The organism is Streptomyces sp. CA-243310, assembly GCF_050936775.1.
GTDB lineage: Bacteria > Actinomycetota > Actinomycetes > Streptomycetales > Streptomycetaceae > Streptomyces.
Window position 1 is genome coordinate 1 of record NZ_JBNJMF010000005.1, and the last position, 53793, is coordinate 53793.

General features: G+C 70.6%; 64 protein-coding genes. 15 read left to right on the forward strand and 49 right to left on the reverse strand.

Going from position 1 to position 53793, the window contains the following annotated elements:
• Positions 1–2557 precede the first annotated feature (2557 nt).
• On the forward strand, positions 2558–5224 hold the full coding sequence (locus ACQEVM_RS37830) for a Helicase associated domain protein (RefSeq protein WP_433087177.1): 2667 nt from the start codon (positions 2558–2560) through the stop codon (positions 5222–5224).
• Positions 5225–5328: 104 nt separating this feature from the next.
• Here the strand turns inward: ACQEVM_RS37830 and ACQEVM_RS37835 are convergent, their stop codons facing one another.
• The 10 genes from ACQEVM_RS37835 to ACQEVM_RS37880 all read right to left on the reverse strand — a co-directional run bounded on the left by ACQEVM_RS37835 (position 5329) and on the right by ACQEVM_RS37880 (position 12355).
• The gene (locus tag ACQEVM_RS37835; protein WP_433087179.1) at positions 5329–5826 is read right to left on the reverse strand and encodes a Pycsar system effector family protein; all 498 of its coding nucleotides are present in this window, start codon (positions 5824–5826) and stop codon (positions 5329–5331) included.
• 23 nt (positions 5827–5849) lie between these two features.
• Complete coding sequence (locus ACQEVM_RS37840) at positions 5850–6563, reverse strand: adenylate/guanylate cyclase domain-containing protein (RefSeq protein ID WP_433087181.1); 714 nt, start codon at positions 6561–6563, stop codon at positions 5850–5852.
• A gap of 310 nt (positions 6564–6873) precedes the next feature.
• Positions 6874–7449, reverse strand: coding sequence for a hypothetical protein (locus ACQEVM_RS37845; RefSeq protein WP_433087183.1), 576 nt, complete (start codon positions 7447–7449; stop codon positions 6874–6876).
• Between the two features lie 318 nt (positions 7450–7767).
• Positions 7768–8730, reverse strand: a complete 963-nt coding sequence (locus tag ACQEVM_RS37850) for a hypothetical protein (RefSeq protein WP_433087185.1) — start codon at positions 8728–8730, stop codon at positions 7768–7770.
• A complete protein-coding gene (locus ACQEVM_RS37855) occupies positions 8727–9272 on the reverse strand; it encodes a hypothetical protein (RefSeq protein WP_433087187.1) in 546 nt (181 codons plus the stop codon). The genes ACQEVM_RS37850 and ACQEVM_RS37855 overlap by 4 nt, the downstream gene beginning before the upstream one ends.
• Positions 9273–9452: 180 nt before the next feature.
• Positions 9453–9950 carry a GNAT family N-acetyltransferase gene (locus tag ACQEVM_RS37860; protein ID WP_433087189.1) on the reverse strand — a complete coding sequence of 166 codons (498 nt, stop codon included), beginning with the start codon at positions 9948–9950 and terminating at the stop codon, positions 9453–9455.
• Entirely contained in the window at positions 9944–10834 is an 891-nt protein-coding gene (locus ACQEVM_RS37865; protein ID WP_433087191.1) for a protein kinase domain-containing protein, read from the reverse strand. The genes ACQEVM_RS37860 and ACQEVM_RS37865 overlap by 7 nt, the downstream gene beginning before the upstream one ends.
• A complete protein-coding gene (locus ACQEVM_RS37870; protein ID WP_433087193.1) occupies positions 10750–11448 on the reverse strand; it encodes a DUF6875 domain-containing protein in 699 nt (232 codons plus the stop codon). Before ACQEVM_RS37870 ends, ACQEVM_RS37865 begins: the two co-directional genes overlap by 85 nt.
• Positions 11445–11846 (reverse strand): hypothetical protein, encoded by a 402-nt coding sequence (locus ACQEVM_RS37875; protein WP_433087195.1) that lies wholly within the window; start codon positions 11844–11846, stop codon positions 11445–11447. Before ACQEVM_RS37875 ends, ACQEVM_RS37870 begins: the two co-directional genes overlap by 4 nt.
• A gap of 113 nt (positions 11847–11959) precedes the next feature.
• Positions 11960–12355 carry a DUF6415 family natural product biosynthesis protein gene (locus ACQEVM_RS37880; RefSeq protein WP_433087197.1) on the reverse strand — a complete coding sequence of 132 codons (396 nt, stop codon included), beginning with the start codon at positions 12353–12355 and terminating at the stop codon, positions 11960–11962.
• A gap of 178 nt (positions 12356–12533) precedes the next feature.
• Here ACQEVM_RS37880 and ACQEVM_RS37885 point away from each other — a divergent pair, with 178 nt between their 5' ends.
• The 3 genes from ACQEVM_RS37885 (at position 12534) to ACQEVM_RS37895 (ending at position 15635) form a co-directional block, all read left to right on the forward strand.
• Positions 12534–13595, forward strand: a complete 1062-nt coding sequence (locus ACQEVM_RS37885) for a helix-turn-helix domain-containing protein (protein ID WP_433087199.1) — start codon at positions 12534–12536, stop codon at positions 13593–13595.
• Between the two features lie 15 nt (positions 13596–13610).
• Positions 13611–14183: an HD domain-containing protein gene (locus ACQEVM_RS37890; protein ID WP_433087201.1), complete on the forward strand. Its 573-nt coding sequence runs from the start codon at positions 13611–13613 to the stop codon at positions 14181–14183.
• A gap of 615 nt (positions 14184–14798) precedes the next feature.
• Complete coding sequence (locus ACQEVM_RS37895) at positions 14799–15635, forward strand: hypothetical protein (protein ID WP_433087203.1); 837 nt, start codon at positions 14799–14801, stop codon at positions 15633–15635.
• Positions 15636–15795: 160 nt separating this feature from the next.
• Here ACQEVM_RS37895 and ACQEVM_RS37900 read toward each other — a convergent pair whose 3' ends face one another.
• Positions 15796–17127 (reverse strand): hypothetical protein, encoded by a 1332-nt coding sequence (locus ACQEVM_RS37900; protein WP_433087205.1) that lies wholly within the window; start codon positions 17125–17127, stop codon positions 15796–15798.
• A 421-nt stretch (positions 17128–17548) separates the two neighbouring features.
• Between ACQEVM_RS37900 and ACQEVM_RS37905 the strand changes: the two genes are divergently transcribed.
• Positions 17549–17671 carry a hypothetical protein gene (locus ACQEVM_RS37905; protein ID WP_433087389.1) on the forward strand — a complete coding sequence of 41 codons (123 nt, stop codon included), beginning with the start codon at positions 17549–17551 and terminating at the stop codon, positions 17669–17671.
• Here the strand turns inward: ACQEVM_RS37905 and ACQEVM_RS37910 are convergent.
• Both ACQEVM_RS37910 and ACQEVM_RS37915 read right to left on the reverse strand, forming a co-directional pair.
• On the reverse strand, positions 17668–17853 hold the full coding sequence (locus tag ACQEVM_RS37910; protein WP_433087206.1) for a hypothetical protein: 186 nt from the start codon (positions 17851–17853) through the stop codon (positions 17668–17670). The genes ACQEVM_RS37905 and ACQEVM_RS37910 overlap by 4 nt on opposite strands.
• 199 nt (positions 17854–18052) lie before the next feature.
• Positions 18053–18256: a hypothetical protein gene (locus ACQEVM_RS37915; RefSeq protein WP_433087208.1), complete on the reverse strand. Its 204-nt coding sequence runs from the start codon at positions 18254–18256 to the stop codon at positions 18053–18055.
• A gap of 264 nt (positions 18257–18520) precedes the next feature.
• On the opposite strand from ACQEVM_RS37915, the gene ACQEVM_RS37920 reads away from it, so the two are divergent.
• Positions 18521–18919: an STAS domain-containing protein gene (locus tag ACQEVM_RS37920; protein ID WP_433087210.1), complete on the forward strand. Its 399-nt coding sequence runs from the start codon at positions 18521–18523 to the stop codon at positions 18917–18919.
• 134 nt (positions 18920–19053) lie between these two features.
• On the opposite strand, the gene ACQEVM_RS37925 is transcribed toward ACQEVM_RS37920, so the two are convergent.
• The gene (locus ACQEVM_RS37925; protein ID WP_433087212.1) at positions 19054–19533 is read right to left on the reverse strand and encodes a hypothetical protein; all 480 of its coding nucleotides are present in this window, start codon (positions 19531–19533) and stop codon (positions 19054–19056) included.
• Positions 19534–20008: 475 nt separating this feature from the next.
• On the opposite strand from ACQEVM_RS37925, the gene ACQEVM_RS37930 reads away from it, so the two are divergent.
• Positions 20009–20224, forward strand: a complete 216-nt coding sequence (locus ACQEVM_RS37930) for a hypothetical protein (protein ID WP_433087214.1) — start codon at positions 20009–20011, stop codon at positions 20222–20224.
• A gap of 61 nt (positions 20225–20285) precedes the next feature.
• Here ACQEVM_RS37930 and ACQEVM_RS37935 read toward each other — a convergent pair whose 3' ends face one another.
• Positions 20286–21251 (reverse strand): replication-relaxation family protein, encoded by a 966-nt coding sequence (locus ACQEVM_RS37935; protein ID WP_433087381.1) that lies wholly within the window; start codon positions 21249–21251, stop codon positions 20286–20288.
• Positions 21252–21714: 463 nt separating this feature from the next.
• On the opposite strand from ACQEVM_RS37935, the gene ACQEVM_RS37940 reads away from it, so the two are divergent.
• A complete protein-coding gene (locus ACQEVM_RS37940; RefSeq protein WP_433087216.1) occupies positions 21715–22188 on the forward strand; it encodes a hypothetical protein in 474 nt (157 codons plus the stop codon).
• Between the two features lie 754 nt (positions 22189–22942).
• Here the strand turns inward: ACQEVM_RS37940 and ACQEVM_RS37945 are convergent.
• Positions 22943–23971, reverse strand: a complete 1029-nt coding sequence (locus tag ACQEVM_RS37945) for a hypothetical protein (RefSeq protein WP_433087218.1) — start codon at positions 23969–23971, stop codon at positions 22943–22945.
• A 763-nt stretch (positions 23972–24734) separates the two neighbouring features.
• Here ACQEVM_RS37945 and ACQEVM_RS37950 point away from each other — a divergent pair.
• Both ACQEVM_RS37950 and ACQEVM_RS37955 read left to right on the forward strand, forming a co-directional pair.
• Entirely contained in the window at positions 24735–25883 is a 1149-nt protein-coding gene (locus ACQEVM_RS37950) for a ParA family protein (protein ID WP_433087220.1), read from the forward strand.
• Entirely contained in the window at positions 25880–26854 is a 975-nt protein-coding gene (locus ACQEVM_RS37955) for a ParB/RepB/Spo0J family partition protein (protein ID WP_433087222.1), read from the forward strand. The genes ACQEVM_RS37950 and ACQEVM_RS37955 overlap by 4 nt, the downstream gene beginning before the upstream one ends.
• Positions 26855–27240: 386 nt before the next feature.
• On the opposite strand, the gene ACQEVM_RS37960 is transcribed toward ACQEVM_RS37955, so the two are convergent.
• The 33 genes from ACQEVM_RS37960 to ACQEVM_RS38120 form a co-directional block, all read right to left on the reverse strand.
• Positions 27241–27837, reverse strand: coding sequence for a hypothetical protein (locus ACQEVM_RS37960; protein WP_433087224.1), 597 nt, complete (start codon positions 27835–27837; stop codon positions 27241–27243).
• Positions 27838–27900: 63 nt separating this feature from the next.
• On the reverse strand, positions 27901–28617 hold the full coding sequence (locus tag ACQEVM_RS37965) for a hypothetical protein (RefSeq protein WP_433087226.1): 717 nt from the start codon (positions 28615–28617) through the stop codon (positions 27901–27903).
• A 7-nt stretch (positions 28618–28624) separates the two neighbouring features.
• Positions 28625–29116, reverse strand: a complete 492-nt coding sequence (locus tag ACQEVM_RS37970; protein WP_433087228.1) for a hypothetical protein — start codon at positions 29114–29116, stop codon at positions 28625–28627.
• A gap of 2 nt (positions 29117–29118) precedes the next feature.
• Positions 29119–29955 (reverse strand): Lsr2 family DNA-binding protein, encoded by an 837-nt coding sequence (locus tag ACQEVM_RS37975; RefSeq protein WP_433087230.1) that lies wholly within the window; start codon positions 29953–29955, stop codon positions 29119–29121.
• A complete protein-coding gene (locus ACQEVM_RS37980) occupies positions 29955–30515 on the reverse strand; it encodes a WhiB family transcriptional regulator (RefSeq protein ID WP_433087232.1) in 561 nt (186 codons plus the stop codon). The genes ACQEVM_RS37975 and ACQEVM_RS37980 overlap by 1 nt, the downstream gene beginning before the upstream one ends.
• Complete coding sequence (locus ACQEVM_RS37985; RefSeq protein ID WP_433087234.1) at positions 30512–30973, reverse strand: hypothetical protein; 462 nt, start codon at positions 30971–30973, stop codon at positions 30512–30514. Before ACQEVM_RS37985 ends, ACQEVM_RS37980 begins: the two co-directional genes overlap by 4 nt.
• The gene (locus ACQEVM_RS37990) at positions 30970–31650 is read right to left on the reverse strand and encodes a GGDEF domain-containing protein (RefSeq protein WP_433087236.1); all 681 of its coding nucleotides are present in this window, start codon (positions 31648–31650) and stop codon (positions 30970–30972) included. The genes ACQEVM_RS37985 and ACQEVM_RS37990 overlap by 4 nt, the downstream gene beginning before the upstream one ends.
• Positions 31651–31739: 89 nt before the next feature.
• Positions 31740–32042, reverse strand: a complete 303-nt coding sequence (locus tag ACQEVM_RS37995) for a hypothetical protein (RefSeq protein ID WP_433087238.1) — start codon at positions 32040–32042, stop codon at positions 31740–31742.
• Positions 32043–32145: 103 nt separating this feature from the next.
• Positions 32146–32562, reverse strand: a complete 417-nt coding sequence (locus tag ACQEVM_RS38000; RefSeq protein WP_433087240.1) for an NUDIX domain-containing protein — start codon at positions 32560–32562, stop codon at positions 32146–32148.
• An 84-nt stretch (positions 32563–32646) separates the two neighbouring features.
• Positions 32647–33444, reverse strand: coding sequence for a hypothetical protein (locus tag ACQEVM_RS38005; RefSeq protein WP_433087242.1), 798 nt, complete (start codon positions 33442–33444; stop codon positions 32647–32649).
• A gap of 44 nt (positions 33445–33488) precedes the next feature.
• Positions 33489–33998 (reverse strand): AAA family ATPase, encoded by a 510-nt coding sequence (locus ACQEVM_RS38010; RefSeq protein ID WP_433087244.1) that lies wholly within the window; start codon positions 33996–33998, stop codon positions 33489–33491.
• Positions 33998–34570: a hypothetical protein gene (locus tag ACQEVM_RS38015; protein ID WP_433087246.1), complete on the reverse strand. Its 573-nt coding sequence runs from the start codon at positions 34568–34570 to the stop codon at positions 33998–34000. Before ACQEVM_RS38015 ends, ACQEVM_RS38010 begins: the two co-directional genes overlap by 1 nt.
• A 78-nt stretch (positions 34571–34648) precedes the next feature.
• Positions 34649–35329, reverse strand: coding sequence for a hypothetical protein (locus ACQEVM_RS38020; protein WP_433087248.1), 681 nt, complete (start codon positions 35327–35329; stop codon positions 34649–34651).
• Positions 35330–35559: 230 nt separating this feature from the next.
• Positions 35560–35805 carry a hypothetical protein gene (locus ACQEVM_RS38025; RefSeq protein WP_433087250.1) on the reverse strand — a complete coding sequence of 82 codons (246 nt, stop codon included), beginning with the start codon at positions 35803–35805 and terminating at the stop codon, positions 35560–35562.
• Between the two features lie 109 nt (positions 35806–35914).
• Positions 35915–36466 carry a hypothetical protein gene (locus tag ACQEVM_RS38030; protein ID WP_433087252.1) on the reverse strand — a complete coding sequence of 184 codons (552 nt, stop codon included), beginning with the start codon at positions 36464–36466 and terminating at the stop codon, positions 35915–35917.
• Positions 36467–36468: 2 nt separating this feature from the next.
• Positions 36469–36597: a hypothetical protein gene (locus ACQEVM_RS38035; protein WP_433087254.1), complete on the reverse strand. Its 129-nt coding sequence runs from the start codon at positions 36595–36597 to the stop codon at positions 36469–36471.
• Positions 36594–37058, reverse strand: a complete 465-nt coding sequence (locus ACQEVM_RS38040) for a Pycsar system effector family protein (RefSeq protein WP_433087256.1) — start codon at positions 37056–37058, stop codon at positions 36594–36596. The genes ACQEVM_RS38035 and ACQEVM_RS38040 overlap by 4 nt, the downstream gene beginning before the upstream one ends.
• 103 nt (positions 37059–37161) lie before the next feature.
• The gene (locus ACQEVM_RS38045) at positions 37162–37590 is read right to left on the reverse strand and encodes an RRQRL motif-containing zinc-binding protein (RefSeq protein ID WP_433087258.1); all 429 of its coding nucleotides are present in this window, start codon (positions 37588–37590) and stop codon (positions 37162–37164) included.
• 284 nt (positions 37591–37874) lie between these two features.
• The gene (locus ACQEVM_RS38050) at positions 37875–38210 is read right to left on the reverse strand and encodes a hypothetical protein (RefSeq protein ID WP_433087260.1); all 336 of its coding nucleotides are present in this window, start codon (positions 38208–38210) and stop codon (positions 37875–37877) included.
• A 183-nt stretch (positions 38211–38393) separates the two neighbouring features.
• Complete coding sequence (locus ACQEVM_RS38055; protein ID WP_433087262.1) at positions 38394–38555, reverse strand: hypothetical protein; 162 nt, start codon at positions 38553–38555, stop codon at positions 38394–38396.
• Positions 38556–38572: 17 nt separating this feature from the next.
• Positions 38573–39031, reverse strand: coding sequence for a DUF6197 family protein (locus ACQEVM_RS38060; RefSeq protein WP_433087264.1), 459 nt, complete (start codon positions 39029–39031; stop codon positions 38573–38575).
• Entirely contained in the window at positions 39028–41241 is a 2214-nt protein-coding gene (locus ACQEVM_RS38065; protein WP_433087266.1) for a hypothetical protein, read from the reverse strand. The genes ACQEVM_RS38060 and ACQEVM_RS38065 overlap by 4 nt, the downstream gene beginning before the upstream one ends.
• 13 nt (positions 41242–41254) lie before the next feature.
• The gene (locus ACQEVM_RS38070) at positions 41255–41647 is read right to left on the reverse strand and encodes a hypothetical protein (RefSeq protein WP_433087268.1); all 393 of its coding nucleotides are present in this window, start codon (positions 41645–41647) and stop codon (positions 41255–41257) included.
• A 17-nt stretch (positions 41648–41664) separates the two neighbouring features.
• Positions 41665–42135, reverse strand: coding sequence for a hypothetical protein (locus tag ACQEVM_RS38075; RefSeq protein WP_433087270.1), 471 nt, complete (start codon positions 42133–42135; stop codon positions 41665–41667).
• A gap of 739 nt (positions 42136–42874) precedes the next feature.
• The gene (locus tag ACQEVM_RS38080) at positions 42875–43093 is read right to left on the reverse strand and encodes a hypothetical protein (RefSeq protein ID WP_433087272.1); all 219 of its coding nucleotides are present in this window, start codon (positions 43091–43093) and stop codon (positions 42875–42877) included.
• 1 nt (position 43094) lies between these two features.
• Positions 43095–43742, reverse strand: coding sequence for a hypothetical protein (locus tag ACQEVM_RS38085; protein ID WP_433087274.1), 648 nt, complete (start codon positions 43740–43742; stop codon positions 43095–43097).
• 171 nt (positions 43743–43913) lie between these two features.
• The gene (locus ACQEVM_RS38090; protein WP_433087276.1) at positions 43914–46187 is read right to left on the reverse strand and encodes a hypothetical protein; all 2274 of its coding nucleotides are present in this window, start codon (positions 46185–46187) and stop codon (positions 43914–43916) included.
• A 67-nt stretch (positions 46188–46254) separates the two neighbouring features.
• Positions 46255–46485, reverse strand: coding sequence for a hypothetical protein (locus tag ACQEVM_RS38095; RefSeq protein ID WP_433087278.1), 231 nt, complete (start codon positions 46483–46485; stop codon positions 46255–46257).
• 245 nt (positions 46486–46730) lie between these two features.
• Positions 46731–47060, reverse strand: coding sequence for a hypothetical protein (locus tag ACQEVM_RS38100; RefSeq protein WP_433087280.1), 330 nt, complete (start codon positions 47058–47060; stop codon positions 46731–46733).
• 300 nt (positions 47061–47360) lie between these two features.
• A complete protein-coding gene (locus ACQEVM_RS38105; RefSeq protein WP_433087282.1) occupies positions 47361–47630 on the reverse strand; it encodes a WhiB family transcriptional regulator in 270 nt (89 codons plus the stop codon).
• A gap of 5 nt (positions 47631–47635) precedes the next feature.
• Positions 47636–47845 carry a hypothetical protein gene (locus ACQEVM_RS38110; protein ID WP_433087284.1) on the reverse strand — a complete coding sequence of 70 codons (210 nt, stop codon included), beginning with the start codon at positions 47843–47845 and terminating at the stop codon, positions 47636–47638.
• A 169-nt stretch (positions 47846–48014) separates the two neighbouring features.
• Positions 48015–48440, reverse strand: coding sequence for a hypothetical protein (locus ACQEVM_RS38115; RefSeq protein WP_433087286.1), 426 nt, complete (start codon positions 48438–48440; stop codon positions 48015–48017).
• A 107-nt stretch (positions 48441–48547) separates the two neighbouring features.
• Entirely contained in the window at positions 48548–49435 is an 888-nt protein-coding gene (locus ACQEVM_RS38120) for a hypothetical protein (RefSeq protein WP_433087288.1), read from the reverse strand.
• Between the two features lie 362 nt (positions 49436–49797).
• Here ACQEVM_RS38120 and ACQEVM_RS38125 point away from each other — a divergent pair, with 362 nt between their 5' ends.
• The 5 genes from ACQEVM_RS38125 to ACQEVM_RS38145 all read left to right on the forward strand — a co-directional run bounded on the left by ACQEVM_RS38125 (position 49798) and on the right by ACQEVM_RS38145 (position 53512).
• The gene (locus tag ACQEVM_RS38125; RefSeq protein ID WP_433087290.1) at positions 49798–50145 is read left to right on the forward strand and encodes a GntR family transcriptional regulator; all 348 of its coding nucleotides are present in this window, start codon (positions 49798–49800) and stop codon (positions 50143–50145) included.
• Positions 50146–50483: 338 nt separating this feature from the next.
• Positions 50484–51521, forward strand: coding sequence for a helix-turn-helix domain-containing protein (locus tag ACQEVM_RS38130; protein WP_433087292.1), 1038 nt, complete (start codon positions 50484–50486; stop codon positions 51519–51521).
• A gap of 5 nt (positions 51522–51526) precedes the next feature.
• A complete protein-coding gene (locus ACQEVM_RS38135; protein WP_433087383.1) occupies positions 51527–52105 on the forward strand; it encodes an isochorismatase family cysteine hydrolase in 579 nt (192 codons plus the stop codon).
• Entirely contained in the window at positions 52102–53013 is a 912-nt protein-coding gene (locus ACQEVM_RS38140; protein ID WP_433087294.1) for an FAD-dependent oxidoreductase, read from the forward strand. The genes ACQEVM_RS38135 and ACQEVM_RS38140 overlap by 4 nt, the downstream gene beginning before the upstream one ends.
• Positions 53014–53203: 190 nt before the next feature.
• Positions 53204–53512 (forward strand): helix-turn-helix transcriptional regulator, encoded by a 309-nt coding sequence (locus tag ACQEVM_RS38145; protein ID WP_433087296.1) that lies wholly within the window; start codon positions 53204–53206, stop codon positions 53510–53512.
• Positions 53513–53793: the final 281 nt, after the last annotated feature.

The following is a 53793-nucleotide window of genomic DNA, read 5'->3' on the forward strand; positions in this document are numbered from 1 at the left end:
GAGATGCTTTAGGAATGACCGGCAGCGGAGAGGTAGCGAGCGCGGACGATTAAGGAATAAGACGCTAGAGGGGAACCGATAAATGACGACCGCACTCATTCAACTGGATGCTCGTAGGCTTGACGAGATAGTTGCGCGAGGGCCTCTCCGCAAGAGAAGTGAGAGGTTTAAGGACAGGCTCACTCACTTCCTGGCTTGGGGCATCATCTATACGCCGTGATTACGCACAATACGCGATGCTGGAGAACTAGCCGGAGCCACCGGAGTCCTACAGCCAGTAGTGTCGGCGTCGCTTGCGTGTGTCGGCGAGGTAGTAGCGCGCGGAGGAGAAACTGGCCTACGTGGAGCGTCGGGCTAGGGCTACTCCGGGAGCCCCAAGGCGGGCAGGGCCGGGAACGGGCTGGGCACCTAAGACGCTTGGCGGGACCGGGGTCAGGGGAGCCTGAAGCGGGTGCGGTGGTGGAGCCTGGGCTTCCGATGTTGATCCGCTACCCGGATCGTGGCGCAGCGAGACCGATCCGGCGCACCCCGGCGCATCGACGTGACCGAGAAGCTACAACCTACGAGCGCGGCTCCGGTTGTTTTTTGTTATGGACCCATATGAGTGCCGTTAGTGAGATACACACATGTCTCCGTTACGGGACGAAAGCGCCGGTAGTCGTGCACGAGAGTATCGCCTTTGGGGCAGCGCAGGCACCAGCACAACCTGCACAGGTTGTGTGTAGAGTACGCGGACCGATTCACTGCGACCGCAGGGTATAATGCGAACGCGGCAGGTGATGGGAGATCGAGAAGGCGGAGAGGGTCGGGAAGAAGACATCGGCACAGGATCGTGGGGGAGGATATCTAGAGGTTCCCCGTCGGGGACCGGTAGACGTCCAGCGTAGCCTACCTCGGAAGCATGGCGGGCACCGCTGGGGTATAAGGCAGCAGCGGAGGCAGGTGTGCCCGTCAGTGCGAGAGTCGCTTCTCTCGAATCATGTGTGTGGGACGGGTACTTGCGAGAAGGTGGGTGTAGGAATATCCGGCTGGGGTACCGGACGGCCGCACATCGCTCGGTGTGTAAGCAAAGTGGCGTGCACGTGCTGAACTGTTACTGATTCTAAGTAAGAGAGGCATACCATAAGAGCGCGAGTTGCGCGCTCGACGGACGTTTTGGACTTCGAGGCTTGCCGTTATGTTGCAGGGTATAGTATCTCGCGTTGGTCTGTACACATTTTAGGATAACGGGTCTGAATCCTGACCGATCGCAAGCGAAGCGAGGCCGGGCGCATATCGTCCTCCGAACGCTTGGCAGCCACGTCCTGACGCGCCAGGATCGGGACGGTACGAGCGATGGTTTATTAGCAGTGAAGCATAGGGCCGAGACAAGGTCCCATCGTTTGGCGAGCCCGTTTAGCAGCTATTCGCACCACGCTGTAGGGCGGGACTCACTCGCAGGATGGATGTCGCCGCATCGGATTTAGTGGAGCGGTCCTTACGCGGGCGTTCGGACACTTGGGAGAGCTCCACCGTCGGCCCTGGAGGCCTTGGGACCTGGTTGGGAAGGCGGCGGTTCCCCATTTATGCAGGGTGACGCTTGGACGACAGGCATGTTATTGTACGATCAGGAGCGATGAGACTTAGGAGTCGTGATGACACGCCGGGTGGTCGTTCAGGGCGTGGCCTTACGAAGACGGCCAAGTTGAGGAGCGGTTTTCCTGGAGGAGGGTAAGCGGACACGTAGGTAGGGTCCGGGCCCGGAGGCGGACTAGGAGGGGCCGCAGGTACACAGGGAGAGGAGAGCTCGCAACCGGCACGGAAGCGGATTCTGAGAGTTGGGTTGGCGTCAAGGCGGAGCCGAGCAGAAGTTCGCCTTGCGGTGCTTGGGACCGGTGAGAGAGCAGTGGGTTATCCGGCCTCAGAGGGGTTTGTAAGCTGATGCCGGGTATGGGACTGGGGGCGGTTAGCGTCTCCCCCGCCGCGTCATACTAGGCTCGGAGATTCAGCAGTGACCAGCACATGCACGGCTGCCAAGAGAGGCAATAAGCTATCTCCCGGGACACGCGGCAAATGGTGAGTAGTAGAGCTTGGCACGAGAGAAGCTAGCTAGGTCCCGGAGAGCCTTGGACAGTGCACTAGCGACGAGGGCTGCCGGGCTCACACTGTGTGCTGGTGTAGTAGCCTGCGCCGGCCATGGATGATATTTGAGCGCTTTGTGGTCAAGAGGCTAGACCTTGAAGCGCGAGCCGAGAGTCTATGGAGCACGGGCATGGCGCTCGGAAGGATAAGCTCATTGGACCTAGATCACTGTCCGGGGAGGCATAAGCGTCCAGAGGCGGGCGGATCAACTTGCGGGCGGGCTGGAGAAGCTGTGGCGCGTCTACGGGCCCGCCGGGGTCTTCCCGCGAGGCGTGTACCACCTGGTTGGGCTCCCCGAGTCATTCCTGCTGTGCGAGCGCATTGACCACGCCCCGATGTGGCTCCAGGCGGTCTGGGGCAGGGAATGCGAATCGGACACCCCCCTTGAAAGGCTCAAGGAAGCCTGGCTTCACGGCACTAGCGAGAGTGACGGACGATGAGCAGGATTCCGCTCAAAGAACACCAGGTAGACCAGAAGTCGAGTTTCCGTAAGTGGGTCGGATTTCCTGCAAGGTCATCCGTGCCCCCACAGGGTGCCCGTGGAACGATCGTGTCAGCGACTGGATCCGGCAAGACGATCATGGCCGCCGCGAGCGCGCTGGAGTGTTTTCCGGGCGGCCGGATCCTCGTGACCGTGCCGACCCTGGACCTGCTCGCGCAGACCGCTCAGGCGTGGCGGGCAGTGGGTCACACCGCGCCGATGGTCGCGGTGTGCTCGCTGGAGAACGACGCGGTGCTCAACTCGCTGGGGGTGCGCACCACCACGAACCCGATCCAGCTCGCCCTGTGGGTCGGGCACGGGCCAGCCGTCGTGTTCGCCACGTACGCCTCTCTCGTGGACCGGGAGGACATCGACGCCCCCGTGGGGCAGCGGAAGGTTCGCGGACCGCTGGAAGCCGCTCTGGCGGGCGGGGAGCGGCTCTACGGGCAGCAGATGAGCGGATTCGACCTCGCGATCGTCGATGAGGCCCACGGAACCGCTGGTGATCTTGGTCGTCCGTGGGCTGCGATCCACGACAACCAGCGGATCCCCGCAGACTTCCGGCTCTACCTCACCGCCACGCCCCGCATCCTCGCCGCGGCCCGGCCGCAGAAGGGCGCCGGCGGCCAGGAGGCGGAGATCGCGACCATGGCCGATGACCCGGACGGCACCTACGGCGCATGGCTCGCAGAGCTGGGTCTGAGCGAGGCCATCGAGCGGGAGATCCTCGCGGGATTCGAGATCGACGTGCTCGAAATCCGCGATCCCTCGCCGGTCCTCGGGGAGTCGGAGGAAGCCCGGCGCGGCCGGCGCCTGGCCCTGTTGCAGACGGCGCTCCTGGAGCACGCGGCGGCGTACAACCTGCGTACGGTCATGACGTTCCACCAGAAGGTGGAGGAGGCCGCCGCGTTCGCGGACAAGGTGCCCGAGACCGCCGCCGCCCTGTACGTCAACGATGCCTCCGATGAGGACCTGGCCGCCGCCGACAAGCTGCCGAAGTCCTCCATCGACGCGGAGTTCTACGAACTCGAGGCCGGCCGCCACGTACCCCCGGACCGCGTCTGGTCGGCGTGGCTCTGCGGGGATCACCTCGTCTCCGAGCGGCGCGAGGCGCTGCGCCAGTTCGCCAACGGCATCGACGCGGCCGGACGCCGGGTCCACCGAGCCTTCCTCGCCAGCGTTCGCGTCCTCGGGGAAGGCGTGGACATCACCGGCGAGCGGGGAGTCGAGGCGGTGTGCTTCGCGGACACCCGCGGCTCGCAGGTGGAGATCGTGCAGAACATCGGCCGGGCGCTCCGGCTCAACAAGGACGGCAGCACGAAGGTCGCGCGGATCATCGTGCCGGTGTTCCTGGAGCCGAACGAGGACCCCACGGACATGGTCGCCAGCGCCAGCTTCCGCCCTCTTGTAGCCATCCTCCAGGGCCTGCGCTCGCATGATGAGCGTCTGGTCGAGCAGCTTGCCTCCCGGGCGCTCACGAGCGGGAAGCGCAAGGTGCACGTCCGGCGCGATGAGGACGGGCGGATCGTCGGGGCCGGCGGCGAGGGCGACGGCGAGGACCAGGAGCGGGACGACACGCAGGCCGCCGCCGAAGCGGCCCTGCTCCACTTCTCCAGCCCGCGCGACGCGGCGACCATCGCGGCGTTCCTCCGGACCCGGGTGTACCGGCCCGAGTCGCTGGTGTGGCTGGAGGGCTACCAGGCCCTGCTGCGCTGGCGGGCTGAGAACGAGATCACTGGCGTCTACGCCGTGCCCTATGACGTGGAGACCGAGGTCGGCGTTACGAAGGACTTCCCGCTCGGGCGGTGGGTGCACCAGCAGCGGAAGGCGCTGCGGGCGGGTGAGCTGGAGGAGCGGCGCAAGACGCTGCTGGACGCCCCCGAGGCCGGGATGCTCTGGGAACCGGGCGAGGAGGCGTGGGAGGCCAAGCTGGCCGCACTGCGCTCGTTCCGCCGGGCGAGCGGGCATCTCGCGCCGCGTCAGGACGCGGTGTGGGGCGAGGGCGAGGCGATGGTGCCCATCGGGCAGCACCTCGCCAACCTCCGCCGCAAGGGCGGCCTCGGGAAAGACCCGAAGCGGGCGGAGGAACGCGCGAAGCAGCTGACGGCCGTCGACGCGGACTGGGACTGCCCGTGGCCGCTGGACTGGCAGCGGCACTACCGGGTGCTCGCCGACCTGGTCGACGCCGACGGGGTCCTGCCCTACATCGCCCCGGGCGTCGTGTTCGAGGGTGATGACGTGGGCAAGTGGCGTTGGCGGCAGCAGGAGCCGGGCACCTGGGCGCAGCTGCTCCCCGAGCAGCGGGGGCGGCTGGCCGCGCTGGGCATCAAGGGCGCTGAGGCCCTTTCTTCCGCCCCGGCGGCGGTCGGTTCGGCGAAGGGATCGGGGAAGGCGCAGCATGCGTTCCAGCGGGGTTTGGCGGCCCTCGCGCAGTGGGTGGAGCGGGAAGGCGCGGACCGGCCGGTGCCGCGCGGACACGGTGAGCCGGTCGCGGTCGACGGCGAGGCGGAGCCGGTGATCGTGAAGCTGGGCGTATGGATTTCGAACACGAAATCGAGGAGGGGCCGGCTTACGGCGGAACAGTTGGAGGCGTTGCGCGAGCTGGGGGTGCAGTGGGCGTGACTCTGGCGCTGCCCGGTTGTTGAGCTGGGCGGTATGAGACCCCGGGCGTGATTGTCCCGGGGTCTGATGTTGTGCTGCTTGTCGGGCTCGTTCGTGTTTGGACGTCAGGCGACAACGCCGGCGAGGAACACCAAGGCGGCTCCTGTCGCGAAGAGCCCGAAAGACCATTGGACGTGACGGTGCTTCGCCCAGATGATCTTGCTGGTGTTGACCAGCTGTCTGCTGAGGACGGGAAGCGGATCGGTTTCCTTGAGGGCAGTCGCCAGTTCATCGGGGTCTCGGTGCATGAGGTGACCGAAGTAGACGAAGTTCGTGGAAGCCTCGGTGCGGGCCTTGCGCGCCCGCAACCGCGGCGTGACGACCAGCATCGCGTTCAGACCACCGAGAAGGATCACGATGGTGCCCGTCCAGAGGAAGAACCGTGCCCAGCCGTCAAGGTGGGCAAGGACGTGATCTTTGGCGGACAGGGCGATGATGCCCGCGACCGCCGCCGATGCCAGTGTGAGCGCGAAGGACGCCTTCGCATCCACGCGTGATGTCCAACTGCCGAGCTCCGCATGAATCTTCCAGGCCGTTTCTCTCGCCTGACTGTCATCGTTCACTGCTGTAGACCCCCCTCTCGTGGCTAGAAGGACCACCAGTACGTGGACCGGTAGATGACCATGCTTTCGCCGCCCACCTCACGAGTGACCTGCTGCCACATGTCGGTGCCCTTCGAGTACTGCGACTTCTCGCTGAGCATCTTGTAGACGTCGGCGGTGATGTAGGAGCGGTAGTTGCCGGCCTCCCGGATGTCGCTGAGCTTGGCCGCAACGTTGGGCGCGCGGCCGATGGAAACAAGGTCGCTTCTATCCCGGACGCCAGCCCGGGCGATGAACGCCGGGCCGGAGGCGATCCCGACGCACATGCGCGGCTCGTATCCGTCTCGCTTCAGGTTCGGCAGCTGGGCGTACAAAGCGGGCTGGACAAGGTTGCTCATCGCCCAGTTGATCTGAAGGGCCGCCTTGGCTGCGGAGGAGTTCTTCGAGTCACCGATGAAGATGCCCATGGCGCGGTCGCCGTCGTAGCTTCGGATTTCCCCACCCCGACCCTTGATAATCTTCGAAGCTGCGCGGAGCGATGCCCGGATCACCTTGCCGGTCGTCTCGGGGCGGAAGTTCCGGGCGAGCTTCGTCGACCCGAGCAGATCGGCGTAGAGATAGACGGCGTCGAGCTTCACCGCGTCGTTGGAGAACAGCTTGACGTCGTCCGTCTCAGGAACCACCCGGCCCTCCCGAATGCTCCAGGGCATTCCCACGAGTTTGTCCAGGTCAGATCGAATCTCATCGCCGAGGGACATCGGCTCACCTCACTCCAGTCGCTGAACTGGCGGGACCTTAGCAGCGCCCACTGACAACGCTGGATGAACAGCCCGGCGGATCGGATGCGAGGTGGCTGCTCCGCGCTGGACGGCGAGCTTGGACACGCCAGTTTGCAGAGACCCCGGGCAGTACTTGCTCGGGGTCTCGTGCCCCGCGATGGCGAGGGGCCGCCTTCTCGCGGTGGATCAGCGGCGTTCGGTGGTCTGTCCCCCGGTGGCCATCCTGTGGCGCGGAGGCTTGCCCTCGTTCCTCTTCTCCGTGCCCACGAGAGCTGGATTGGCGAGGGAGTCAGTGAGGCTGGGGGGCGGAGGAGGCGGGGGCGGAGGAGGTGGGGACTGGTTCCCCTGGTTCTGTGCGTTTGTCATGGCCGCCAGTGTGCAGCACGAGACTGACAGTGGAGAGGCAGATGCCGGCGGCGACGGCGGCCAGGGCGACCGTCCACCGCTTCGTCTTCCGCTGGTGCAGGTGGTTGTTCTGCTCGAAGAAGCCCACCCGCGTTCCGGCGAGAGCCCCCAGGGTCGCGCCCTTCGACGCGCGCGCGTAGGTGTCCAGAGTCTCCCGCGGATTGAGGTCCTCGTACGCGGCAAGGTTGAAGACCGCGATGCCGAAGCCGATGGCGACCGCGTATGCCGCAAAGGCTGCGGTGCCGGTGAACGGTTCAAAGTTCCGGATGGCCAGGAACTGAGTGGCTGTGGCCGCGAACCCCACCAGGAAGATCGCTTTGGTGTCCACCTTCGCGCCCGACTCGGCTTGTCGCGCCAGACGCGCCGCGAGCTCGCTGTTGATCAGCTCTAAGGTCAGTTCCTGTTGCTGGAGCTCTTGCGGCGTCATCGCTGGGGGCGGCGGGGCTGGAGTGGCGGCCATCTGCCGATGATGCCGCACGCCTCTGACAGCCCGGCAACCAGGTTGCTACGCCTGCACAGGGGTCCATGGTCGGCGCGAGGGCCAGCGGCACGCCGTCCTTGCCGCGCCGGAGTGCGCGGCTACGGAAAGGCAGACTCGCCAGGCTGCGCGTGCATGATGTCCCCACCAGCAAGCACGCTCGAGGGACCTGCCCGCCCCGGGAGAACCTCTCCTGTCCGCGCTCGTCACGGTCCCCCCTCGCTTCCCGGTAGACCCCGGGTCCTGTCGGCGGGCTCGGGCGCTCGGGGGCTCGAGGGCTCGGAGATCACACCGCGCGGGCTACCAGCGGCGTAGGTCCTTGGTGAGTTCGCCGTGCCACTCGGTGCGGCGCGGCACGTACGCGGCGGGCGCCGGTCCGAGCGCGACGGCCTGGTCGGTGATCTCGTAGGTGACCCGGTAGGCCAAGACCTGGGTGGCGAGGTCCATCCACTCCTGCGTCTTGTGCGCCGGTGGGACGGGACCGAGCACGGTCACGAACCACATGGGCAGCAGGGCGCGGTCGCGGATCGCGTCGGCCAGGCGGCCGCGCAGCAGCCAGTTCAGCTTCCGCTCCGCCTTGTCGCCCTGCTCGATCAGCGACGCCTTCGCCTGCCGCAGAGAGTCGTCCTGGGCCAGTGCGGCCTGCGCGGTCTGGGCGGGGCCGGCCAGCTTCTGGGCCCGCTGACCGTGGCTCTCGGCAAGGGTGCGGGACATGCCGAAGTCCATGGCGGCCTGTTTGAACGCGCGGGACGTGCGTGGCTGGCTGGCCAGGATGCCGGCGGCCTCCACTACCTTGTCGCGGTGCTCGTCGCGTTCTTCGACCGCTCCTTCGTACTCGCGGAGCTTGAGGCGGTGGGCCTCGCGCTGGTGTCCGGGGAGCAGGCCGGAGCGGACGTGCCAGCCGTGGTTGGCGGTCCTGGTCAGCTTCTTCCACTCCGGGTCGGTGGTGTCGAAGTCGGCGAGCGGGGCGCCGCCCGCGGCGAGCAGGTGGGCTTCGAGGACCTGGACGCGGCCGGTCAGCCGCTTGAGGGCCTGCTCGGTGTCCTGGATGTCGCCGCGGACGTCGTCGTCCAGCTCGGTGAGGTCGCTGCGGACGGCGCTGACGTCGTCCTCGAGGCTGCGGATGCCGCCGCGGATGTCGCGCAGCTCGGAGTCGAGGTCTTCGACCTCCCCCAGCTTCGTACGCAGCGAGTGCAGCTCGTGCTCCATCCCGCCGGTCTGGCTCTCCAGGCGGCGGACCTTGTAGCCGTAGTCGTCGCTCACCGCTGCGCCCCCTTCGGGTCGGCGCCCGTGTTGTCCATGGAGGACCCGGCGACAAGCATCCAGCCCAGGGCGGCGGCGATGATGAACCACCGGCTGATCACGCTCAGGCTGATGAGGGCCATCAGGAGCGCGACCACGTGCAGTGCGACGGCTCCGAAGCGGCGGTCACGGTGCTGTTCGGCATCGACCTTCTGAAAGCAGCCGGCCACCGTGCCCGCGAAGTGCGGGACCAGCAGGACCAGCCACCAGGCCGAACGGTCGAGGACGAAGACGAGCGCGATCAACACGGCACCGACGGCCGCCTCGCCGCGCCAGGACCACGTCGCGATGCGCTCACTGCGTCGGCGCTCGGGCTCCGCCAGACGCTCGGGAATCGTCTTCTCGAACTCCACCAGCTTGCCGGTGACGTTCACCAGCCGGGCGTACTCCACCGCGAACTGGTCGTCGTCGACGTCGTGTTTCAGCACCTGCGCATGGCGCGCGCCGACCTTCTGCTGAAGCTGCGCCAACTGCTCCTCGATCTGCTGCTCGGTGCTGCCCACCGAACCACCCCCACCCGCAATGCGACGACACGCCGACCGGACACTTTCCCGCCGGCGGCCACCGCCAGCCGTCAAACCGATCGACCGTACCCACAGCGGTCCCAGGCCCGCCGGGCATTGAGAGGCAGTGGCCGAAACCATGCCGATCAAGGACTACATCGACCAAACCTTGCCCAGCAATCAAACAGGAAGGCGTTTCTGCAAGGCGTACATCTGGTACGGCACGGTGGTTCCGCCGTCGGTCTGCCGGTCGGACGTCCCGATGTGGGTGAACCCGGCTTTGATCAGAACGCGGCCGGAGGCGGGGTTGTCGGGGTGGTGCATGGCCTCCAGCCGGTGAAGGCCGGCGGTGGTGAAGGCGGCGGCGACCACCTGGTGGGCGGCCTGGGTGGCGTAGCCGTGGCCCCAGGTGCCCTCGCGGAGGATGTAGCTGATGGTGCCCATGACCGGGGTGCGCCGCCGCAGGGAGATCAGGCCGATCAGCCCGGTTTCGTCGAGGATGCCCCAGTTCCACTGCGCGCGGGGGTCTTCGGCGGCTCGGGCGAGGGCCGCCTCGATCTTCTCGTGGGCCTGGTCCAGGGTGAGGGGCTTGCCGGTGGTGTGGCGGATCGAGGCGCCGCTGTAGATGCGGGTGAGGGCGGCCGCGTCATCCACGGCCAGGGGGCGCAGGGTCACCATGCGGCGGTCAGCTCCTTCGCGGTGGGCCGGTCGGCGGGGTCGGGGGCCAGGCACGCGGTGATCGTGTTCTCGAACTCGGGGAACGGCCAGGGCCGGACGTCGCGCAGCGTGGTGGTGGTGCCCTTGGCGATGGCGGCCAGCTTGTCCGGCCGGTCGAGGTCGTCGTCGTAGGGGACGGGGCGGTGGCCGGTCCAGCACCAGAACAGGGTGGCGCCCAGGCTCCAGATGTCGGCGGCCGGCTGGGCGGGGATGTGGGTGTCGGTGGGGGTGTTGAGGATCGCGGTGGCGATCTCGGGGGCGGTGGTGTGCGTGAGGGCTCCCCGGTACGGGAGGTGGCGGTTGTCGCCGGGGCCGCAGGCGAGGGCGTAGTCGATGATCTGCGCGTGGCCGTCGTTGGTGACGAGGGTGTTGGTGGGCTGGACGTCGGCGTGGGTCCAGTCGGCGGCGTGCAGGCGGGCGAGGCGCTCGGTGAAGGTGCGGGCGATGCCGGTGAGCCAGGGGCGGACCGAGGTCCGGTCTCCTTCCGGGCCGCGGGCGAGGGCGAGGGTCCGCCACAGGGGTGCGCCGGCGATCCAGTTGACGGCCAGCCACCGGCCGCCGTCCCAGGTCCCGGCGCTCACCCGGTAGTCGGGGTCGAGGGCGCCGGCGGTGGTGAGGCGCAGGAGGTGGTTGTCCTCCTGGGCCATCTCGGCGGCCTTGTCGCGGGCGTGGTCGCTGTCGCTGTCGGGGTTGTTGGCCTTCAGTGCGACGGCGCCCTTGGGGCCCTGGATCTTCCAGGCGCGGGAGCCGCGCCGGTCGCTCAGGAGCTGGATCGCGGTGGGTTCGCCGGTGTGTGCGGTGAGGAGGGCGACGGCTTCGCCGGGGGGAGCAGGTGTCGGGCCCATGGGCGGATCTCCTTCCACTCGGTGGGGATGTTCTCGAACACGTCGCGGCCGTCGTCGTCGGCTGCGGCGAGCGCGGCGGCCAGGTCGGGGGTCGCGCTCAGGAAGCGTGGGTCGCGGCGGCGGACTGCGGCTCTCACGGGCAGGAACGAGGCGGGGGCGGCCGGGATCCGGCGGCCGTCCGCGGTGACTTCTGCTTCGCCCGCATAGAACTTGCCGACCATCACCCCGACCGGGCCGTAGAGGTTCTTCAGCACCCAGTGCGGCCAGGCCATCAGGTCACGGTGCCGGACCCCGGGTACGTCGCCCAGCAGGACGATGTTCTCGCACCGCAGCCCGCCGTGTGGCCGGTTCAGCAAGGGCCGCAGCCACTCCGCGGCCTGGACGCCCGCGTGGAAGAGCTCGGCCTGGACGGCTTCGGCGTCGCCGTCGGCGCGGTAGACCGTCCAGGTCGTCAGGCCCTGCTGGAGGGAGGGTGCCAGGTAGGGGCAGTGGGCGGTCATCTGGCGTATGTAGTCGCTGATGTCCACGGACCTCGGCCGGGTGGTGCTGGCCTCAACGAGGCGCAGCGCCCCGGCGGTGGGCCGGGGCGCTGCGCTATTGCGGCCGGTGGTCATCGGCGGGCAGTCTCCGGCTGGTCGGGCGCGATGTCGCCGTCGCCGCCGGCGGGGCCGCAGTCCCACTCCGCGACCACGGTGCCGGTCTCCTGGTAGCGGGCGACGGCCTCCTCGTTCACGTTGCCCTGGGCGTTGGTGAACCAGACCTCCGGCAGCGGCCCGTACGCGGCCTCGTAGGCGGCGACCCAGGCGATCGGGCCGTGTCCGTTGTTCGCGACGTGCCGGATCGGCTGGCCCGCGGTCTCCAGGCACAGGGCCTCATAGGCGGGGCTGCCGAGCAGTTCGTGCCAGGCCGCGTCCACGGCCGGGGAGAACATCTCGGGTGCGGACTGGCCGGTCTTGAAGCGCTGGCCGGTGATGGTCAGGAACCGGCGCAGCTCGGTAGTTGCGGTGCTCACGGTGGTGCCCCTCTCGCTGTCGAGTGGTGCTCCCCCGGCCCGGGGCGGGCCGAGGTGTGGTGCCGTGCACCGCGCACCCAGGAGATCCGGTCTTTGCCGGGTGCGCGGGGGTCTCAGGGGGCCGCGACGGCCTGGGGCGCGACGCTCGCGAGGCGGTCCAGGCGCTCGTAGAGGGCACGTACAAGCTGGGCGCGGCCCTGGGCGCAGCGTGCGGTGTCCTCCAGCGGGGCGGCCAGGCGGCGGTCGGCTTCATCGAGGACGACGTCGGCGAGGGCGCGGGCGGCGTGGTCTTCGGGCAGCAGGTCCGCGGCGCGGTGGACGTCGGCGGCGACGGTACGGGCGACGCCGGTGAGCAGCAGCGCGATCTGCTGGAGGTCCGCGGGTGGCAGGGCCGCGTTGGCGGTCCATCCGAGCACGGCTTTGACGAGAGCCTTGTGGAGCTCCCGGTCGAGGGGGAGTTCCGCGTCGAGGCGCCCTTCGGGATCGTGGACCAGGTTCGTGCTGCTCATCGGGGCCTCGCCGGGTCGTGGGTCGCGGGCGGCACGGTCTCGTTCGTCGGACATCGACCGCATCCCGACCGTACGAGCGGACCCGATGCGGTAGGACTGACCGTGAGTACGGGTTTCGGTGCGCAGGGCGACCGGGGAGCAGGCCGGTATGGGCAGGCCCAGGCGAACATCAGCAGGCGTGGTGAGCGGGTTCGTGCTGCGCCTGGTCCGCGAGTCGATCCCGTGCACGCAGGCCGCCCTGGCGGAGGCCCTGGGTGTGGACGTCGAGACGTTGCAGGGCTGGGAGTCGGGGCGGCGCCCGCTGGCGAACATGCGGGCCGGGGCGCTGCTGGAGCTCCGGCGGCGGCTGCCGGCGCTCGGTGCGGACCTGGCGCTGGTGCCGTGGCTGGACGCGGCGATGGACGCGGACCGGATCATCGCCGCCGGGCTGGACGGCGAGGCCGGTGCCGGGCCGCACCCGCTGGCCGGGTGGGTCCATACCCGGGAGACCGCGCACATGCTGGCCTGGGCGCTGAACGGCACCGTCCCACCGGCGCTCGCCGGACGCTTACCCCGACCGAGGCGCGGCCCGGTCGCCGCCGCGCCGCAGCTGGCGGCCGCGGACCGATCGGTGTTCTTCGAACACCTGCGGGGCACGACCGAGGCGGCGGCCCGCCACGGCGAGGGCGGGGTGCTGCTGCACCGCCAGGCGCTCTACCTCGCCTCGTACGACCGGGGGCCGGACGCGGCCGCGTGGACCGCGCACACCCTGCACCAGCGCCGTGACGTACTGGCCCGGCGGGGCTGGTCACCTCACTGGGCGGAAGCCCGCTCCACCGCGACCGCGCTCGCCCGGCTCGGCGACCCCCAGCCGCTGCTGGACTTCATCGACCGCGCCCTGGCCGACGACGACACCGCCGAGGCCGCGAACCTCAACTACTGGGCACTGTGGCTGGGGGCGTTGCCGCTGCCCCAGCCGGACGACACGTTCATGCGGGACCGGGACCTGACCGGCTGGGATCCGGTGACCCTACTGCGGGGCCTGGCCCACGGGCTGCACCTCGCGCCCGGCTACGTCGACCTGTACGCGCACTCGCTGTGGGCGCTGCTGACCGCGTTCCCGTGGCTTTCCCAGGCCGCCGGACCGCTCGCGGGCCCGCTGCGCGAGCAGGCCGGCCAACTCCTGGACGGGGCAGCACTGTCGGCAAGATCCCGGCGCGAGCTCACCCACGTCCACTACGTTTTCGATCACAACCGCTGATATCCGGAGGACCGTATGGCCGACGACACCACCAGGGGCACCGCGAGCTTCATCTCCGAGATGGGCGTGCTCAAGCGCGTCGCACGGACCGGCTGGTGGTTCACCGGCAACAAGGCCCCCGAATCCGTCGCCGAACACTCCTTCCGCGTCGGGGTGATCGGCTCGGTCCTGGCGATGATGGAGGGCGCCGACCCGGCCCGGGTCGCGTTGATGTGCCTGTTCCACGACAGCCAGGAGACCCGAATCGGGGACATCGCGCACATCGGCCGGAAGTACATCAGGGCCGCTCCGAACGGTGAGGTGACCGCCGACCAGGTCGCCAACGCCCACCCGGCCGTGCGCACCGGGGTGCAGGGCGCAGTCGACGAGTACGAGGCCGGCACGACCGCGGAGGCGATCGTCGCCCGCGACGCCGACAAGCTGGAATGCCTGGTCCAGGCGGTCGAGTACCGGGAGCAGGGCTACAGCCTCACCCAGAACTGGATCGACACCAGCCTCGCCTCACTCAAGACCCCGTCCGCAAAAGCCCTCGCCAACGCCGCGCTGAGCATGGACTCGCTCCAGTGGCAGAAGAACTTCCTGCCCTGACCGGCGCATGAAGGTAAGGCCCCGGCACGGAGCGCCGGGGCCTCGTCATGCCGGAACTGGAGAGGGAACGAACCTGACGGGGGCGGCCGGGGTGGCGGGTACGGTCTGGAAGTACGGGGTGCGGTCCTGGCCAGCAGAGGTCGCGACGGGGGCCGTGCCCCGGCCTCGGGCAGTCTCCTCTTCACCCCGGCTATCGCGTGGTCAAAGAGGTGTCGTTTTCCGAAACCGGCTTGCCCACCCGGGTTGACCTGGGACAACGGACGTCAGGCAGTTTCGGGGGGTCCCACCTGCGGTCACACTCCCGGTCCCCCGCTGAAAGCAACCCTCCAGCCCCCTGTGCACGCAACCTCCGGTGCAACCCCCATGCGGCCCGTGTGGCATCCGCGCGGGCCTGGTTGGGCAGCCCCGGCAACCATCCAGCGGGAGGTCGGCCGTACGGCGCTTGGCTGGCCGGTCTCTTGCGCCTGGGCGGCGGACTGCCCGACCGTTTGGGGATCTGTTGTGCAGCTCGGGGGGAGTACGGGTTTGGGGAACAACCGGGTGCGGCTCAGCGGCGGTACGGCGTGGCAGACGGACTTCCGTCGCCGGACCACAGGCCGGGCTCCCAGGACCGCGATGGAGATCGCCACGGTCCGCCGCACGCTGAACCACACGCTGACCGAGCTGAAGCGGGCCATCGACAGGTACGCGGTCGCGGTCGCCGCCGATCTGTACGCCCTGGCGTGGCAGCAGGCAGCCGGAGCTCCACCAAGCGAGACCCGCGAGCAGCGGGCCCAGCTGAAGGACCTCAAGGAGATTTTGGGCTCCCGCCGGTGGCAGGAGGAAGAGCGCCGCCAGGCCGCCGCGGCTCCCCCGAAGTCCGTGCCGTCACAGCCCAAGCGGACAGTCGCCGACGCACCCCGGGTACGGCCGGACGTCACCCGGGCCAGCGAACCCGTCGTCCGCTCTTCGCGCCGGAAGATCGCTCCGGCTACGGCATCCCCGCGTTCCTCCGCACCGCCCCGGCCTCCCGTCCCGGTTCCGGCGCCCACGCCGATTCCGGCCCCGGACCCGTCGCCGGTCGTGAAGGCCCGCCCGCCGCGCAGGGAAGAGCCGGCCCTTCTGGAGACCGGCCAGCTGTGGGAGATCGCGACCGAGTTGCGGCCGCTGCTGGAGCAGACCGCCCGGGCCGGCTCCACCATCACCTGGCCCCAGATCCACAAGCGCCTGCCGAGCCTGCCCCGCCTGCACGCCGACGACCAGTGCGTGCTCCTGTGGCTGGTCGACGAAGACGGCCGCAAGGCAGAACCACTCCTGTCCGCGCTCGTCACGGTCGGAGACCGCCAGATGCACCCCCGGTTCCCGGCCGTGGCCGAACAGCTCCGCTGGACGACGCCAGGCGGCGTCCGACCACACAGCGCATGGAGCTATGAGGTGCTCAAGGTCCACCAGCACTGGCGCCACCGACGCTGACCCGACCGGGTCGCCGGCCCTGGGCAAGCCCCCCAGGACGGGCTTGCCCAGGGTCTCCTCGGGCTTGCCCAGACGCGCTGGCTTGCCCGGCCGCCAAGTTCCCCATCTGGACCTCGCTGGACCGGGGCCCTGGCGGGGCGCAGCCAGCTGGGTCTCCGGGCTAGCTTTCGGCGGCTTTCGCGGACGGCGGCAGGGCCGTGTCGAGGAGCGCGTCGATGGTTTCCTTGCCGAGCGTGCTGTCGTGGTGGAGGGATCGGCGGATGAGTTGCCCGACGGTTTCCGGGTCCACGTCCAGCCGTGTGTGGGCGTCCAGGCAGATCTCGCTCAGGAGTCCTGCGGTGTGGTCCGGCTTTCGCTGGACGTACCAGTCGAAGACCTTGACCACGTCGCGGCGGAGGGTGCCGATCCAGATTCCGCTCCTCCCCTTCTTGATGCCCGTGGCCAGATGGGAGAGCACGGCTTCGATCAGCGTCGTGCGCAGCGCTGACATGGGGACGAGGCTTTCGGTTCCGACCGTGAGGGAGACGGCGGGCCACCAGGCGAGGGTCTTGGCTGCCTCAGCGGTCTGCTTTCCGTCCACGTGGATGACCTTGGTGAGGCGGTTGTGGTCGGCGACGAGCCCCTGGGGCTGCGGGGTGCCGAAAGAGGTGGTGGCGGAGAGGAGGGCGCCGGGGCCGTGGTCGCGGTGATGCTGTTCCGCCCAGTCCCGGGCCACGGACTGCGACCACAGAGGTCCGCCTGCGCCGTGGGCCTGCGGTTCGGGCATCTTGTGGTCTTCGTACTTCGGGTCCGGGAGGTCGTCCTCGGGGATGTTCGCGATCTTCGCCAGCCCGGTGCGGTCCACTAGGCTGCCCGGCTCCAGCTCGGGGGCCTTCAGGTCGACGACGCACTGGTCCAGCGGCCGTGCGTCCGGCACGCGCTGGCGGTGCTCCGCCCACAGCGCCAGATGATCACGCCAGTTGGGCAGGGCCGTCTTGTGCGCGGTGAACCCGGCGATGGTGGCGATACTCCCCTTACCCGGGTCGGCGGGGTGGACCAGGAGGTCGGCGGCCGTGACGGTGAGCGCGTCCTGGACGGGGCGGGCGTCGTAGCGTTCGTAGGCGCCGTCGAAGACCACGCCGGGCCGGTGCCAGGCGGTGCCGTCCCACCAGTAGCCGCCGTGCCGGTAGAGGAAGCCGGTGTGGCCGTACATCCAGTCGTGGTGGAGTCCGCTCCAGCTGCCGTCGGTGACCAGCAGGACAGTGCGGCCGTGATCGGGGTGGTAGTGGACGGCCCACGCGTACGCGCGGTTCTTCGGCTCGGTGGTGAACGCCACCCAGCCGCCTCCCGGTAATGGGTCGGTGCGGCCCCACAGTCCCTCGCCCTGGTCCCGGCCGGTGCGCTCGATCGCGTCCGGATTGTCGAGCGGTAACCGTTCGTCGTTGATGAACGGCAGGCTCGGAACGGGATGATCGGTACGAAGTCCGTTGGCTACCGGACGGAACTCACCCAAGATCGTTTCTCCCTTGCGACATGCGAACCCCGCACAGCGCGGGGGTAAGTCCCCCCATCCCTGCGGCAGCACCGGCTCCGTTAAACCGATCAAGCGGGACATCAGGCGGAGCCGTCAGTACGGGCGCTCCGTCCAGCCCGGATGACGAAGACGTGCCTCTGGTGCGCGCACGTGCGGGTGCACCCGTGTCGACCGGCGAAGAGCACATCGCGGAGCCCGGCCTGGTGATGCTGGACATTCGTGCGGGGACGAGAACACCGTCCGGGCCGTCATGACCGCGTTGGAGGAGCGCTGGGCTACTTCGGGCATCGGCCCGGTGCGCAGGGGGTCCCGGCGAGCCCGGGGTGCGGGCCCGGGTCTACGCCGACGTCCTGCGCCCGGGACGAGGATCGCCCGGCTCTCCCCGCTCAAGCAACGCAACTTGAACCTGCTCGGCCGCTACAGCTTCACCGCCTCCACCCCGGCAGTCGGCGCCCTGCGCCCGCTGCGCGACCCGGACGCGCCGGAGCTGGACGAGGACGACGACGGGGGCGGACAGGACTAAGGGTGGCCGACCAGGGCGGTGATGAGCTTGCGGGCCCTGGCCGTGGTCAGCCGCTTCGCGGCCGTCGCGCAACGTTGCCGGGGAGTGCGCGGCTCGATGTCGCTGCCCTTGATCACCTTGGCGAACTCGGCGTCGAACCGCTCCTTGCCGACCTTCTCCGCGAGCGTGGCCAGGTACTTCACCTGCGCGGGTGTAGCCGGCTCCGTCTTCGCCTGCTGGGAGGAAGAACCACGACCGGTACAACGCGCCAGGTGGCCGTAGCTGCCTCAGCGGCATGACCCGCGCCTCCCGCAGGTCAAGAAGCCTCTTTCTCATCGGCATCCTCTTCGCAGGCTTGTGGGCCACGGGCGTTCTCCAAGACGTCAGGTGCGGGCACAGGGACTAACGCGCCCGGGTAGGCGGCGAACTCAGGGTCCACTCGACACCGCCCCGCCAGCCGGCCGACTCGTTGGCGTACCGGCCTTCGGCGTCGGCCCGGATCCGAGCGGCCAGAGTGCGCAGGTCTGTCTGGAGTCCCTGTCGCCGCGCGCTGTCCGCGGCCTGGCGCATGTCGTCGGTCAGCCAACTGGGGTTCATGTCGTTCATCGCTCCAGCATGGCGCGGGTCCGGCTTCCGGCGGAAGCGGCGTGTCCCGCCAGCGTGGTGTTCGTTGTCCTGGCGACGCGTGCCTGCCCGTCCCCGACGGAGGCGCGTAGGAGGGGCCCCTGCCGCGCCCGGCCGGGGGCCCCTCACTCCCCCGTTCATACGGCGCCGAGCAGAGCGCGCCTCAGTCGGGCCCGGGGAACCACCGGGCCGCGATGGAGCCCTGCCGACCGGGGCTGTGGGTGACGGGAGAAGGAATTGATCAACGTGAGCGTCCAGCACTGCGGCGGCTCAGTCCTGATCAGCATTGACGGAACACTCGATGAGGACGCAGACGAGGCACTCCGGCAGGCCCTGGGCCGTGTCACCACCGACGAGAGGGATCTCTTGGTGGACCTGCATGGGGTGACGACCATGGACACCGACGGCCTGTTCCACCTCTTGGACCTGCACCGGCGCGCCGAGCGTCGGCGCCTGCGTGTGCTGATCACCGGCTGGCAGCCCCAACCCCAGCAGCTCATGGCTGAGCTGGCCGGGATCCCGGGTGCAGGAACGGCCGCCGGCGAACGGTACGCGGTGGCGGGCTTTCGCCGGCTCCTCGAGGACCGGGCCCAGCGCGCACGCGACCAGGCCGACTTCGCCGCCGGCTGGCTGCCCCGCGCCTAGCTCAGGATCCAAGACGGGGGCGAAGGACTTTGACGGCCAGGGATCCATCTGGCGCTGGGCAAGCCCTTCGCGGACCTGGGCAAGCCCCCGTCCGGGGCGGCTTGCCCAGGCTCCCCTTGGGCTTGTCCAGCCGCTCAGGCTTGCCCGGCCGCCCGCTCCCACAGGGGGCGGGCGCGCCCGGTCCCGTCGCAGTGGAAGCATTGGCCGCCTCCGGGCGTGCTGCGGGCGCCGATGGTGCCAGCAGCGTTCCGGAAGAGCCGGTTGAGGCCGTCGACGTGGTCCCGGTGCAGGGCGAGTTCGTGGCGCTTGGCGACCATGACCTCCAGTGCGACCCCGGGCCCGGCGTAGCCCAGTTCCGTGGTGATGCCGTGGGTGACGGTGCGGATGAGGTCGTGGAGGTGGCCCATCGTCTCCATCCCGGACAGCTCCACCCGTGCGGTGAAGAGGACGTCGTCCGGCTCGGTGAGGGACAGCAGCGCCTCCGGTTGCTCGAACGGAACGAGGCGGCCGACCGGGTCGCGGTGGGCGGCGTGAAGGCGGGCCAGGGCCAGCCACATGTCGCCCGCATCGCTCTGCCCGAGCCCGGCCGGGTTCTCTTGCTTGTGTCGTCTCATGGCTCCGGTGTACGACCGTCGAGGAGGCGTCGGCCGGCTCCGGGCCTCCGCGTCCCAGACGGTGACTCCACGACCTCGGGAGCCGTCCCGCCACGTGATCCGGACGCTGGGCAAGCCATCCGTGCCCAGTGGCTTGCCCAGCAGCACCCCGTGGCCGATCGGCAGGTCGAGCGTGACCGGTCCTCCTCCCGAGATCGGTCAACCAGCACGTCAGGGGCGTGATCGGTCCGTGCAACTCCTGATCAAGCCGGTGACCGGTCATCGGTCACCGGTCAGCCGTCTCCTCACCGGGAGGCTCCGGGCCGACCGTGACCGACGCCCCCCTGTCGACGGGCCCCAGCCGGGGTGGGCAAGCCGGGGTGTGGGGTGGCTTGCCCAGGCTCCCCTTCGGCTTGCCCTCGTGATGCAGTCGGGGCGATAGCCCGGATGGCTGCCTCCGCCTGCTGGGCGGCAGTGGCGCAACGATGGTGGAGGCATGTCCGCCAAGCTGATCGTCTACCCGCCCGACGAACAGGGGTGGCGCCGGGTCCGCTACGACGGCGTCGCCATCGGAGTCGCGCACCGCCCTTCCGACATCAGGGTCTTCCTGGCCGCCGCCGGCCTGGAGAGTGCCGAGGACGTGGACCTGACCGATCCTGGCTTCGTGGAGTGGAGGGGTGCCGGCCCCGAAGCGTGGGAGCCGACGCCTTAGCGGCCGGGCCGGGTGTCCGGCCGGACGGGAGACCTCCGGCCGCAAGCCCGCGGGCCTGGCCTCACCGTGCCTTCGGGAGTGCGGCCAGGGCGCGGCGTTCCTCGCCGCGGCCGTTGCCGACGACCCGCCACACCGGAGCACCCGCCCCGTCGCGGGTCAGGAGGGGCAGGGTCGTGGTCGCCACGGTGAGCCGGTAGTTCACGCTGCCCACCCGGCGGGCCCGCTCGTGGAAGGCGGCCTCCCTCGCGGTCGGGGCCGCGCGGCGCGGTGCCGGGGCGAAGACGAACAGCACCGGCGGGAAAGGGCGCTCCAGGGACGGGCCGGCGTAGGTCTCCTGCCAGTGGGAGCGCGGGGCACGGGCGGCGTTCCCGCGCCCGGACGCCGGGGCGTTGCGGTAGGCGTCGTAGCGCTCCAGCTTGGCGACCAGGCGGGCGTAGGACATCGTGCGGTCGATCTCCACGAACGCGTTGGCGCCGTCGGCCAGGAGCACCACGCCGTCGGGGACCAGGGTTCCGGCTGGGGTGGGGTGGGCGACTTCCACCCGCCAGTCCGCGTGGTCGGCTATCTCCGCCTGGTGGAAGGCGACGACGGTGTCGACCAGGGCGAGGCCGTGCTCGCGCAGGCCCGTCTTGCTGGCGGCGATGCGCTTCCCGGTGGTCCGGCCCACCGTCGGCGCGAGCTCGCCGGAGGCGGCCGCTTCGGCGAGGCCGGCCGGGGTGCAGTACCAGTAGCTCTGCTGGGCGCGGTGGGTCCGGCCCACAAGAGTCGGGGACTCGCCCTGCAGGTTGCGCAGGGCGCGGCGTACGTGGTCGGTGCCCTGCTGGTGCGGCAGCAGGAGGGCCTTGAGCTGGCGGGGTGTGGCCAGGCGCAGCTGGGCAAGGGCCAGCAGGACCTCGCCGCGGATGTCCGCGCTGGCCTTCGCCGCCGCTGTCTTCCGGGCCCGGGACGCTTCTCCAGGTACATCAGTACGGGGAGAAGAGGAGTTGCAACCGGCCGGGGTAGGCGAATCGGGGGCCTGATCAGCCACAACGCTCAAGCGGCGGCTGACGGCTGCGGGGCTGGGCGCGGGGCTCGCCGCAGGGCTCCCAGCGGGGCTCGCCGTCGCAGCGGGGTACGCCGGGTGCGGCGGGGTGTTCGGGGTGGGGGCGGTGGTCATCGGATCCTCGCGGTTCTCCGGCCGTCGCGGCCGGATCGGTGACAGGTCCGGCCCACACGCTGAGGTGCGCGCGGGCCGGGGCCACCGTGAAAGAGACCCCCTTGACCGCGGTCTGACGGCCACCCACGACAGGTGTCCGATTTCTCCTTGACTACCCCTGGACCGGGCGGGTTTGTCCGTGACCGGCACCACATGCACGCTCCGGGCTTTCGGGGTCCTGCGGGGAGGGAGACTTCTCCCTCCCGAGCGCGGCCGCTGTCCACAGGGCCACTCACTCAGGCTCCTGTTGAGGCCGCCACCATCAGCGGGGCGGCCCCGTATATGAGGAGCCCCCATGTCCGAGACCATCACCATGCCGCTCACCCCGATGACTCCCCACACGGTGATGAGTGCCTTCAACTACCTCCGGGCGGTCGAGGCCGGCGACACCGAAGCCGCCGCCGAGTTCATCGCTGCCGAGCCGCGGATGCCCGCGCTGCTCATAGAGGTCGCGCACCACATCGTCATCCCGACGACCAACCTGCCCGACCGGGACGAGAAGGCGGTGCCGTGTGACAGCTCGTTCGCCCTGTTCGAGCTGGGGATCTGCTTCCTGGGCACCCTGCGGTCCTGGCACGAGCAGGCCGGCGCCGACGCGGCCGAGGGCCTCGCCCTCGCAGTCATCCGGTTCACCACGCAGATCCTCACCCAGGACCACGAGGAAGTCGCCGACGTCCTGCAACAGCTGAACGCCATCGCCTTCGGCCAGGCACTGGCAGCGCACCCCGCACCGGCCGGAGCGCACCCAGTGCGCACCACCGCGATGTAGTGCGCACCGTCGATGTCGGTGGGGTGCGCACGGTGCGCACCACCGCCGGGCGGTGCGGTGCACGGTGCGCATCGGGTGGGCATCGGGTGCGCACCATCGCCGGGCGGGTGCACCCGATGCGTGCGCACCGCCGCACCGCACATCGTGGTGCGCGACATCGTGCTGCCGCACCGTACCGAGTGCGGCAGCGCGGGGCGACGGCCCCTACCACACACCCCCTTGACCGCGCCCTGATCGGCGGCCGGGACCGGCTCTGTCCAGGGGAAACGCTCCGCTGGCGGATCTGGTCAAGGGGTCGCCGGTCGGCCGCCCAGACCTGGTCAAGGAGTAGGCGGTCGGCCAGTGCGCACGATCCGGAAGGTGCGCTTCGCGTGCGGTGCGGAACATCGGGTGCCAGACATCGTTGTGCGCGCCGAGTGCCGAGCATCGTGGTGCGCACGGTGCGGTGAGGTGCATCGGGTGCCGGGCATCGTCGGAAGGTGCGCACCAGGTGCGGGGTGGAACATCGTGGTGCGCACGGAAGTGGAGTCCACCGTCAGCCGGCGCGCGCCGGAGTGGAATCCATCGGGTGGTGGCCACCCTGTGGGCTCCACCCGATGCTCTGCATCCGATGCCGGGCATCGTCCACTGGATGCTGAACCTTGTGGATTCCACTCGGTGGACGATGCCCAGCATCGTCACCACAGCCAGGCGGTGGAGTGGCGCACCCGGGACTAGGCGCGGGCATCGCGGCGCGCGGCGGCGTTTCAGCGGACTACGCGTTGGCCAGCATGGCGTGGTGAACGGGTAGTGCCTGCACGAGCCAGTCTGACGAGGCTCCTGCCTGAACCAGTCGCCCGTAGACATCCTTGACGTCGTACCCGGACCGCTTCTTCCGGAAGTGAATCACGACCTCTCCGCCGGGGCCCTCAGGTTCGAGGGTGAACCAGCAGGAGCGCTCCGCTCCCCCGTCGCAGTCGCACGGCTTACAGGCGCAGTGATCCCTCGTCACCTTCGCGTTCATCCCCCACCGTGGATGTGTCAGGTGCTCGATGACCGCATCGTGGTCGACAGGAACCCCGTGTTCGTAGTTGAGCTCGAACTTCCAGCCCAGGCCGTGCTGCCAGTAACGGACGCAGAAAGGCTTCGTCACCATGTGGAAGAGCCCGATCCGACGCAGCAGGCTGCTGGCGACCCACGCCGCCTCGTCGCGCTCTCCCCACCAGGTGGGATCCTTGGCAACGTAGTCGAGCTCGGGTCGGGTCAGATCGGGCGCATCCCAGAGAACGTCATACGGCCCCTGGCGGAGCGAATCCTGGTGGCTGGCGACGGCTGCACACCACTGCTGCTCGGTGGGACCAGTGAGGGTGACGCGGGCATCGGTACCTGCCAGCCCAAGGTGCAAGCCAGCTTCGTCGATCGTGAGAAGCCTGACCCCTACGATGCCTCCGAGCCCGTCCCCTCCCTCGTCCGTGCCCGTGTACTGGGTGGGCAGGAGCGCCTGGAGGCAGTGCTCATAGAGACGGTGTCGCGGGCCAAGCTTCCTGTCCACGGCCAGCGTCAGATGGGTGGGCCTCGGAGTGAGCTGCGCAACGCCGGTGGGGTGCGCGCAGTAGTCGATCGTGCCGCCCAGACGCTCGAAGACGGCCGCCTCCAGGCGGGCCTGGTCCCGTCCGGCTTCCGGCACCGGATGCTGGCCATCAGCTGCTTGGAGTTCCTGCATACCGGTCTGGTGGCTGACGCCGGTGCAGTGTGAACGGTATCGGGCCTTCTGAGTGAGGCTGGATCCGTGGCTCATCATCATGCCAATCTGACGTACCGTCCGACCCCCGGCACGCACAGTCTGGATCGGACACAGTGTGCGGTGCTGGATGTTGTGAGGGGTGGGGCCTTGCTCCTTCACACCCGCGGGAAGCGGTGGCCGGGTCGGACGGCGTACCTGCGGGTGACGGCCACCTATGGCCGGGCGCCAGTGTGCCACCCAGCCCGAAGCCCAATCGCCAGATTGCCGCCGAGGGGCGGATTCATCACCTATACGGGCGATTCCGCACCTTCCGATGCACGTTGCACCGCCCCGAAACACCCCTCCCTCAGTCCCGCAGCATCTCCAACGCCCCCCATGTCGGCGAAGCACTGCAGGGGGCATGGAGGGGGACAGCGATCGTGGTACACCGAGGGCACCTTGAGGGATCTGCGTGCAGGCGGCCTGGTGGAACCTTGAGAACAACGCCCTTGAGAGGTTCCCCCACAGGCGTTCCTCAGGCACTGCTCGGGGCCGGCCGCAGGCCCCACGGTCTGATCTCGTTAGAGACCTTGGGTTGCCAGCGCAGTCGTCGCACCCTCGCACAATGGCGCGGGGGCTAGCGCGAGTTCCGAACATCCAGGCAGCAAGCCGGACCGCACGTCTTCGCAGCGAGCGTGCGCCTGGTGGTGCTGCCGCACCACGGGTCCTCGAACACCGGCGGATTCGCTGGTCTACGTGGGGGCCAAGTCAACGGCCAGAATCGTGCGACTTTCGGCGGTGTCCCTGCCGCCACCGCGACCGGGACCTAGTAAAGTTCGGCCGCATGAGCATCCCAACCCAGAACGGGGGGCGAGAGAAACTAATCACTTCGCTCACTCCTCAGCTGCGCAGACTCCTGAAGATCCGAGCGTTCGAGCACGGCATGGACATCCAGGACGCCACCGAGCACGCCATCAAGGCGTGGTATCTGACCTCCGATGTACCCGAGGTCGACACAGCCAAGGCCAAGACGTGGGGAACTTTCCTGCCGCCCGGCGAACCGGACAACTTCAAGTCTGTCTGCGGAGAGCGGGGGGTCACCTACGTCCAGGGGCTCGCCCAGGCCGTGACGCTGTGGCTGGAGCACCATCCCTCTCCCACCGCTCCCCTACACGCACAGCCGGTCGCACGGGTGATAGTCGCTAACCAGAAGGGCGGCGTCGGTAAGACGTTCATCTCGTCCGGTATGGCGCAGGCCCTGGCCGAGGCTGGCCGGCGTGTTCTCCTCGTCGACTATGACCCGCAGGGCCACCTCACGGCCGAACTCGGCTTTGAGGACGTGATGTACGAGGACGACGTCGAAACACTCCTCATGCATATGGAGGGCAGCGCGAAGGGCGACATCCGCGAGCTGCTCGTCGCCCTGGACCAGAAGCGGTTTGGCGAGCGGCTCCATCTGCTGCCGGCTTCGGACGACGCGTTCCTCCGCGACGTGTCCCTCTCGAAGGTCTCGTTCAGCGAGGCCGCTCTCGAACGCGCTCTGGAGCCGCTGGAGGAGGACTACGACGTCATCATCATCGACGGCCCTCCGAGCCTGGGTCTGAACATGGACACCGCGCTCTACTACGTGCGGCGCCGGGATGGGGAGCTCGCCGACCGGTCTGGCTTGATCACTCCGGTCTGGGCGAACAAGGCTTCCCACAGGGCCTTCAAGTTGTTGAGGGCCCAGAAGGAAGACCTCTGCCGTAAGGGCCGGATCCAGATCGACTACCTCGGTCTCGTCGTCAACGCCTACGACAGCCGCCGCGGAAAGCTGGTCAAGGAGAACAAGGACCAGTGGGAGAGGAGTACCTCCCCGGCGGTCCTCGCCGTCATCGGTGACCTCAAGGAAGGCCGGGAGGCGGCAGACGGGGAGATCCCGCTGCTCGAGTACGCCCCGGACAGCGAGCACGCCCAGGCGATGCGCGATCTGGCGAAGGAGCTCGCCGTATGACCACCAGCCCCCAGCGAGTCACCCGCGGCTTCGACATCAACGAGGACGGCTCGGAGAGCAAGCCGTCCCCGCGGCGTGTGCGGACCCGGCAGCAGATCATGGCCGGGGAGGGGAAGCGGCCGCCGGCAGCGGTGGCGTTGTCCGTTCTCGCGCACAACCCGTTCAACCCGCGCGAGGAACTCACCGACATCGAGGAGACCGCCGCCTCGCTTCGAGACCGCGGTCAGCTCCAGCCAGTCGCTGTCGTGCGTACGGCCGCCTTCCTCGCCGTCCACGCGGACCAGGCCGAGGTGATTGGCGAAGCCGAGTACGTCGTCATCGACGGCAACAGGCGACTGGCAGCCGCGCACGCGGCCGGCCTCACCGAGCTACGGATCGACGTCAACGACGCCCTGGCAGCCAGCGCCGCCGACATCCTGGAAGCAGCGCTGATCGCCAACGTTCACCGCGTGGATGTGCAGCCGCTCGATCAGGCGAAAGCCATCCAGGAACTCCTTTCCGTCCACGGCACCCAGTTGGCAGTGGCCAAGCGGCTCGGGAAGACCGCGGGCTGGGTATCCCAGCGGCTGGCCCTCCTCAAGCTCCCTGAGGAACTGCAGGAGAAGGTCGACAAGGGCGAGCTGCCGGTCCGTGAGGGCCGTCGCATCGGAGGGCTGCCCGCCTCGCAGCAGCAGGCCGAGGCCAGCCGCGTGCTGAACGCACCGAAGCCAGCGGCGAAGCCCCGCAGTCGGCGCGACAGCAAGGCAGCCGCTGCACACCCTTCTACAGTTGCGTTGCCTGACCAGTCGAAGGGCGAGCGAGAGACCTCCGGGCCGAGCTCAGATGTTTACCCGGTAAACACGGATGTGGCCCCCGACAGCGTGCCCGACCTTCCGTGGGCGGACCCGCAGTGGTTCAACGCGCGGCTCCGGCAGTACATGTCTGCCGAGCACCGCGAGGAGCTCACACTGTTGCTCATGGCTGACGCCTAGAGCCCGAGCGTTCCAATGTTTACCTGGTAAAGATCGCAGCGGCCGACAAGCAGACGGACCTCACCCGACGGTCAGGACCAGCCTCGCCTCTGACACGTTTACCGGGTAAACATGCGGCGGCTCCAGCCCGCCGCTCTCCGACCCAAAAACACGAAAGGGCCCGTACTCCGCGCGCGCGGAGTACGGGCCCTTATCTGGTGCTCAGTCTGATAGCCGGCGGCCACCCTCCAGGTCGCAATCGTCGGTCCGCACAGCAACGTCGCTGCGGCCCGCCTCAGTGCCCGGCCTTCGGCGGGCGGCCAGCATGGCCGTGAACTCCGCAACCGCCTTCTGGTCGCCAGGGTCAAAGGGGCCGGGCCCGTCTGCGCACCGGCGGTAGCGGGCCGTCACGTGCGCGCCGTCCGGCGGCGCAGCAGCGTCCGGATCCGGCAGCGGAGCGAGGCACGCTCTTCGTCCTCCTCGATGGCGTCGGCGAGCAGTTCCTCGAGCTCGGTCATGTGCTCTTCGGCGAACCACTGGGGCTGGTAGTCGTCGCCGTGGCAGACCGGGCACAGGTGCTCGTGGCCGTCGAACTCGTGCCACGGCGCGCAGCCGACGTCCTGACAGTCCGGCCGGGTGGGGTCCTCACCGATGCCGGAGCAGTACGGGCAGCGGGTGAAGCGGTAGTCGATGGGGGCGCCCTGGTGGAGGTCGGTGTGGAGCTGGGCGAGGCCGCGGACCCCGAGTTCGCGTAGCAGCGCGTCGGTAGCGAGGACCTGGCGGTCGATGCCGGTGTCGTGGTGGTCGGCGAGCATCTGGACGGCGGTGCCCCAGGCGAGGGTGGAGCGGTCGATCGGCACGGCGTAGCTGCTGGCCCACGGGTCGGTGGGGTCGGCGTCGGTGGGCGGCGGGGCCAGCGCGGTGAGCGGGATGCCCAGGGTGGTGAGCTGGTCGGCGACGTCGGCGGTGCGGCGGGTGAACTGGTCGAAGACGGTGGTGGGCATCGGCCCTCACTTTCGACGGGGCCGCCGGGACCGTGGTGGTCCCGGCGGCCGGGCGGGTGGGGGTCAGCGGCCGGCCGGGGTGAGCGCGGCCCGGTGGTGGTCGCGGTGCGCGCTCTGCGCCGGTTCGGCGAGGACCCGCAGGTTGCGCGGATCGCCGACCGGGCCGCAGGAGCTGCACACCACGCAGTAGCTGCGGCGGCCGGCGCAGCCGGAGGCGGCGTCGCGGGGCTTGCCGGTGGAGGTGACCGCGTGGGTGCACTCGGTTCCGTCCGGGTGGAGCGCTGCGATTTTGACGGTGATGCGGGCCATGGGCGTGGGCTCCTGTTCGGGTTCGGGGAAGGGCAGCTGGTGGAGCGCGGCCGCGGGGGCGCGGCCCCGGGTGGGGCGCGGCGGGGTGGGCGGCTCGGTGCGGGTGAGCGTGGTCTCGGGGTGGAGTCCGAGCTGTCCGGCGGCGGCCGCGCGGGCGGCGAGGGTGATCGAGCGGGTGACCCGGTGGTGGCCGTGGTCGATCCGCAGGTGGCAGAGCTGGCAGGCGGCGAGCAGATTCGTCTCTCGCACGTCTTCGGGGGTGTGGTTGAGGTGGGCGGTGGTGAGGCCGACCACGGACCCGGTGTCGGGGTGGATCTCCTCGTGGATGGCGGGGCAGCGGCCGACGGGGTGCGTCAGGCCGCAGTGGCCCGTGCACTCGCAGCGGCCGCCCGCCCTCACGAACCGGATCCGCGCGCTGATCTCGTTCCAGTCGCGCGGGTAGCGGTGCAGGTTCTCGGGACGGATGGGCACGGCCGGGTCACTCGCCGCCGGCGGCCTGGCACTGCTCGAACGCCTCGATCAGTTCGCCCAGCGCGCTCGGGTCACCGGCGGTGCCGACCCAGACGCCGGCCTCGGTCCACACCGGGATCTCACCGGAGTCCTCAGCGTCGAACCAGCAGACGTACGGGCCGTACCGCTCGATGACGGCCGTGGCGACGGCGGCCGGGTCGGACAGCTGCGGCGCGGTCTCCAGCACGGCGAGCGTGTTGACGACCAGCCACATCGGCTCGTCCGGCGTGCGGGGCAGCCGGAGGTAGCCGGTGACGCGGACCTTGTCGCCGGGGACCAGGTCGTGGATGACCGCGTGCGCCAGCTCCGAGTCGACGACGCTGCAGGGCAGGATCATCTCGTCCGTGCGCTCGTCCGTGGGGGAGACGGTGAGGCGGAACCGGGCCGTGCTGCCGTGCACGTCGCCGGGCACAGTCTCCTCGTCCAGGAAGCCGTCCAGGGCTATCGCGTCGTCGGCCATGGTCAGCCGGCCTTCCGGACCGGCGCCTGGTGCGCGGCGTCGTACGCCTCCAGGACCCGCTTAGGCACCATGCCCTGGTCGGCGACCTGGTGGCCGTGCTCGCGCGCCCACGTCCTGATGGCGGCGAGCTCCTCCCGGGTGCGGCCGCTACCCAGGCCCGCCCGGATCGGGGTGGGCGCGGCGGCCGTGGTGGTGGTGCGGGTGCCGGCCTTCACGGTGCGCAGCTCCTCCTGCGCCTTCTCCAGTTCGGCCTTGGCCTTGGCGACCTTGGCTTCGGCCTCGCGCTGCGCGGCCTCGCTGTCGCGGCGGTCGGTCAGCTCGGAGAGGTCGGCGGTGATGCGGGCGGCGCGGCTGCGGACTCCGGCGGCCGGGTGCGCGGCCGCCCAGTCGAGCAGCTTCTGGACCGTGTTGGTGACGGGCAGCGCGATGACCGGGACTTCGATGGCCGGGGCGGTGGCCGGGCGGGGCAGTCCGAGGACCCGGTCGGCGATGAGGTCGCTGAGCTCGCTCTCTCTCAGGCCGGTGGCCTCGCGGATGGCCTGCTCGCTGTCGCCGTTGTTGTGCCTGGAGATCGCCATGGCCTCGTGCGCGGACAGGGCCGGGACGGCGGGGGTGTTCGTCATGGTGGGTGCGTCTCCGGTTTCCGGGAGGAGGGGGAGCAGGGCGGTGAGGGTGTCGGTGTCGGTGGGCAGCCCAAGGACGTCCAGGAGCAGCCCGAGGTCGTCCTTGTCGCGGGAGCTGCGGGCGGTGACCCGGGCCGCGGCGGCGAGCTGCTGCGCCGGGTTCGGGTCCAGGGGCAGCAACTCGGCTTCGAGGGCCTCGGTCCAGTCGGTGAACATCACGCGGCCTTGCCGCTGGCGACCAGCTCCAGCACGCGCAGGTTGGACGCCACCTGTGCCGGGGTGATCGGTTCCTTCCAGCGGTTGTACGGCGCGGGCCGGGTGGGGATGGCCTCCAGCTCCAGGCGGGCGAGCGCCAGTTCGCGGGCGGTCTGCGGGACAACGCGGGCCGCGCGCTGCCGCTCCCGCTGGCGTCGGTCCTGTTCCGCGACCACGCCGACCCAGTCCTCACCGAGCCGCGCCACGAGCTGATTGCGCAGCTGCGTGCGGTCGCGCTTGGTGGTCGCCGCCCACACCCCGCTTGTAGTCAGGGAGGGATTGGCCAGCGCCCACTTCAGGCAGTCCTTGACGATCGGGCAGCCGGAGCAGGCGTGCTTGGCCTGGGCGAGCGCCTTCTCCCGGGCGCGGGGTTCCTCGTCGGTGTCGTGGATGTCCTCGATCTGGAACAGGTCCGGGCTCGTACGGCAGCGCAGGATCTGGTCGGTCTCGGGGAAGGGAATCCGGTGATCGGCGAGGACGATGGCCGGCGCGTTGGGGAGGCCGGCGCGGGTGCCGCTCATGAGGTGCCCTCCGGAGCGAGGTGGGGGAGCTGGAGGAGGACCTGGTCCACGAGGTCCTGCGGAGGGCGCCACGGCCCGAGCTGTCCGCGCAGCCACGGGATCGGCAGCGCGAGCTCCTGGACGTCGACGAGGACCAGGTGGAACGCGTCGGGCTGCGCCCAGCGGGAGCAGAGGGCGGCGCCGGCGGCGTCCTGGTGGCAGTCGGTGAGACGGGCGACGCCGATGACGGCCCGGGTGGGCAGGGCGCGGCCGCGGATCGCGGTGGCGACCATCGGATCGCGCATCGGAGCCCGCTCGGTGGCCAGCCCGGCGTGCAGCAGCAGCCAGCCACGCCAGGACCAGGAGGCCGGGCGGTTCTCCACGTCCTTCCCGGTGAGGATGCAGGTCGTCCAGGGCTGGCGGATCGTGATGCCCCGGATCCAGGTGCCCGGGTCGGCGGCGGTGGTGGTCTCGCTCATGCCGCCCGCCCCAGCGTGTTGGTGCCCGGCCGTCCGGCGCGGCGGCCGTTGATGGACGGAACGGCGGCGTGCTGCGGCCCGGCGAGCACGGCGCGGCCGGTGTGCTTGCCCGCGTACATCGCGGCGTCGGCGGCCCGCTGGAGCACGCTCAGGTCCGTCGTGCCGAGGACGTCGGGGGAGGCGGCACCGACCGACGCGGCGACGTCAACCAGGACGCCGTCCTCGACCTCCACCGGCTGTGCGAGCAACTGCGTGAGCTGGGCGAGGCGGAGCTCGCGGCGGGCGGGTCCGATCCGGACCGCGACCGCGAACTCGTCCCCTCCGAGCCGGCCGACCGCGCCGCGGCTGCCCGCCCAGGCGGTGAGCCGCGTCGCGGTGGCGGCCAGGACGCGGTCGCCGGCGGCGTGCCCGCCGGGTCCGTCGTTGATCTGCTTGAAGTGGTCCAGGTCCACCAGGACCACCAAGGCGGCGTCGCCGTACCGGTCGGTGATCTGCCGGGCCTTGGCCGTGTAGCCGTCGCGCCCGAGCAGCCCCGTGAGCGGGTCGCGGCGGGCGGCGGACAGCTTGCGGTGCAGCGCGAGCGCGTGCACGGTCCAGCCGGTCAGCGGCATGGCGAGGGTGGTGATGAGCAGGGCACGTTGCCCGATGGGGGCCGGTACGCGCATGGTGGAGGCCATACTGGTCTCTCCCTCTCGTCTTGTACGGGATGGGTAGGCCCGAGGCAGGCGTCGGTTACCAGGCCGTGAGCGTCTGCCTCGGGGCGTATCTACAGCTCGTAGGGCTTCTTGCGGGTCCAGCTGTCCGGGTTGGACCAGCGGCCGGCCTTCGCCGCCGCCCAGTCCAGCTCCCAGCCGTCGCGGACCCCGCACGCTCCCCAGCCGCCGTCCTGCTGCCCGGGGACCTCGAGCCCGGCCTGCCGCGCGGCGAACGCCGCGTCGTAGACCTGATGGGCGCGCATCAGGGCCTCGTTGGCCGAGGACGCCTTGCCGGTGAAGACGTGCACACCGTGCTGCGCCCGGCTGGTGTCGTGTATCGGGACGTCCACCTCATAGAAATCCAGGTGCGGCATGACGCCCTCTCCTTCCTGTCGCTGGTCGTGGCGGAACACCGCGACCGCCCCGGCCGGTGAGGCCGGGGCGGCACGGAGGAACGCCGCGCTCGCGCGGACGGGGTCAGCGGTTCGCGGCCGCCGCCACGATCTCGGCGTGGTCGAACGCGAGGTCGGGGAGCGCGTCCAGGGGCCACCAGCGGGCGCCGGTGGCGTCGTCCCCGGCCGTCGGCTCGACCAGCGCGGGCAGGGTGGCCGTGTAGGCGACGCTGACGTACCGGCCGCGCGCGTCACGGCCGACAGCGTCGAAGGCGCCCACCTGCCGCAGGTCCGAGGCCGGGATCGTGATGCCGGCCTCCTCCTCCAGCTCGCGCACGGCGGCTTCCAGGCTGGTCTCTCCCTTGTCCACGTGACCGCCCGGCAGCGCCCAGCAGCCCGCGTGCGGGTCCCAGCCCCGCTCGATCAGCAGGACGTGCCCGGCGGCGAACAGGACGACGTCGGCGGTGTAGCGGATCGCCTCGTCGGTGGTGTCGGTGATCATCAGGTGTGTCTCCTGGTCTCGAAGAGGATGAAGGAGGCCGCCCCGGCCGGTCGGCCGGGGCGGCGCGGGAACGTCGGCGGGTGGTCAGGACGGGACGGGGGCCGGGGTGTCGAGTCCGGCACCGAGCAGCAGGCCGCGGATCGACTGCTCGTACTCGCCGGAGCGGATCCGGTCGAACATGAGCTGACCGGCGACCATGCAGCGCGCCCGCAGCTGGATCAGGGCGACGGCGTGAGGGTCGGCCCCGGCCTCGGTCGCGGCCTGCGCGGCGGCGTCACCGGCAAGCTGGTTGGCCGTCTGCAGACCCGCCTCGCGCCGGGAGTACCGCGCCCGCCAGTACGCCCAGGAGGTCAGGGCCCGGGTGTCGTCCACCCGCTCCTCCCACGCCTTGTACGTGCGGCGCGTGCCCTCGGGGTTGGCGGCCCACTCTTCGGCCCACTGCCGGGCGAGGTCGGGCAGCTGCGCGAGGACCGCCAGAACCTGCGCGCCGCGATGCCCGAACGCACGCCACGCCTCGACCTCGCGGACGACGCGGACCTGGTGGGACATCAGCCAGTACGGGGCGAAGTCGTTGCCCCAGTTGCCGGTCTCACCGAGCGGCTCGACCTCCCACAGCCGCACCGGCCAGCGCTCCTCCAGGCGCTCCAGGATCTCGCCGGGCCGGGTGTACATGTGGAAGTACGAGAACGGCTTGTCGGTGTACCACTCCTCGCCGGGGCTGGGGTGTTCGACGGTCTCGCCGATGTGGTCGGCGAAGTTGACGGTCGGGATGGTCGCGCCCAGGCCGCTGTAGTACGCGGCGAGGTGGGGGGTGGTGGGCGGGACCGTGCCGTCGGGCCGGGTCGCCATGTAGTGGACGACGGGGCGGGCGCTGCGTGCCATGAGGATTCCTCCGGGTCGGGTCGGAACGTGCTGGTGGGGTCGGGTCAGTTGCGGGCGGCTCGGCGCAGGGCGCCTGGGGTGGCGAGGAGTTCGGAGACCAGGTGCACGGCGGCGAAGCCTTCGCGGTGGAGCTGGGCGGCGTCGGGCAGCAGTTGGTGGTGCTCGCGCACGATGTGCGGCGGGACCACGCGGTCGCGGCCGGCGTTCTGTGCCTCCACCGTCGCCAGCGGGACGTCGAACAGGACGGCGACGGCGGGCCGCTGCCAGTAGCGGACGCGGGCAAGCAGATGGGCCCTGACGTGCGGGAGGACGTTGGTGGAGTCGACCAGCACGTTCAAGCCCCGGGAGAGGCGGGCGTCCAGGAGCAGGTTCTGGATCTCGGCGGCGACCGGCGTCGCGGACTGGTCGGCCTCGGAGTCGGTGGCCAGGCGCCGGTAGACGTCCAGGCACACACGCCAGCTGTCCGGGTAGCGGGCGGCGAAGGTGGATTTGCCACTGCCCGGCGGGCCGACCAACGCGCAGAGGCCACCGGCGGGGAGCTCCAGCACGTCCATCAGAGCCATCCGGCGGTGCGGGCGGTGGCCGGGCCGCGCAGCTCGTCCACGCGCGTGGCGGACTGCTCGGTCAGCTGGGCAAGGCGGGTGATCCGGCTGGCCGCGTCAGCGGCGGGCTCGGCGCGGATGAGGCCGGCGGCGAACTGCGCGGTGAGCCGGGCCAGCTCCTGGGCGTGCTTGGCGAGCTGCTCCAGCTCCCGGCCGACCGGGTCGGGGTGCGGGGTGACCTGCTCGGGCAGCGGCTGGTCGATCAGCCGCCGTACGACGACACCGAGGGCGTCGGCGACGGCGTCCAGGTCGCCGTCGGCGAGCCAGGAGTCGATGTCGTCGTGGCCCGCCAGGTCGGGGGTGTACTTCGCGTGGCACCGCCAGTCGGGGGCGGTCACGGCCGCCATGGTGAAGACGATCCGGCTGTTCTTGCGGTCCGGGTAGACGGTGAGGGCGCGGTCGGCGGCCGTGCGGGTGAAGTTCACCGGCCAGTTGGGGGCGCTGGGCGGACTCCACTCGTTTCCGACGATCTCACCGACGATCGCGATGAAGTGGTCGGGCGCGTGCGCGGGGGGACGGGGCATGGGGCCTCCTTGGATCGGTGGGCTGAATGGCCACCGCACCGCCCCGGCCGCGAGGACCGGGGCGGAACGGGCAGTCCGTCAGACCGCGTGGACGCCGGTGAGGTCGTCGTCCAGGACGTCGGCCATGTCGCTGTCGGCGGTCACCGGGACAGCAGGGAGGCCGGCAGCGCGAGCAGCGAGGTGGTGGCGGATCTGCTCCACGCCGGTGATGACGACCGGCTGTTCACCGTCGCCGGTCAGCAGCGTGAAGCGGGGGTCGCCGTAGCCGTGCTTGTCCTTGTCGCTGCGGTAGTGGAGCCAGACGCCAGGGGCGAGGTAGAAGGACGCTTCGCCGTTCTCGTAGCCGCGCCACCGGTCCTCGTTGCGCAGGAAGTTGTCGCCGTGGTCGATACGGATCGAGGCGCCGGCGGCGTGGTTCGCGGCGTCGTCCTCGGTCGCGGCGGCGACCTGGGTGAGGGCCTCGTCCAGGGTGTCGGCCGGGGCCGGGGCCGGGGCGCGGGTGACGCTGAGCGGGCTGCGTCGCATCAGCCGGCGCAGCGGGGCGAGGAGGAGTTCGGCGAGTCCGTCAACGGCGATGGCGCCGACGACGGCGGCCGCGCCGGCGAACGCGAGGCGGGCTCCCTCGGACCAGGAGGCGGGGGCGAGCTGGTATCCGATGTAGGCGCCACCGGCACCGCCGATCAGCGCGGACGCCGTGCTCGCGCCTTCGATCATCGTGTTGGCGACGGTGGTGGCCGTCTGGCGCAGGGTTGCGGTCATGATGTTGGGGCTCCTTCTTCTGTCAGTGCGCTCTGGGAGGGGAGGGGGCGTTGCTCCGGGGCGGCCGGGTTCGATGCCTGCGGCCGCCCCGGGCGCTCAGCTGGCCGCGTGGAGCGCGGCGGTGGTGCGGACGGTGTCCGCGAGGAGCACGGCGAGCTCGTGGCCGTGGTCGACGGCGTCCTCCAGACGCTCAATGAGCTCCGGGGGCAGGCCGCGGTTGCGGGCGCCGGTCAGGACGCCCTCGAGGTAGAGGACGTCGGCGAGGACGCGGCCGCGGACGTCCAGGACGCAGGCTGCACGTGCAGGACGTCGGCGTTCTTCGCGGTGGCTTGGGCCGCGTGGTCGGCGGCGGCGGTGTACGCGGTCTCGGTCTGCTCGGTCAGCAGCGCGTCGACCTGGAGGGTGTCGCCGTAGGCGCGGCGCCATCCGAAGCGGTTGGCGGCGGCGTCCATGAGAGTGCGGCGGGCGAGGGACACGGTGACCTCCGGGGGAGGGCCGGTCGTCCGGTCTCGGCTGACCGGGCGGACACCGCGCGGTCCCGGCCGCCGACGCGCGGCAGAACGGGACCGCACGGAGAGCGGCCGGTCAGCTCTCGGGGAGCTTCTGCAGGTAGAAATCCGTGCCCCACTGGGTGACCGAGACCTTCAGGACCTCGGGTTCGTCGTCGGCCAGACGCTCCAGTTCGCCCACGATCCACTCGTTGGTCCGCTGGAGGCTCAGGCGGTGGGTGTCGAGGTGGTACAGGCACAGACGCAGGCCCTCGTCCCGGCAGCGCAGGCCGCGGACGAGGGTGCGCAGCAGGTCGCGGGCGGCTTCTTCGTCGCGGCGGGCGGGGATCTCTCGGGGCAGCGCCCGGCAGTCGGCCGCGTGGGCGTTGGCGACTTCGGCCGCCTGCTCCAGGGTGAGCGGGCTGATGTCGCGCTTCCGGTACGCGGTCGCCTGGTAGTGGCAGCCGAGGCAGGACACCACGTGGTACCCGGCGCTGCGGACGACGAGCACGACCGCAGTGCCGAGGTTGTAGTACCTCTCGACGACGGTGACGCCCTCGGGCTTCCAGGTCTCGCCGGTCTCGGGCCACGGCTCGGGGGCCGGCGCTTCGACGGGCTCGGGGCGGCGGGCGAACAGGGTGAAGGCCATGGCTACTGCTCCTTCTGGTCGGACTGGGCGTGGACGCGGGCGGCGGCGATGATGACAAACGGGCTGGCGAGCGCGGCCGCGATACTGGAGAGGAAGACGAGCGTCGCGGCGACCTGCTGGGAGCTGTTCACGCCAGGGCTCCGATCGCCGCGATGGCCAGCAGGGCGAGCGCGGTGAGGATGACGTCGACAGCGCGGGCCAGGCGCTGGTACTTGCGGACCGCGAGGATGGACAGCGCCTTGATTCGGGCGGGGCGGGTGTCCTGGGTCATCGACTCCTGCAGAACGGTCTCCTCCATGCGCGCCCACTGCGGGAACGTCCCGGCGGCGGCGCGGCCGGGCACGGTCAGGCAGGGGCGGACGACCAGGAGAAGTAAGACAGCCGCGGCGGCCAGGGCGAGCGCGGCCAGGCCGCCGACGGCCTGGGTGAACAGCGGCAGGTCCTTGTCGGCGACGCTGGCCAGACCGGCGAGGACCGCACCGTCGAACGCGAGCAGCAAGCTGGCCTTGCTGTCGGTGCGGGCGATCTCGCCGGAGACGGTGGTGCAGGCGGCGTCCAGGTTCCGGTCGGTCGTGGCGGGGGCGGTGGTCACGGGCGTCTCCCGGGTTGTCCGGGCCGGGCTGTCCGGCTCCCCGTCACCACCCGGCCCGCAGGGCGCGGGGCGGGTGGATCAGGCAGCCGTCAGGGGTGAACGGTCATGCTGCGGCGGCCAGGTGGCCGACACTGTGGTGCATGTAGCTGCCGGGCGCGGCCTGGGTGCCGTCGTAGCACTCCAGGCACGAGCCGAGGGTGCGCAAGGGGAGGCAGTGGAAGTAGCGACGCCCACACGGGCCGGGGCACCGTTGCCGTGCCTCCATGGCTTTGTCGAGGGCGGCTTCCTTCGCCAGGGTCATCGGGATCTTGGGCAGGGCCCGGTCGATCCGATACAGCCAGGCGAAGCGTTTCCCGCGTCGGCACTCGATTCGGGCGACGGGTTCTTGGCCGCCGGGTCGTAAGCCCATGGCGCGCAGTTGGCGGCGGGTTGCGAGACCGGAGCCGGCCTGCCGCCACCGGTGGACTGGGAGGGAGCCGTCGCCGGGGTCGTTCGGGTCGACGTCGACCAGGTCCTCGTCCTGGTCGGCCATCACCGGCCCCAGGTACCGGGCAGGCGGCGCTGGGGCAGCGGATAGCGGGGGCCGGGGATGGTGGGGCGCGGGCGGCCGGTCCTGCGGCGCGGCCGGGGAATGAGCACGATGATCCCTCCAAGGCGAGGCAGTGGCTGGGCACGTACGGGGGAGCTCGCCGTCCCTGGGTCGGGGCGGCGGGCGCGGGTAGTTGAGGCCGGTCGGCCTGCCCGGGTCACCGGGACCGGCCGCCCCGAGGTGCGGGGCGGCGGTGCCGGTGGCCAGGCGGAGCGGCCGGAGCTGGATCAGAGGGCTGCGGAGAGGACCGCGAGGACGATGGCGGCCGCGGCGGCGATGGTGAGGGTGGCTGCGGCGGATGCCCACAGGGGGTGGCCCACACCCTTGGGGGTTTTGAGGTCGGCGAGGTTGTCGGCGATCCGGGCGTGCAGGGCGGTGAGCGGGCCCAGGGAGGCGTACCAGCGGCCGAGTCGGTCTATTTCGCCGGCGCTCTCGCCGTCGGGGAAGTGGCCGCCGTGGAGGGCCTGGCGGTGGGCTACGGCCTCGGCGGCGACTTCGTTGGGGTGATGGACCGTCGGGGAAGTGGTCGAACAAACGGGGCAGCGGTAGAGGTAGCGACGCACGTGGCTTGGGCTCCTGTTGGTTGGGATGGATTCGGGCAGGACAGTGCGACGCCCCGCCCGGAAGGGTTCTCCGGGCGGGGCGCGGGGCTGGGTTGGGGGTTGGTGTGTCTGCGGCCTTCTACGCGTTCTCGCGGCTGGCCGCCGGGCTGGACGTCTTCGGCCGGTGGGCCTGCTGCGCGCCGCTCAGTTGTTGATATGCCTGCGCACGTCGGCGACCATGCGGAGGATTTCGTGTGCCATGTCGGCGATCGCCTGGAGCTGCCGGTCCACGTCCGCCGGGTCATTCCCGGTGAAGGAGAACGAGCGGTCGTTGTTCGGCTTGGGGTCGGTGAACGAGAACGACACGGGCAGCTCCAGCCGGTTCAGATGTTCATGTGGTGGGCGCGCCGGATGGCGGCCTCCCACACGCTACGCACCTGGGCGCCGCTGTGAGAGTCGTTCCAGGAGGGGATCGACTCCCACGCCTTGCCGTGCTGCCGGCGGGCCTCGTCCAGGAGCAAGTTCCCCGCGTCCCGGTAGGCGGCGTTGCGGGCGCCGGCCGCTGCTCGCAGTGCGCCGATGGAGCAGCGGGCGCCCTCGGGGTGGATGAGCCTGTGCTTGGCCCAGCCGTGGGTGTCGAGGAACGTGAGCGCGTCGGTGAGGGTCTTCTCCACCGGGCCGGTCAGGCGCACCGGCGGGGCCGCGGTGAGGGGAGCCTGCACGGGAGCCGCCGGGACAACGGCGGCGGGTTCCGGGGTGGGGTCGGGGTCGAGGAGCTGGAACGCCTTCGCGTACAGCTTGGGGTCGATGGGGGTGAAGGTGGTCTCGGTGCGGGTGTTCATGCTGCCCTCCACAGGCCGTTCTCGTTGGTGACCTTGTTCTGCTTCTTCAGCTCCGACAGGCGCGGCTTGATGCGATTGGCGGGCGTCTCCAGCTTTCGGGCGATGGTTTCGGCGGTCATCGGGATGGAGTGCTCCTGCAGGAGCTCGAGGATGCGCGGCTTGATCAGTTCCTGTCCGTCAGACGACCCCGCGGCTCCCCCCGGCCTGGCGGGTCCGGCGGGCGTGGTGGGTGCGTGGGGGCCGGCGGGGGTGTGGTGGGGCGCCTCCTGCGAGGAGGGGGCGCCCTCGGCTGCGGCGAGGAGGTCGGCGAGGCTGCCGATCAGGTTCTTGCCGCGTTTGTCGACCATGGGCGTCTGGGCGATTGCGTCGCGCTCGCGCCAGGCGTCGCAGTACTCGATCCCGACCGGCCGCTCGCCTCCGGCCAGGGAGACGGGCGGCACATCCAGGTACAGGGAACGGAACTGCACTGCCTGCGAACCGGGGGTGAGGAGGTATCCCAGACCGAAGGTGCCATCTTCAGGCTTGGCGGCGGCCTTGGTGGCCAGGCCGCTCATGTCCCGGTCGGCGACCTTGGCGTACTGGCCCGGCCACTGCGAGGGGATCATCGACAGGTCGATGCCCTCCGCGCCCTCCACCGCGTTCGCCCCGACCAGCGAGCCCTGGCCCTTGGCGCAGCGCAGGAACACCGCACCGCCACCGATCAACAGCTGGGAGCGGATGACCGTGGAGTTGCCGAGGTCTTCGGCCAGCGGGGTCTGGGTGGCCAGGACGACGCCGATGCCCCGCTTGAGGGACCGGCGGGTCAGCTGCTCCACGATCGCCTTGGCCTCCAGGTGATGCGGGGAGGAAGCCGACAGCAGCATGTGCGCCTCGTCGACGACGAACAGCAACAGCGGGTCGGTGAAGGGGAACGCGGGGGAGCGGTAGCGGGCCTCGCGGTCGAGCATCAGCGCGTAGGCCAGGCGCAGCGCGCCCATCGCCTCGTCCAGGCCGTCCCCGAGGTAGGCGGACAGCGAGGCGCCGGCGATGGTCCCGGCCTGCGGGGAGGCGAGGACCACCGCGATACCGGAGCGGTGGGCGGAGAGCAGGATCTGCTCCAGCAGTCCCGACTTGCCCGACCGGGACCCGCCTACGAGGTAGAGGTGGCGGGCGCCGGAACCGGGCTGCGCCAGCGGCAAGAGGGCGGCCCGGCCGTCGACGTAGGTGCCGGCGCGGACGTAGCCGCGCGAGTCCATCGACAGCTCGTCCACGACCGCGGAGAGCATCGTGCCGTGCATCAGCGCGTGCTCCTTCATCACGCGCACCCCCACCTGCGAGGGCTTGTCCGTCGGGGCCAGGGCGATCTGGATGGTCGACAGGTTGAGGTTGCCCGCGAGGTCCTGGATGTTGACGGTCCCGATCGCCTTCCGCTCGCGGGTGGCGATCCCTTCCCAGTCCTTCGGCCCGTCGTAGCGGGTGAGGGTCAGGGTGGTGCCGGGCATCGCCCCCTCCGGCACGCCGACGTACGCCGCCCACTGCTCCTCGGGCGTTGTGGGGGCGCCGGCCGTGATCTGCGGCTGCTCCGCCGGAACCTTTAGGTGCACGGTGACGGGCAGCGCGTTAGGCGCGTAGTGCTTGGGGTCGCCCAGCTCGACCTGGGAGGTGGGGACTCCGTAGACGGAGGCGATGTCAGCCGCCTTCACCCGCACCTGCTGCCCCTGCGGCAGGGTGATGATCCCGGTGAACGCCACGTGGTCGCCGTCGATCTCCAGGCCGACGTGCTCCAGGTTCGCCCCGGCCTGGATGAGGGTGCGGCCCTCGGTCTGGGTCGGGCCGGAGATGAACTCGCGCCAGTAGGCGGTGATGACCTGGGCCTGCGACGTCTGCCCGACCGCCGCGCCCGCGCCCGTGGCCGTGGGCAGGAGGGCGGGGGTGTGGCCGGCGATGTTGCGGTGGTGGGCCAGGGCGGCCGCCCCGGCCGGGACCGCGAGCCCGAGGGCGATCAGCGGGTTCATGCCGCTGGCGAGGACCTCGCCTGCGGCGATGCCGCACCCGGTGGCCGTGAACCCGCACGCGATCAAAGACCGCAGAACGGGAGCGGAGGTATCGACGGCCCACGCTCCCGCTCCGGCCGCCGCGGCGACGAGGGCGGACCAGGGGCCGGCGACGAGAGGCACCACCGCGAGTGCGGCGGGCGCGTACTGGATGAACTGTGCTCGGGTCGGCCCCACGGTCCTGGACTCCTTAGTTCTGGGTGTAGAAGGCGGCTTCGGCCATGTCGACGGGGGATGTGGCGACCGCGTCGGCGATCCCGCCGTGGTCGTTCTCGGTGGTGGTCTTCGCGTCGTCGGCAGCCGCGGAGGCGCTGTCGGCGGCGGAGGTGTACTCGCCCGCCGCGTCCTTCACGCCGGTCATGGTCAGCGCGGCGTCGGCGAACTCACTGGTGGTCGCGTCGTCGACGGCCAGCGCCTTCATCGTCTCGGAGGCGTCCAGCATCTGCTCGGCGGCGTCGTCGATGTCGGAGGCGAGCTGGGTGACGGTCTGGCCGTGCGCGTGAACCTTGTGGGTGAGCCAGGCCAGCTTGGTGCGCAGGGCCGCGTAGTTCGCGGCGTCCTTCAGGGTCTCGGTGGCGCTCATGCGGTGCTGCTCCTCTTCTATCGGGCGTTGTAGAAGTCGCGCTCGGCGGGCTTGGTCAGGGGGGAGTCGGCGACGGCCTTGAAGATCGGCCCGTGGCGGAGCTCGGCGTTCGCGGACGCGGTGCGGCACGCCTCCTCGCCGCCCTGGATCTGGTCGTGGACCTTCTTGGCGGCGGCGGCCTGGAGGTCGAGCTGCTCCTTGAGCACCTCGCACTTGCCGATCAGGTTCGCGCCGACGCCCTTGGCGGTGATGTCGGCGATGAGCTCCTCGCAGTCGGCGGCCAGCTGCGAGGACTCGTCCACGAGGTCCAGGCAGGTCTCGGTGCTGGCCTGGCACAGGGTGGCCGAGCCCTCGGCGAGGTCGATGACCTGGGTGAGGGTCATGACCTCACCGCCGCTGTAGGTGCGGGACTTGCCCGCGGCGGTCGTGACGTGCACGCCCTTGTCGTCGACGGTCGCGGAGTGCGGGGTGGGCGGGTTGGGCTGCATCGCGGGGTCCTTCCGGATGTGTTCGGGCAGCGGAACAGAACGAGGCGGCGGGACGGTGCCCGCCGGGGGAACTGCCGACCCCGGCACTCCCACCGTCGGCGGACTCGCCGGCGGAGGAGGAGCCGTCGGCGGGGTCGAGGTAGGCGGGGTCGGCGGCGCAGTCGGCGGACTCGTCGGAGGTGCCGAAGACGTCGGTGCCGAAGACGTCGGTGGCGGGGTCGTCGGCGGCGGGGGAGCCGTCGGCGGCGCAGTCGGCGGGGTGCTGGTCTTGGGCGGCTTCGTGGTCGTGGAGGGCCCTGGGGTGGGCCCGGCGGAGGTGGAAACGGAAGGCTTGCCGCCCGGCTTTTTGAGATATGCCGAGCGCCAGCCGTCCCGCAGGCCACCGGCCCAATTGGCACCCGCCAGCAGGCCGTAATGTGTTTTTGCCGCCACGTTGTACGGGGCATTCCGGAATGTTTCCGGGGCCCGGGTCGGCTCCCATTTCTCTTTTGTTTTAGCTGGTGGTTTCTTGATTCCAGCCTGCTCATATTTCCCGTTCGTTTTCTCCACGCCGAACAGGTAGCTGATGGCGAGGAGCAAGAAGAGTTCCATGACCCTCCCTTCTGTGACTCTGCGTGATTGTGGATGGGTTACCGGTTACCGGTTACAGGCCCACAGGACCCCGGTTCGGACCCTCCAGCGGGGGGTTCGGGGCACTCCTGGAGGCTGTAACCGGTAACCGGTAACCACGCTTGCTCACTCAGCGCGACGACGAGCCGATGTTGCTCACGGTCGTGTTCGCCGTGTTGAACACCGACTCCAGCGTGCTGCGGATCTCCTCGCTGAACGGCGTGTACGGCAGGAAGATCCCGGAGACGATCAGCATGATGCAGATCGCCATCTGCTTTCCCTTGGTCTTCTTGAAGGTGAAGAAGAGGGCCCAGCAGAACAGGGCGAGGGCGAAGAACTGAAGCGTCATGTCACGCACCCTTCTCGAAGGTGAATCCCTTGTCGTTCATGGGGGTTACCGCGCCCGAACCGGAGGGCACGGAAAGCTTCTTGTAGGCGATGAATCCGCCCCCTCCGACGAGCGCCACCCACAGCCACGGGCTGGAGGTGATGCCGCCGCCGGCACCGTCATCGGCGGGCTTGTGGGCCTTGGAGGACGTGCCGCTGAAGACCGGGGCGTCGCACTGGGGGATCCTCGAAATGTCGTACGAGGCGGCCTTGGCTACCGCCGCCGCGCGCAGCTTCATGCACTCGCGGTAGACGGTCATCTCCCGCTCATACACGGCCTTGGCCGTGGCCTCCTCGGTCTGCGCCCGCTGCTTGTCGGCCTCCGCCGCGACCAGGGCGTTCGCGGCGTCTTCCTGGGCGCGCGCCCGCTCCTGGGCGGCCTGCTCGGCCTGCATGTTGGTGACGGTGATGACCGTGCCGCACACGGCGACGACGGCGATCGTGCCGCACACGGCGAACGCCGCGGTGTTGCGGCGCATCCCGTCGACCGCGGCGGAGAAACGCGAGGTGGCGGGCTTGTTCGGCTTCTCCGGGGCCTCGGGCGTCGGGGGGGTCGGGGGGGTCTGGGGGTTCATGAGCTTGAACTCCTTGTCCCAGTCGATGCCGGACATGGCTGCTGGCTCCTTCTCGGTGTGGTTCGAGCCCGCCCAGGCATGCCGGAAGCGGGGTCTGATCAGGGGAAACGTGCTGCACTGAACGGGTCGGCTGCTTCCGGCAGTCGCAAGGAGGGCCAGCCCGATTACCGCGGGCTGGCCCTCCTTGGTGTGTGCCGGACGGGTGGGTCAGGTGAGGTGCTTGTCGGCGTCCTCGGGCCGCAGCAGGCCGGCCTCCTTCAGCAGCCGGACCGCGCGGGGCAGGTTGACCGAGAGGTCGGTACGGGCCCGGTAGAGGGTGACGTAGCCGTCCTCGTCTCGCGGCAGTGCCTGTACGAGCGGGAGGAGTTCGGCGTCCGTACGGACGGGCGTACCGGGTCGGTCCGTACTGGCTGTACGGCCCGTACCGCCGGTTCCGGTTGCGCGGGAGGAGGCGGTCGCCGTACCGGTACGGCCGCCCTGTACGGCGTCGGGGCCGAGCTGGGTACGGACGCTGACCGTGCTGGTGCGGTCCTGTACGGCCGCGTGAGCCGTACCGGTACGCCCCTGGGGCGCCGTACCTGTACGCGCCGCCCCGTCAGGGGTGGTGTGTACGCCGTATGTACGGTCGCTGTACGGCCTGGTCAGCGCCCCTTCGCCTCCGTCGTGGTGCGAGGGGTGCGAGAGGGCGTGTGCAGGGTCCGTACCGTCGTGTCCGGTGCCCGTACCGTCCGCTCGTCCGCCGTTGTTCGCGGTGTACAGGTCGCTGTGCGCGGGCTGCGTACGGCCGGACGCGATGCTGTCCGTACCGTCCGTCCGGCGGTGCGTACCGGTACGGGCGGGCGTTCCGTTTCCGCCGTCCATGTCGGTACGGACCGGCGTACCGGCGGCCGCACCGGACGGCGTGTTCGTACCGCCGTGGCCGTCCGTACTGTCGTCGTGCATGAGGGTGTGTACGCGCCAGATGACGGCCACGAAGATCAGGACGACGAAGGTGGTGAGCTGCCACGGAGCCGACCCGCCCTCGGGGACGAGGTGCGCCTGCTCGGAGAGGTGGAAGACCACGTTGGCCGAGGCCATCAGCAGCAGCGCCGGCGCGATGTCGCGCTTGGTGCGGAACGCGGTGACGCAGTAGACGTCGATCGACACCGGCAGGAGCGGGGCGACCCATTCGTTGATGCCGACCATCCGGGCGAGCTCGTACTCGCCGGAGGCGGCGAGCCCGACGCCGGCGGCCAGCGCGACCCACGGCGCCGCCTTCCACAGCTTGCCGCCGAGGTTCTGGCGCCAGCCGCGCCACTTCGAGGCGGACTTCTTGGCCTCGCGGGCCTCGGTCAGCAGCCGGCGGGCGCGGGCCTCGTCGGCCTGCGCCCGCTCGGTGATGCCCTTGGCCTTGCGCTCGGCCTCGGCGGTGATGCGCTCGGCCTCCTTCTGGGCGGCCGCGCGCAGCTCCTGAGCAACCGTCGTCGCCTCGGTGCGCAGCTTCTCGCGCTGCTGGTCGCACGCTGTCTTCAGTCCGGCGAGCTCCTCGGCCAGGGCCTGGCGCTTGGCCGCGGCCTCGGTGTCGAACTTCTCGCCGAGCTCGCGGAGCTCGGCGCGCAGCTCGGCGCGGGCCGTCTCCGCCTCGGTGTGGACGGCGGCGACGTGGGCGTCGGCCTCGCGGCGCCGCTCGGCGGCGGCCTCGACCGCGTCCGCGTACAGCGTCTCCGCCTCGGTGCGCCGGGCGTCGTACTGCTCGGCGGCGGCCTTGGCGAGCTGGGTGTGGCGCTCGCGGGCCTGGTCGATCTCCTTCTGTGCGGCGGCGAGCAGGGTGTCGGCCTCCTCGCGGGCGCGGGCGAGGATCTGACCGGCCTCGTTGCGGCGGGTCTCGACCAGGGCGGCGATCTCGGTGAGGTCGGCCTCGGCCAGGCGCCGCAGGTCGGCGATCGCCGTCGCGGTGGCCTGGTGGTTGGCGGTGGCCAGCTCGGTCAGTTCCGTGACCTGCGCCCGTGCCTGGGAGAGGAGCTGGTCGGCGCGGGTACGGGCGTCGGCCAGGAGCCGGTCGGCGTCGCCGCGCAGCTGCTGCGCCTCCTGGCGCACCCTCTCGGCCTGGGTGGTGGCCGCCGCCCGCTGGGCGGTGGCCTCCTCCTGGGCGCCGGCGGTGACGGCCTCGGCGCGGGTGCGCGCGTCGGACAGGAGGGCGGTGGTCTGCTCGTGGGTGTCGGCGACGGTGCGTGCTGCCTGCTCCTCGGCCTGCGTCTGGAGGGCGAGGGCCTGGTCGCGGGCGGTGTCGATGATGTCGGCGGCTCGGTCACGGGCGTCCGCGACCCTGGCCAGTGCCTCCCAGTCCGTCTCCGGCACCGCCGTCGTGTCCGGGACGGTCTCCGTCTCGGGGGTCGGGGGCGGGGCCTGGGCGGGCAGGGTGGCGGCGGCGGGCTGCGCGGCCGTCGTGGCCGTCGTCTTGGTGCGGGCGTTGGCCCTCTTACGGGTTCGTGTGGCGGCCACGCCGCCTCCTTCCAGGTCGGGTGCCGCCCCGGGAGGCCCGGGGCGGCGGTTGTGCGGGGTGGGTGGGTCAGCCGCGCGGGGCGGGCAGCTCCGGCGTCGTGTTGGCGATCGCGTGCTGCCGGGTGAGCCACGCCATCGCGGCTGCCGTCATGTCGTCGGCGGCGGCGTCGGCGTGCAGCGGGGCGGTGTCGATGTCGCGCATCGCGTCGGCCGGCGGCAGCAGCCGCATGTAGTCCGACCGCACCTGGCTGATCACGCGGCCGGAGACCAGGGCGAACAGGTCATAGCCGCCGGTCATCCAGGTGTACGTGATCTTGCAGACGAAGGTGTGGTCCGGCTTGCCCGCCCAGAACAGCGCCGGGTCGCGCTACAGGACGAAGTCACCCGTCTTGAAGACGGTGGCGGGGCTGGTCTTCTCGGTGCTGGTACGCACAGACGCCTCCTCAGCGTGTTGTGTCCGGACTGTCCGGCTCCCCTCGCCCCGTCCGTACCGGCGCACAGGCCGGGACGGGCGGGGGAGGCAACCGACAGGCGGGAGGTGGGTCATTCGACGCCGATGAAGCGGAACGCCGCGAAGGCGGTGCCGCGCGGGTCCACGGTGGCCTGCACGATGCGGTCGGCCTCGCCGGTGTCGCCGCGGTTGACGGCGTCGGCCGCAGCCCGGGCCGCGGCCCAGTCGATGCCCGCCGCCAGCGTCACGGTGGTGGCGGGGCGGTGGAACCGGGCGCGCAGTGTGCGCCAGGCCCGGCGGAGCGGGCGTCGGCGGCGAGCCCGGTTCACCCGGGCGGTGGCGTCGCGGTGCCCGAGCTCGTGCAGGATCTGCTGGGAGTCGTAGTCGGCGGCGGTCCAGCCGTCGCGGCGGATGGTGCGCATGGTGCCTCCTGGAGGAAGGTCGTCGGCCCAAGCCGATGCCCGGTAGAGGGCGTGCGAAAGGCCGGCGGCCCGTCAGGCGGGCGGCAGGTCAGGGCGCGTGCGGTCAGGCGGGCAGGGATCTTGGTCGGGCTCCCGGCAGGCGGTCGTGGTGGCCGGGAGCCCGATGGGCGGCGGAGCGACGCTCGGGGTCAGATCAGCAGACCGGGCACTGCGGGCTGTCGTACCAGCCGCTGCACCTGGAGCACTGCCACAGGTGCCGCAGGGGCGCGGCCAGGACGGCCAGGACGGCCAGGAAGGTCTTCATGCCGCCGCCCCCTTTCCGTCGCGGGCCCGGTTGCGGGCGGCGCGGCGCTTCATCGCCCGCCGCTCGTCCTCGCTGAGCCCGCCCCAGACGCCCTCGTCCTGACCGGACTTCAGCGCCCACTGCAGGCACGCCTCCATGACCGGGCAGCGACGACGGCAGACGGCCTTGGCTTCCTCGATCTGCAGCAGGGCCGGGCCGGTGTTGCCGATGGGGAAGAACAGTTCAGGGTCCTCTTCGCGGCAGACCGCGCTGTGGCGCCAGTCCATCGCGGCTACCGCCTCTGTCCGACGAGGGTCATGTCGGCGAGCGTGCGGCGGGCCTTGCGGCTGGCGTCGGCCGCGCGGCGGTCGCCGTCGACGACGAGGTGGCGGACGAGCTGGTGGAACGCGGTGAGGTCCTCGGGCTCGTAGCCCTTCTTGTTGTCCGCGTCCTCGATGTCGTCGATGATCCCGGCGTTCGGCCGGGGTACCGAACGTGTCATGCTGAGCTGCATCAGGTCCTCCGAGTCAGGTCCTGGACAGGCCCCGGGGGCGCAATCCCCGGGGCTGTCGTCGTGTTGGCGGGTCGTACGACCGGCCACGACCAGCGGCCATCCCCTTGGTGCAGTAGGGGGTGGCCGCTGATCGTGGGCGTCCGTCCGGGCTGGCTGGTCAGGCGGCGGCGTACTCGGGGCGGCATCCGGAGCGGATCGTCCGGCGCAGGCGGTCGGCGTAGGGGAGCAGGACGTCGACCAGGCGCTCGCGGACGCGGGCGGTGATGGTCGGGTCGGCGGCGAGGATGTCGCGGCCGGCGTCGACGCGGGCGGTGATCTCCGCGCCGTGCGCGAGGGCGAGCTCGTGGCGGCGGTCGGGCGGGACGGTCAGGACCGCGGCCGCGTACCGGCGCATCTCCCGTGCGGTGCCCGCGGGTTCGTACATCTCCAGCGGCGTGCCCCAGACGGCGTCGAGGTCGACCTCGGCGTCGGTGAGGTCGACGGGGAGCGGGACGTCGAGCTCGTCCAGGAGCGCGAGCGTCTCGGCGTCGAACACCTCGCCGCTGCTGGGCCAGTGAGATGTCAGGGTCAGGGTGGCGGGCATCGGAACCTCCAGGGTGCGGTGAGCGGGCAGGGACGGGAGCAGACGGCCCCGGCCTCGGCCCCCGCGCGATGCGGGAGCTGAGGCCGGGGCCAGGGCGGTTGTGCGGGTCAGGCTGCGAGAGCGGGCTTGCGGCGGCGGGCGCCGAAGGCGGGCTTGCGGCAGCGGGCGGTGTACGCGGCGGCGGTCTCGCCCGGGGCCGGGGCGGGCAGCTCGACCCGGACCTTGGCCACCAGCTTGGTGTGTTCGGACTGGTCGGCCGGGGTCAAAGGGCGGCGCCAGAGCGTGGCCAGGTGCGTGTAGGCGGCGCGGGCGAGGTGCTCGTCGAGGACGTCGCTCGCGGAACGGTCCGGGGCGGCGTCGGCCAGGACGCGCAGGGTGCTGGCGGCCAGGGCACGGACGGAGCGGTCGTCCCCGGCGTCCTGCCCGATCATGGCCGGCAGGGCGCCAGCGGGTCCGTCGACGGCCCGACCGCGCGTGGTGGGGATCGCGTCGGCGGGAACCGTACGGGCGGCGTCGGCCTGGCGGGCGGCGGGCATCGCGCGCTCCCATTGGGCTCGCCGGTCGGCGGGGCGCTCCTGCGGCCGGGCGACCTTGAGGGTCTGGACGGTGGCGCGGCGGTGGCGGGTGACGTCGACGGCGAGGCGCTCCTCGCGCGCCCACTCGTCGTACTGGCGGCTCCAGGTGTCCGGGGTGATGTCGACGTCGACGATCCTGTTGCTGGAGTTGCAGCGGATCGCGGCGTCGACGTCGGCCTTGCCGGTGTGGTGCGGGACCGTCTTGAGCAGGTAGGTGCCGCGGTGGGGGGTCACGGCCACCCAGGTCTTGCAGGCCGGGCAGACCAGCGAGATGCGGCGCTTCTGGGTGGACTCGACCCGCCGCATGTCGATGTGGCCGGGCGACAGGGTCGAGAGGACGATCGCGTCGAGGGGGCTGACACGGGAGGTGTGGGTGCGGCCCCGGCGCTTGGCGGCCTTGGGCGTGGCGAGCTCGGGCATGGCGACTCCTCGGCAGGAAGAGGGAGGGGTGTTCGCGGGGGCGGATGCTCTCTCCACCCACCAGGTCCACGAGCCATCGGCCCGCGTCCCGGCGGATAGACAGCGCATCAGCGCTGATGTCGTGCACGCAGTCCTGCCAGGCCGGGGGGTTTGGTCTTGGCTACCGCCTCCGGCCGCCTGCCCGACTCCGAAGAGACGAGCTGCGGGACTGCGATGGTGCAGTGGTACGTACGTCTTCACTGTTGGCGCCGGGTAGGCGACCAACCATGTCGACGTGGATAACCTAACCAGTACAATCGCTACCGTGTCAACCAGGTTGGGCAGGCTGTCCCTTCGAGCGAGGTGGCTCTACGATGTGGCTCATGACGGACGAGGCCATGCAACCCTTCGAGCGCATCGCGCAGGACGTGCGCGAACAAGTTCGGCTCAGGCAACTCAAGCCCGGCGACAAACTGCAGAGCACCAGGGAGCTGGCGAACAAGTACGCCGTCGCGCCCGGCACGGTGCAACGCGCCTTCGCCGAGCTCCGACGGGACGGGGTCATCTACTCCCACACCGGCCGCGGGAGCTTCATTCGCGAGAACGCCCTCGATGCGCTTGCCGACCCGAATGCACAGACCATCAGGCGCCTCGAGGAGCAGATCGCCGATCTGGCTGCGCGGCTCGAGCGGGTTGAGCAGAACCAGAGCAGCGGTTCGGATCAGTCCTGAGCCCGACCACGACGCCGTACTGCCTCGTTCTCCTGTAGCGGTAACCACGGCTCCCCCGTTCGTCATCGGCATCACTTCGACGGAGATCAGCTTCGGGGTCGCGGGCGTCTCAGCGAGATGTCCCGGCGTGGAAGGGGTGTAGCAATAGCGTCGCAACAGGGCTCTTCCTGCCTGGCAACAGAGCGTCATAGGGGTGTGTAGTGATCGCAGTTGAGCAGTGGACAGGCGAGGAGGCACTGCTGTTGCGATCAGTAATGCGCGCGTCGGTGCGGGGGTTCGCCGATCACCTCGGGATCAGCCCACGGACGGTTTCGCACTGGCAGAGGAACAGGGCCAGCGTGTGCCGTCCGCAGATGGCGCAGATCCTCGACACGGCGCTCAACCAGTGCACCCCCGAGGAGCAGGAGGCGTTCCGCCTGCGCCTGGCGGTCCTTCACGGCACCGCAGTCGCGGCCGCGGCCTCGGCCGCCGACACTCCGCAGCCGATACCTTGCACCGTCGTCTCCCACAAGTTCCTGCCGGCCTACGTGGGCGAGCGGATCGCCCCCCTGTACGCCGTCGGCGCTCCCGCGCCGTCTGGCCCGGGGGGCTTAGAGCGACGGACGCTTCCGGCCGGACACCGCTCAGCTCAGTCGTCCTCGGTCCACGTCTACGGGTGCGGCGTCGCCGTAGTGCACCTGGAAGAGCATCACCGCGTCGAATCGCTGACCGATCTGGCAGTGTGGCGATACCGCACCTATCTGCAGGAACCCGCCTGGGCGGGCAAGCAGATCACGGAGCTCATGAGGCTCCATGCTCCCGAAGGAGCACCGGCTCCCGAGGTGCCCGCGCCGCAGTACGTGCTGTCGGTCTACGAACTCCGCGAGAACTCCTGGGCGGGCGCGGGTCTGGACACCGCGCTGCAGCTCCTGGCCACGCCCTCTGTCCTGGTCAACCGCCAGGACCCGGAGAACGTCGTCTCGCTGGGGCCGGACGTCGAGGCCGCCAAGTTCCGCGAGGGCTGGTCTCACGCCGAGGCTGTCCCCTTCGGAGGCGGCGTCTCGCAGGGTGTCGCCGGCTGGTCCGGAGTCTCCTACCACCCTCAGCCGGATGAGCGCGCCCTCACGACGGGCCAAATCGTCGCTCTGGAGCTGGATGTCCAGGCGTTGTGGGCCCTCTCCTCCCACGTCCTGCACACCATCGAGGACGGCCACGACCCGGTGATGCCGCCCGAGTACGGCTGGCGATTTCTGCGGAGTGCGTACTACCGACTCACAACCGCCCGTCCCACCGAGACGGCTCAACACCGCGTGATGCGCGAAGCGATCTTGACCACGAGCGAGCTCCCCGATCGGCTCCGCGCCGCTCAGGACGCCCTCCGAGACAGCAACCCCTGATGGCCATGGGAAAGGTGGACGGGTTGGACCCGCGATCGACAGCGCTGCTGGTTATCGACGTACAGCAGGGCTTCGTCAACCAGCACAGCCGCGACGTTGTCCCGACGGTCGTACGGCTAGTGGAGGGCTGGCGGGCAGCCGGCGGTCCGGTGGTCTTCACGCGGTTCCACAACGCGCCGGGCTCGCCGTACGAAACGATTTCCGGTTGGAAGCGGCTGCGCACCGCCGAGGAGCAGGCGTTCGTGAAGGACCTGGCTCCCTTCGTCGACGACTCGGCCGTGGTCATCGACAAGTCCCAAGCGTCCGTCTTCACGCCCGAGGGATCGCAGCTCATCCAGGACGCCGGTTGGAGTGACCTGGTGCTGTGCGGCATCGACACCGACGCCTGCGTGTACGACTCCGCCACAGCTGCCTACCAACGGGGCTACCGGCCGTGGGTCGTCACCGACGCGTGTGCCTCAAGCGGCGGCGCCCAGTACCACGATGCCGCCCTGCTACTCGCGGCCCGGAACCTGGGCGCCGATCAGCTCATCACCAGCGAAGTCGCTCTGTCTCGTATCAGCGGAACTGGGGGGATCCAGTGAGCACACCTTCGTTCGACGCCGACGTCCTGGTCGTCGGGGCCGGCCCCGCTGGCGTGGCGGCCGCCCTGATGGCCACCAGCCTCAACATCAAGGTCCTCGTCGTGGAGGCCGACAGCATCGGCGGCAAGCTCCAGACCATCGGCGCTCTGGAGAACGTATCCGGCAACTGGACGACCGGCCCCCAGCTGGCTGAGGCCCTGGCCGCGGATCTGTCCCGCCTCGAGCAGGCCGGTCGGTGCTCGCTGGTCCGATCTCGCGCCGTGGGGGTCAGGGGGCACTCCGACCGAGCAGAGGTCCTCTTCGCGGACTCCCGGATACTCACTGCGCAGGCGGTCGTCGTCGGCACGGGCGTGACCGCGATGACGCCCGCCGACACCGACTGGATCAGCGTCGCCCCTTCGCTGTCCACGCCTCCGCTGTGGCGTGCGCAGCACGATCAGGTCGGTCCGCGGACCTACGTGCTTGGCGGTGACAGGCCGCTCGGCACCTGGCTGCGAGCCCATCCTCAGTCCTCCGCCACGCTCCATGTCCTCGCCCCGCCGGCGGATGACTACAAGTTGGCCGAGGTGTCAGGGGACGACCGAGTTCGGGTAGTTCCGGTTTCTCACGTCGTCGTTTCGCAGGTCGGCCCCGGGGCGGACTTCATCGTGGCGGTCGAGAATCGCCGCGGAGAACGCAGCAGCTACGCCGCAACGGCGGTGCTGAGCAATCTCGGCAATCGGCCGGCGGCTCTCGAAGGGCTCGTGGTCGACGAAGGCGGATACTGTCCGCCTGAAATGCAGCACCCTCGGATCTTCATCGCCGGGGATCTGCGGTCGGGGCGGTTCCAGCGCATCGCCACGGCACAGGGCTCAGGAGCCGAAGCAGCTTTGGCGTACTACTACTCCACCGCGCTTGAGCGGGTCTGACGTGGCTACGGCTCGGGTCTATCTGATCGGCTCCCCCGAATCTTCACTCGTGAAGATCGGGTGGGCAGCGGGATACGGGCACGGACCCGACCGGGCGCCCAGCGGAACTCAATTCGTGGAGGCCGTTTCTCCCAAGCGGAGATCAGATCGTGTATCTTTCGTAGTTACAACGATCATGGAAGGCTCGACTATGCCCGACCCGGACGACCGCTCGCAGCAGGTCGACGCCCTGCTGAACGGCCTGCCCGAGGTTTTGCCGCCTCCGCCTGTGTGCGTGAAGCTGCGCCTGGCGGCTGGCCTCACCCAGCAGGACGTCGCGGATGCCGTGGGCGTGAAGAGGGTCGCGGTCACGCGGTGGGAGTTGGGCCAGACCAGCCCTCGACGCCCGCACCGCGAGAACTACTTGCGTCTCCTCAAGGGCCTCGCGGCACGTTTTCCCGAGGCCGCGACGGCGGATGAGGGTATGCCGACGCCGGCCTCCGAAGGGGGGTCGGGATGACCTAGGTCATCGGCCGCGCGCGCCGAAAGCGGATTTACCACCCGCTGGCCTCGCGCGGCCCGTCTACCGACCGGCTTACCACCGTGTCGGTCGCCCAGGTCCCGGTTGCCTCCGGTCCTGAGCTGCGACTCACCAGCCGCTTGTTTTCCACGGCCCCTAACCAGGGCCACTAGCACCACCGGCCACCAACCAAGGCCACCACAGCCAGGTCAGTACCGCCCCGCTTCAGCCGCAGCGCCCCCACCACAGGGGCCACGCGGTTCAGCAGGACCGGGAGGGAC

Coding starts and splice junctions, on each gene's coding strand:
- ACQEVM_RS37995 (WP_433087238.1), bottom strand. CDS start 32,042: ATGCCGCACCTGGATTTCTATGAGGTGGACGTCCCGATACACGACACC.
- ACQEVM_RS38015 (WP_433087246.1), bottom strand. CDS start 34,570: ATGCCCCGTCCCCCCGCGCACGCGCCCGACCACTTCATCGCGATCGTC.
- ACQEVM_RS38000 (WP_433087240.1), bottom strand. CDS start 32,562: ATGATCACCGACACCACCGACGAGGCGATCCGCTACACCGCCGACGTC.
- ACQEVM_RS37840 (WP_433087181.1), bottom strand. CDS start 6,563: ATGTCCCTCGGCGATGAGATTCGATCTGACCTGGACAAACTCGTGGGA.
- ACQEVM_RS37895 (WP_433087203.1), top strand. CDS start 14,799: ATGGAGATCGCCACGGTCCGCCGCACGCTGAACCACACGCTGACCGAG.
- ACQEVM_RS37945 (WP_433087218.1), bottom strand. CDS start 23,971: ATGATGATGAGCCACGGATCCAGCCTCACTCAGAAGGCCCGATACCGT.
- ACQEVM_RS38045 (WP_433087258.1), bottom strand. CDS start 37,590: ATGGCCGACCAGGACGAGGACCTGGTCGACGTCGACCCGAACGACCCC.
- ACQEVM_RS38135 (WP_433087383.1), top strand. CDS start 51,527: ATGGGAAAGGTGGACGGGTTGGACCCGCGATCGACAGCGCTGCTGGTT.
- ACQEVM_RS38030 (WP_433087252.1), bottom strand. CDS start 36,466: ATGGCCTTCACCCTGTTCGCCCGCCGCCCCGAGCCCGTCGAAGCGCCG.
- ACQEVM_RS38070 (WP_433087268.1), bottom strand. CDS start 41,647: ATGAGCGCCACCGAGACCCTGAAGGACGCCGCGAACTACGCGGCCCTG.
- ACQEVM_RS38005 (WP_433087242.1), bottom strand. CDS start 33,444: ATGGCACGCAGCGCCCGCCCCGTCGTCCACTACATGGCGACCCGGCCC.
- ACQEVM_RS38085 (WP_433087274.1), bottom strand. CDS start 43,742: ATGTCCGGCATCGACTGGGACAAGGAGTTCAAGCTCATGAACCCCCAG.
- ACQEVM_RS37930 (WP_433087214.1), top strand. CDS start 20,009: ATGTCCGCCAAGCTGATCGTCTACCCGCCCGACGAACAGGGGTGGCGC.
- ACQEVM_RS37845 (WP_433087183.1), bottom strand. CDS start 7,449: ATGGCCGCCACTCCAGCCCCGCCGCCCCCAGCGATGACGCCGCAAGAG.
- ACQEVM_RS38145 (WP_433087296.1), top strand. CDS start 53,204: ATGCCCGACCCGGACGACCGCTCGCAGCAGGTCGACGCCCTGCTGAAC.
- ACQEVM_RS37940 (WP_433087216.1), top strand. CDS start 21,715: ATGTCCGAGACCATCACCATGCCGCTCACCCCGATGACTCCCCACACG.
- ACQEVM_RS37870 (WP_433087193.1), bottom strand. CDS start 11,448: ATGACCACCGGCCGCAATAGCGCAGCGCCCCGGCCCACCGCCGGGGCG.
- ACQEVM_RS37960 (WP_433087224.1), bottom strand. CDS start 27,837: ATGCCCACCACCGTCTTCGACCAGTTCACCCGCCGCACCGCCGACGTC.
- ACQEVM_RS38100 (WP_433087280.1), bottom strand. CDS start 47,060: ATGCGCACCATCCGCCGCGACGGCTGGACCGCCGCCGACTACGACTCC.
- ACQEVM_RS38020 (WP_433087248.1), bottom strand. CDS start 35,329: ATGACCGCAACCCTGCGCCAGACGGCCACCACCGTCGCCAACACGATG.
- ACQEVM_RS38095 (WP_433087278.1), bottom strand. CDS start 46,485: ATGACCGGCGGCTATGACCTGTTCGCCCTGGTCTCCGGCCGCGTGATC.
- ACQEVM_RS38105 (WP_433087282.1), bottom strand. CDS start 47,630: ATGGACTGGCGCCACAGCGCGGTCTGCCGCGAAGAGGACCCTGAACTG.
- ACQEVM_RS37890 (WP_433087201.1), top strand. CDS start 13,611: ATGGCCGACGACACCACCAGGGGCACCGCGAGCTTCATCTCCGAGATG.
- ACQEVM_RS37860 (WP_433087189.1), bottom strand. CDS start 9,950: ATGGTGACCCTGCGCCCCCTGGCCGTGGATGACGCGGCCGCCCTCACC.
- ACQEVM_RS38125 (WP_433087290.1), top strand. CDS start 49,798: ATGACGGACGAGGCCATGCAACCCTTCGAGCGCATCGCGCAGGACGTG.
- ACQEVM_RS37970 (WP_433087228.1), bottom strand. CDS start 29,116: ATGGCCGACGACGCGATAGCCCTGGACGGCTTCCTGGACGAGGAGACT.
- ACQEVM_RS37925 (WP_433087212.1), bottom strand. CDS start 19,533: ATGAGACGACACAAGCAAGAGAACCCGGCCGGGCTCGGGCAGAGCGAT.
- ACQEVM_RS37830 (WP_433087177.1), top strand. CDS start 2,558: ATGAGCAGGATTCCGCTCAAAGAACACCAGGTAGACCAGAAGTCGAGT.
- ACQEVM_RS37915 (WP_433087208.1), bottom strand. CDS start 18,256: ATGAACGACATGAACCCCAGTTGGCTGACCGACGACATGCGCCAGGCC.
- ACQEVM_RS37955 (WP_433087222.1), top strand. CDS start 25,880: ATGACCACCAGCCCCCAGCGAGTCACCCGCGGCTTCGACATCAACGAG.
- ACQEVM_RS37975 (WP_433087230.1), bottom strand. CDS start 29,955: ATGTTCACCGACTGGACCGAGGCCCTCGAAGCCGAGTTGCTGCCCCTG.
- ACQEVM_RS38115 (WP_433087286.1), bottom strand. CDS start 48,440: ATGCCCGCCACCCTGACCCTGACATCTCACTGGCCCAGCAGCGGCGAG.
- ACQEVM_RS37990 (WP_433087236.1), bottom strand. CDS start 31,650: ATGGCCTCCACCATGCGCGTACCGGCCCCCATCGGGCAACGTGCCCTG.
- ACQEVM_RS37880 (WP_433087197.1), bottom strand. CDS start 12,355: ATGAGCAGCACGAACCTGGTCCACGATCCCGAAGGGCGCCTCGACGCG.
- ACQEVM_RS38060 (WP_433087264.1), bottom strand. CDS start 39,031: ATGAACACCCGCACCGAGACCACCTTCACCCCCATCGACCCCAAGCTG.
- ACQEVM_RS38080 (WP_433087272.1), bottom strand. CDS start 43,093: ATGACGCTTCAGTTCTTCGCCCTCGCCCTGTTCTGCTGGGCCCTCTTC.
- ACQEVM_RS38110 (WP_433087284.1), bottom strand. CDS start 47,845: ATGACACGTTCGGTACCCCGGCCGAACGCCGGGATCATCGACGACATC.
- ACQEVM_RS37985 (WP_433087234.1), bottom strand. CDS start 30,973: ATGAGCGAGACCACCACCGCCGCCGACCCGGGCACCTGGATCCGGGGC.
- ACQEVM_RS37950 (WP_433087220.1), top strand. CDS start 24,735: ATGAGCATCCCAACCCAGAACGGGGGGCGAGAGAAACTAATCACTTCG.
- ACQEVM_RS38120 (WP_433087288.1), bottom strand. CDS start 49,435: ATGCCCGAGCTCGCCACGCCCAAGGCCGCCAAGCGCCGGGGCCGCACC.
- ACQEVM_RS37865 (WP_433087191.1), bottom strand. CDS start 10,834: ATGGGCCCGACACCTGCTCCCCCCGGCGAAGCCGTCGCCCTCCTCACC.
- ACQEVM_RS38075 (WP_433087270.1), bottom strand. CDS start 42,135: ATGCAGCCCAACCCGCCCACCCCGCACTCCGCGACCGTCGACGACAAG.
- ACQEVM_RS38010 (WP_433087244.1), bottom strand. CDS start 33,998: ATGGACGTGCTGGAGCTCCCCGCCGGTGGCCTCTGCGCGTTGGTCGGC.
- ACQEVM_RS37980 (WP_433087232.1), bottom strand. CDS start 30,515: ATGAGCGGCACCCGCGCCGGCCTCCCCAACGCGCCGGCCATCGTCCTC.